Source organism: Streptomyces sp. f51 (assembly GCF_037940415.1).
Taxonomy (GTDB): Bacteria; Actinomycetota; Actinomycetes; order Streptomycetales; family Streptomycetaceae; genus Streptomyces.
This window is the reverse complement of record NZ_CP149798.1, coordinates 6413159-6468556: the sequence shown is the minus strand read 5'-3', so window position 1 is coordinate 6468556 and position 55398 is coordinate 6413159. Positions and strand designations below refer to the sequence as shown.

The window sequence follows — 55398 nt, the reverse complement described above, 5'->3', positions numbered from 1 at the left end:
TATGCCTCGCTCACGCGGTTCAGGGCAACCCTGTACCGCGCTTCCAGTTCCTCGTACGACTCACTCATCTCGGTTCCCTTCCACCCGCTCCAACGAAGTGGACCGGGAGGGTACGTCCGCGACGACGAATCTGCAAAGCAGCACCGCGAAGGCGCACTTCTGGACGCGTGCCCGCTCATCGCATGCCGGCTTCACGGGTTCGCCGCCAAGCGTTGTGCGCCCGCCGACCGAGGCGCAGCCGGAGCTTGTTGTCCTCTGACAGGGGAACTTGACCATTTGCCGGGCGAGTTCGACCGGGTCGGTTCTGTGGCGGCGCTGCCGGTCGATTCGGCAGTTCAGTGACCATATGTCAGAACTGGGTGGTAGACATCGGCTGTGGACACTGATGACTCCCGCCTGCCATCTGCCGATCACCCTGCCGGGATCGCCTTCGGACGAGGGTGCCAGGCCCTGGAATCGGGGGACCGGGAACGCGCACGCAGCCTGTTCGAGGAGGCAGTTGGCGGGTCCGGCCCGCAGATGCTCTGGCACGTGGCCGAGGCATGCCTGGAAACCGACCAAAGCGCATTCTGGATGCGTCGGGCCGTGGTCTCGGAGAGCGAGCCGGGCGGCATCACGGTAGACCCCGGCGCGCTGCGCATCCTGGGGGGCAACGGCGATATGTTTCAGCAGCACTGGGAGATCGCGGTCGAGTCGAACGACCCGGCCCGTGCGGTCGCGGCGCTCACCGCCGCGGAACGGCGCCTGGGGCGCGTGCTTGAGGACGGCCGCGAACTCTCGCCGGAGGAGGCCGAAGATGTCATGGCCGACACCGACCTCTACAGCCCCAACTACGTCGCCGTCGACGACACGGTCCCCCGCGTGTGGATGGACTGCAAGGGCGGGATGTTTCCGCACATGGCCCGCACCACGCTGCGCATCGTGGCAGACGAACTGCGCAAGGCCGGGGTACGGCGCGCACACCTGTTCACCCGTCCCGCATCGCAGCCCTCAGACAGCTAGCGACGACCGCCGGCGGGGCCGGGAACCGGGCGGCGTCTCACACTCCTCCCACAGCCCGGCCGCGAAGCGGCGGTAAAACCGCAGGACAAGCGGACCCTGTCGGACGGAAGACGCGACAGGCGGACACCCTGGACGGCTCTTAGAGTCGAAGTATGGATCTGCCCGTCATGCCCCCCGTGAAGCCGATGCTCGCCAAGTCCGTGGCGAAGATCCCGCCGGACATGCACTACGAGGCGAAGTGGGACGGGTTCCGGGCGATCGTGTTCCGTGACGGGGACGAGCTGGAGATCGGGAGCCGCACCGGCAAGCCGCTGACCAGGTATTTCCCGGAGCTGGTGGAGGCGTTGCGGGAGCGGCTGCCGGAGCGGTGCGTGATGGACGGGGAGATCGTGATCGCCAGGGAGGGGCGGCTCGACTTCGACGCGCTCACCGAGCGGATCCACCCCGCGGACTCACGGGTGCGGATGCTGGCGGAGAAGACCCCCGCGTCCTTCGTGGCCTTCGACCTGCTGGCCCTGGCCGACACCTCCCTGCTCGACGTGCCGCTGGGCGACCGGCGGGCGCTGCTGGCGAAGGCGCTGACCGGGGTGACGGCGCCCGTGCACCTGGCGCCCGCGACCACGGACCGCGAGGTGGCGCAGCGCTGGTTCGAGCAGTACGAGGGCGCGGGGCTCGACGGGGTCATGGCGAAACCTCTCACGCTTCCGTATCTGCGGGACGAGCGGGCCATGTACAAGATCAAGCACGAGCGGACGGCCGATGTCGTGGTGGCCGGCTACCGCTTCCACAAGAGCGGGCCGGTCGTCGGGTCGCTGCTGCTGGGGCTGTACGACACCGGCGGCACGCTCCAACACGTGGGCGTGAGCGCCGCGTTCACGATGAAGCGGCGGGCGGAGCTGGTGGAGGAGCTCGAGCCGCTGCGGCTGGAGGACGTGACCGGGCATCCGTGGGCGGCCTGGGCGCAGGAGTCGGCGCACGAGTCGGCCAGGCTGCCGGGCGCGCCGAGCAGATGGTCGGCGAAGAAGGACCTGTCCTGGATCCCGGTCCGGCCCGAGCGGGTGGCCGAGGTGGCGTACGACCACATAGAGAACGGCGTACGGTTCCGCCACACGGCCCGCTTCCGCCGATGGCGTCCCGACCGCACCGCCGAGAGCTGCACGTACGGACAACTGGAGGAGCCGGTCGGCTACGACCTGGCGGAGATCCTGGGGCCGCGGAGCTGACGCACCGGGCACGGAACCACGTCGTCCGCGACCCCGTTCACCCCCGCAGGGATCGTCCCGTCGAACCGGTCACCTCACTCGCCACGCGTAATCAGAAACGATCGGGTAAAGCCACCGATGAACTGATGAACGCACAATCGATGGCACGGGACAGGTGGCACGGTGGGCATGCGGAAGATGGTGCGGAACGGGCGGGGCGGGTGGACGGCGGCGCTGGTGGCCGTCACGGTGACGGGCTCCCTGATGGCGGGCTGCACCTCGGGGGGCGGACGCGCCGACGACAGGCGGTCCCCGAGCCAGAGCCAGAGCCCGAGTCGGAGCGCCACGGCGAGCACCGGCCCGGTGCTCGCGGTGAAGATAGACAACGCGCCCGACGCGCGCCCCCAGACGGGGCTCGACGCGGCGGACGTGATCTACGCGGAGCAGGTCGAGGGCGGTCTGAGCCGGCTGATGGCTGTCTTCGCCAGCACCCTGCCGGCCGCCGTCGGACCGGTGCGCAGCGCCCGCGAGTCGGACCTCGAACTGCTGAGACAGTTCCACCGGCCGACGCTCGCGTTCTCCGGGGCCCAGCGCAAACTGCTGCCGCTGATAGACAGCGCCCCGCTGGTTCCCGAGCCCGCGGGGAAGGTGCCCGACGCCTGGTACCGGGGCACGGGCAAGGCCGCGCCGCACAATCTGTATCTGCGTCCGCGCCGGCTCATGGACTCCGCGCCCGGTGACGCCGCGCTGACCACGGGCTTCCGTTTCGGCGCCGCCCCCGCGGGCGGCACGCCCGAGGCCTCCCGCACGGTCCGCTTCCCGTCCGCCCGCTTCACCTTCACCTGGTCCGCCGACCGCGGACGGTATCTGGTGGCCATGGACGGCACCCCGACCGTGACGACCGACGGCAGGACGGTGGCTCCGGCGACGGTGGTCGTCCAGTACGTCAAGGTGACCAAGTCGAAGTACCACGACGTGCTCGGCAACAACTCGCCGTTCTCGGAGTCCGTCGGCACGGGCAAGGCGCAGGTGCTGCGCGACGGCCGCTCCTTCGACGCCACGTGGAACCGCCCTGGGGCGACCGACGGCACCCGGTTCACCGCTCCGGACGGCACGCCGATGAACTTCGCCCCGGGCCAGGTGTGGGTGGTGCTCGCCCAGGCGTGAGGTCCGGCGGTCCTCAGTGCGGCGCGCGGAGGGGTTCCGCCGGGTTGCGGAGCCCTTCGGCGGCGTCCGAGACCCGCTGGATGAGGTCGAGGAAGACGCCCTGTTCCTCGGCGGAGAGGGGGGCGAGGAAGACCTGGTTCATCCGCGCGGTGCGCACGGTCAGCTTCCGGTGGACGCGCACCCCGTCGTCCGTCAGGCGCAGCAGGAAGCGCCGCCCGTCCTGCGGGTCGCGCACCTTGTCCAGCAGCGCGCGCCGTCCGAGCCGGCTGACGACCTCGGCGATCGTGGACCGGTCGAGCCCCACCCGCTCCCCCACCGTCCGCTGGTCGAGGCCGGGTTCGGCCACGAGTGCGTTCAGGACCGCGAACTGCGGCGAGGTGATCTCCTCGGAGACCATCGTGTTCCACAGCAGGTAGTGCGCCTGCTGGAGCCGCCGGGCCAGGTGCCCGGGGTGGGTGGAGAGGTCCACCGCGGCCATGTGCGCTCCTCGGGTCCGGTACGCGCTGACGCGTCGAAAATTCGTTGGTGCACTGAACGATACCTGGCGGCCCCGACGGCTGTCCCGACGTCCACGACCGCGCCGACCGCCCGCAACGGCCCCCATGCGGAGTCTTGACGGACCGAAGTCCGGGTGACAGCGTGTTGAGCACCTCGACAAATTAATCAGTGCCCTGACTAGTTTGTCGCGCGGGACACTCGGGAGAGATGGGGCTTCACGGATGGACAAGGTGGTCGCCACGGCACTGGAGGCGGTGGCCGATGTACCGGACGGCGCTACCCTGGCGGTCGGCGGGTTCGGCCTCAGCGGTGTACCGAACGTGCTGATCCGGGCCCTCCACGAGCGTGGCGTCCAGGGGCTCGGGGTCGTCTCCAACAACTGCGGGGCCATGGACTCCGGGCTCGCGACCCTGCTCGCCGCCGGCCGCATCGCGCGCGTCACCGGCTCGTACATCGGCGCGAACAAGGAGTTCGCCCGGCAGTACCTGGCCGGCGAGCTGGAGGTCGAGATGATCCCGCAGGGCACGCTGGCCGAACGGCTGCGCGCGGGCGGCGCCGGGATCCCCGCCTTCTACACGCCCGCCGGGGTCGGCACCCAGGTCGCCGAGGGCGGACTGCCCTGGCGGTACGACGGCAAGGGCGGTGTCACGCTGGCCTCCCCGCCGAAGGAGGTGCGCGAGTTCGACGGCACCGAATACGTGCTGGAGCACGGCATCCGCACCGACTTCGCGCTGGTACGGGCCGCCAGGGGCGACCGTCACGGCAATCTCGTCTTCGGCAAGTCCGCCCGGAACTTCAACCCGCTCGCCGCGATGGCGGGCCGGGTGACGATCGCCGAGGTCGAGGAACTCGTCGAGCCGGGCGGGATCGACCCGGACGCGGTTCATCTGCCGGGCATCTTCGTCCAGCGTGTCGTGGCCCTGACCCGGGAACAGGCGGAAGCCAAGATGATCGAGAAGCGGACGGTCTCGGTGCCGGCGGCCGGCGCGGCCTACGCGACCACGGGCACGACCGGCGGACCGGTGGGCGCGTGATGGCCTGGAGCAGGGAGGAGATGGCCGCCCGCGCCGCGCGTGAGCTGAAGGACGGCCAGTACGTGAACCTCGGCATCGGCCTGCCGACGCTGATCCCCAACCATCTCCCCCCGGGCGTCGAGGTGGTCCTGGAGTCGGAGAACGGCATCCTGGGCACCGGCCCCTACCCGGCCGAGGACCAGGTCGACCCCGATCTCATCAACGCGGGCAAGGAGACCGTGACCGTCCTGCCGGGTGCCTCGTACTTCGACTCCGCGCTCTCCTTCGGGATGATCCGCGGCGGGCACATCGACGTCGCGGTGCTGGGCGCGATGCAGGTGTCGGCCGGCGGCGACCTCGCCAACTGGGCCGTCCCCGGCAAGATGATCACCGGCATCGGCGGCGCGATGGACCTCGTCCACGGGGCCAGGACCGTCATCGTCGTGATGACGCACACCGCCAAGGACGGCACGCCCAAGATCCTCCGTGAGTGCGAACTGCCGCTCACCGGGAAGGCCTGCGTGAACCGGATCATCACCGATCTGGGCGTCCTCGACGTCACCCCCGACGGACTGCTGCTGGTCGAGACCGCGCCGGGGGTCACGGCCGCGGAGATCGCGGCGAGGACCGCCGCCCCCGTCCTCACCCCCGCCCCCGGACGCTAGGAAGGCGACCATGGCTCCCACCCAGTCGGAGATCGACGCCGAGATCGACGATCTCCAGGACGCTTACGACAAGACGGTGGCCGGCGGCGCGCCCGTACGGCACCACCCCGCGCGTGACTATCCGCCGTACCGCAGCTCGCGGCTCCGCCACCCCGAACGGCCGCTGGTCGCCGTGAGCGGCGACCCGGAGACGGTCGAACTGTCGGGCCCCGTCTTCGGCGTCACCGACATCACCGGGGTCGACAACGACCTCACCCTCCAGCACCGGGGCGAGCCGATCGGCGAGCGGATCACCGTCTCGGGCCGGCTGCTCGACCGCGAGGGCCGTCCGGTGCGGGGCCAGCTCATCGAGATCTGGCAGGCCAACGCCGCCGGGCGGTACGCCCATCTGCGCGAGCAGCACCCGGCTCCGCTCGACCCCAACTTCACTGGCGTGGGGCGGACCCTGACGGACGCTCAGGGACGGTACCTGTTCACCACGGTCAGACCGGGATCGTATCCCTGGGGCAATCACACCAACGCGTGGCGGCCCGCGCACATCCACTTCTCCGTCTTCGGCACCGCGTTCACCCAGCGGCTGGTGACCCAGATGTACTTCCCGGGCGACCCGCTCTTCCGCCACGACCCGATCCTGCGGTCCGTGACGGACACGGCGGCCCGCGACCGGCTGATCGCCGCCTACCGCCACGATCTGTCGCGGCCCGAGTTCTCCATGGGCTACGCCTGGGACATCGTCCTCGACGGTCCCTCCGCCACCTGGATGGAGGAGGGCCGTTGAGCACGACCGAGCGCCCGCTCCCCACCCCCGCCCACACCATCGGCCCCTTCTACGGCCACGCACTGCCGTTCCCGGGCGGCGGCGACATCGCGCCGCAGGGCCACCCCGACACGATCACCCTGCGCGGCCATGTGTACGACGGGGCGGGTGCCCCGGTCCCCGACGCCCTGCTCGACTTCTGGCAGGCCGCGCCCGACGGCTCCCTGACGGGGACACCCGGCTCCCTGCGCCGCGACCCGTCCACGGGCGGCTTCCTCGGCCGCAACGGCGTCGACTTCACCGGCTTCGGCCGGGTCGCCACCGACGCCGACGGCCACTACGTCCTGCGCACGCTCCCGCCGCGGAACGCCGGGCAGCCGTACATCGCCGTGTGCGTGTTCGCGCGCGGTCTGACGCACCATCTGTTCACCCGCGCCTACCTGGCCGACGGCCGGGACCCGCTGCTCGACGCACTGCCCGACGAGCGGCGCGCCACGCTGATCGCGACCCAGGACGCACCGCGGACGTACCGTTTCGACATCCGTCTTCAGGGCGAAGGCGAGACGGTCTTCCTGGAGTTCCAGTGACAGCTGCCGACCCCGTCACGACCGACCTCGGTCTGCTCGCTCCCGGCCGGGCGGGCTCCCCGGCGTCGGCCGCGACGAGCGACACCGCCTATCTGGGGGCCCTGCTCGACGCGGAGGCCGCGCTGACCCTGGCCCAGGCGTCGCTGGGGCTGGCTCCGGCCGGGGCCGCGGCGGCGGTGACCCTCGCCGCCCGTGCCGCGGACTTCGACCTCGCCTCGATCGCGCTGCGCGCCAGGAGCGGCGGCAACCCGGTCATCCCGCTGGTGGCGGACCTGACGGCCGCCGTCCCCGACGAGTTCGGCCCGTACGTCCACCGGGGCGCGACGAGCCAGGACATCCTGGACTCGGCCACCATGCTCGTCGCGGCCCGCACCCTGGACCTGGTCCTGGAGGACCTGGAACGGACGGGGAACAACCTCGCCGGGCTCGCCGAGCGGCACCGGGACACCGTCCTGCCCGGCCGCACCCTCACCCAGCACGCGGTGCCGACGACCTTCGGGCTGAAGGCGGCCGGATGGCGGTCCCTGGTGCTCGACGCCAGGGACCGGCTGCGCGCCGTACGGATCTCCCTGCCCGCCCAACTGGGCGGAGCGGCGGGCACCTTGGCCGCCTTCACCGCCTTCGGCACACCGGACACCCGGGCCCTGACCGCCGCGTACGCCCGTGAACTCGGTCTGGCCGAGCCCGAGTTGCCCTGGCACACCCTGCGCACCCCGGTCGCGGACCTGGCGGGCGCCCTGGCGTTCACGGCCGGCGCGCTCGGCAAGACGGCGGTCGACGTGCTCACGCTCTCGCGCACGGAGATCGCCGAGCTGGCCGAGGGGTCGGGCGGCGGTTCGTCCGCGATGCCGCACAAGGCGAACCCGGTGAAGGCCACCCTCGTCGCCTCGGCCGCCCGGCGCGCACCCCTGCTCGCCGCGACGCTGTACGGCGCGATGGCGGCCGAGGACGAACGCCCGGCCGGGGCCTGGCACTCCGAGTGGGAGCCCCTGCGCGATCTGCTCCGGCTGACCGGAGGTGCGGCCCGCGACACCGCCGAACTGACCGCGGATCTGCGGGTCGACGCCGACGCCATGCGCGAACACCTGGGCCTCACCCATGGGTTGATCGTCTCCGAACGGCTGGCCGTCGAACTCGCCCCGGTCCTCGGCCGGGAGCGCGCCAAGGAACTGCTGACACGGGCCGCCGGACGGGCCGTCCGGGAGGGGCGGGCCCTCGCGGACGTGCTCGGCGAGGAACCCGCTCTCCGCGATCTCCCCGGGGCCGGCCTCGCGGACCTCACCGACCCGACCCGCTACACGGGCTCCGCCGGAGTCCTCACCGACCGTGCTCTGGAGCGACGTTGACCGCGAACCTGCTCACCCATCGCGCCGAGGGATCCCCGTCCGCTCCCCCGCTGATCCTCGGGCCCTCGCTCGGGACCTCGTACGCCCTGTGGGACAGGGTCGCGCCCGAACTGTCGGCCGCTCACCGGGTGGTGCGCTGGAACCTCCCCGGACACGGCGGATCCCCGGCCGGGGCGATCGGTCCCGGAGCGACGGTCGCGGACCTGGCCGCGCTCGTGCTGGAGCTGGCCGACTCGCTGGACATCGGCCGATTCGCCTACGCCGGTGTGTCGCTGGGCGGCGCGGTGGGCCTGCACCTGGCGGTCCACCATCCGGAGCGGATCTCCTCGCTCGCCGTCATCTGCTCCTCGGCCCATTTCAACGGCGCGAAGCCATGGGAGGAACGGGCCGAGCTGGTACGCCGCGAGGGTCTCGAACCCCTCGTCGCGACCGCCGACGCCCGCTGGTTCACCGCCGGTTTCACCGTGCCGGACCTGGTCCGGGACCAGCGCGAGGCCGACCCCGGGGCGTACGCGGCCTGTTGTGACGCGCTCGCCGCGTTCGACATCAGGGACCGGCTGGCCTCGATCACCGCGCCGACGCTGCTGATCGCCGGACGCGAGGATCCCGCGACACCGCCGGCGCACCTGCGGGAGATCGCGGACGCGGTGCCGGGCGCGGCGCTCGTGGAGATCCCCGGCGCCTCGCACCTGGCGCCCGCGCAGTGCCCGGAGGCCGTGCTGACGGCGCTGCGGGCGCACTTCTCGGGGGGCGTCGCCCGCCTCGGCACGGCGGTACGCCGTGAGGTTCTCGGCGACGAGCACGTGGACCGTGCGCAGGCGCGCCAGACCGGGTTCACGGCCCGGTTCCAGGACTTCATCTCGCGGTACGCCTGGGGCGAGATCTGGACCGACACGACGCTGACCCGGCGCGAGCGCAGCATGATCACGCTGACGGCGCTGGTGGCGCACGGCCACCTCGACGAGCTGGCCATGCATGTCCGGGCCGCCCGGCGCAACGGCCTGACTCCGGAGGAGATCGGCGCGGTGCTGCTCCAGACGGCGGTCTACTGTGGAGTCCCGGCCGCCAATGCGGCGTTCGCGGTGGCCCAGCGGGTGCTGACGGAGGAAGCGGACTCCACACCGGAATGAGACCCGAAGCGGGCGCACCCCTGGGCAGGCCGTGGGCGCCCGCCCCGGGGAGGCTTGCCGCCGCTCGTCACAGGCCCCTCAGCGCCGCCTCCGCCTTGGTCACCAGGCCGTCCGCTCCACAGGTGCGGGCCAGGGTCAGGCCCTTGTTCAGTTCCGTCACCGAGCGGGACGCGATGCCGTACTCGATGCGGGCCGCCGCGTGTTCGTACTGGCAGGGAGAGGCCTCCAGGTACGTCACCGCCTGGGCCGCGAGCCGGACCGCTCGCTGGCCCGTCTCCAGGGCCGCGGCACACCGCAGCGCTTCGCCGATCGCCGTGTCGGTGCCGAACCGCTCGGCCTGACGGCGGGCGTCGGCGGCCAGGGAGGCCGCGCGCGAGGGGTCCTCGTTGGCGAGCGCCCGCGCGAGGTCGACGGCCCAGGGGGCGAGCACCGTGTTGTGGTGGCCTCGGGCGGCGGCGGCCTTCTCCGCCGCCTCCAGTTCGTTGACGCCCTCCTTGGTCCGGCCGACGGCGAGCAGCAGACGGCCGCGCACCGAGCGGGTGTCCGGAAGGACGATCGTGGTGGGGTACGGAGGCGCGAAGCCGTAACGCTCGGCGATCTCCGCGGCCTGCTGCACGTGCCCGCGGGCCAGCAGGGTGTCGATGAGTCCGCACGTCGCCGACCAGTACAGGGGCAGTCCGCGTCCGACCCGCTCCGCGAGGCGCAGCGATTCGCGTTGGTAGTGCTCCGCGTCGGCGAGCCGGCCCCGCCTGCGCAGGGCGAGTCCGAGGTAGGCGTTGGCCAGGGAGAGGTGTCCGCCGCTCCAGCCCGCCTTCACATAGGCGTGCAGGGCCTCGCTGAACAGGCTCTCGGCCCGGTCCAGCCGGTCCGTGTAGGCGTACGCGCTGCCCAGCATCAGCAGGAGTTCGACGCCCCACTCGGTGTCGGTCCAGGCGAGTCCGGGTGCGAGGCGGCCGTTGACGAGGGCCCGGTCGCAGAGTTCCGCGACCTCCTCGGCGTTCTCGCCTCGCGTCATCGCGTCGAAGCCGCGCAGTATGAGGAGCGCGCGCTCGGAGTTGTCGCGGCCCGTGCAGGTCGTGACGAGTTCCGCGAGACCGCTGGAGTGCCCGGCGCGCTCCTCGCCCGCGTGGATGCCCTCCCACATGTAGTGCACGGCCTGGAGCCGCATCCGGGCGGGTCCCGGCTCCAGCCGTTCGACCTCGGTGTCGACGGTGCGGACGGCCTCGTCCAGCTGGTTGTTGTGGAGCAGGGCCTGGGAGAGCCGGAAGACGGCGTCGACCCGCTCGGTGTCCTCAAGTCCCGGACGGTCGAGGGCGGCCCGCAGATGACCGATGGTCGTGGACGGCGCGGTCAGCAGCGTGGCGCAGCCCAGTTCGTAGAGCACCCGCGCGTGCACCTCGGGAAGCGGTGGCTCCTTCAGCGCGCGCTCCAGGCAGCGCCGGGCCGCGTCGGGGGCGCCGACGGCGAGGTGTTCGCGGGCGGCTTCGCGCATCTGCTCGACCAGTTCGGGGTCGTCGTCCGGATGCACTTCGAGGAGGTGACGGGAGGCCGCGGCGGCACCGCGTCCGGATTCGGTGACCGCCCAGGCCGCCTGACCGTGCATCGCGGTGCGCAGGGCGTCCGGGATCGAGCGGTAGACGGCCGTCGCGATCAGCGGGTGCACGAACTCCAGCTCGCCGTCCGGCCGGTGGCCGTTGGCGGGCGCGACCGCGGTCAGGATGCGGGCGGCGCCCAGCAGTTCGGCGCAGCGGGAGGCCTCGTCGTCCGGCATGCCCGCGAGTTGGGCGGCGAGGTCGAGGGAGATCCCGGTGCCGAGGATGGCGGCCGCCCAGGCGAACCGGGTGGCGTCGATGCCGAGGCCCTCCAGGCGGGCGACGAGTCCGCGGCCGCGTGCGGAGCGGTTCAGCTCGCGCAGTTCGGCGGCCGAGGCCTCGACCGGATCCAGTTCGCTGTCCTGGACTTTGGCGAGCAGTTCGACGGTCTCGTACGGGTTGCCGCCGGTCACCGCCCACACCTCGCGGCAGAAGGGCGCGTCGGCGTGCTCGCCGAGCGTGGCGCGGGTGAGTCCCTCGGTGGCGGCCGGGGTCAGCACGGTCAGGGTGGCGAGCGGACGGCCCGCGGCGGTCACCGCGTCCAGCAGCCGGGCACTCTCGCCGCTGACCCCGCCGGGCCTGCGGGCCACCACGACGAGGACCGCCAGGTCCTCCAGGCGTTCGGCGAACGCGGCGAGCCAGCGCAGGGTCTCCTGGTCGGCCCAGTGGGCGTCGTCGACGAGCAGGACGAGCGGCCAGTCCCGCTTGGCGAGCCGCCGCACCGCGGCGACCAGACCGTCGCAGACGCCCTGCGGGTCGGGCTGCCGGTCACCGGGTTCGGCTATGCCGAGAGCGGGACCGGCGACGTCGTACCAGTCCCCGAGGTACTCGCGTGCCTCCTCCGGGAGCAGCGAGACGAGGGCAGGCTGGAGCAACTGCCGTACGACATTGAAGGGGACGGACGTGACGGTCTCGCCGCCGCGTGCCGACCACACGGCGCAGCCCCGGCTCTCCGCGATCCTGCGCGCCTCGGCGAGGAGCGCGGTCTTGCCGAGCCCCGCCTCTCCGCCGATCACGAGCAGGGTGCCCGAGGTCGCGGAGTCCGCGCGCAGCGCGGTGATCGCCTCTTCGAGAGCGGCGACCTCCGCATCGCGCTCCCACAGGGAAGCCGAGGCGACCGTTCCTGGCCGTGCCTCCGTCATCCCGCTACCTCCCCAGGTCGCCCAAACGACGTAACTCCCCCGAGCCTAGCCTCCTGGAAGCCGTGACGGAGGCGGGACCCGGGAGCAGTTGCCGGACCGGGCGGCGACGATTCCACGAAGGCCCGGACACGGAACACCCGTTGCCCGTGAAGGGAAGTGACGGGCAGTCAATCACGGGGAAAATGAAGGTAATTTTCCTTCTCCGTCCGGCGGTCCGGGCGACGGCCGCCGGACCCGCGAGCTCCCTCGGGAGGTACCGGCACGAGCGCCCCCGCGTGCGGCCGTGACCTGCACGCCCTCTCCTCCCGGGTCCGCCGGGGCCCTCCCGGCGGGCACCGCGGACCTCGCGTCGAGCCCGCCGGAGCCGGCGGGCTCGGCGTCACCGCCGGCCGCCGCCTCTCCACCGGAGGGTGACGGAGGGCACGAGCTGCTCGCGCGGCACGTTCACTCTTGGCACAGGCGTTCTTCATCCGTCCGGTGAGGGTTCTGGTTCGCGTCGCGCGCCCGTCCGACCCCTCCTGCGGCATGCTCGCGTCAATCCAGGCGGCGGTGGGAGCAGCCTCGGGGATCTCCGGGGGGCCTCGGGGGGCCTCGGGGGGAACCCTCTCATCCGGCTTTCACCCTGGGCTCATACGGTGGACCCATGACGCAGGTGACTCCCCCCGGCTGGTATCCCGACCCCGGGCAGACAAGTGACGCTCCCGCCACCGAGCGCTGGTGGGACGGTAGGACATGGACGGACCAGGTCCGCCCCGTCGGGTCGGCGGCCGCCTGGGGTCCCCCCGGACATCCGGCGGGGACGGGCCCCGCGGGGTATCCGGCGGCGACGGGCCCCTATCCGGCGTACGCCCCGGGCGGACCGCGGCGCGGGCTGCGCACGGGCATAGCGATCGCCGCGGCGGTCGCGGTCCTCGCGGGCGTCGTCGGCGGTGTGTACGCGCTGACGAACGACGGCGGACACGGCGGGAGCGCGGCGTCCGCGAACCCCGGCGGGCCGAACGGCCAGGGCGGACCGGGCGGCGGCCAGGAGGGCGGACCGAGCGGGGCGCCCGGGGGTCCCGGCGGGCAGAGCCCGGCGCCCGGCCGGTCCGGCGGACCGCAGGCCGACCCCGGTTTCGCCACCGACGTCTACAACGGCATCAGCATCCCGGTTCCGGACGGCTGGACCGGCCAGAGCCGCGCGGGCACGGCCTCGGTGTCCACCAAGGACACCTACAAGTGCCCGGGCGACCCCTCGCAGAACTGCCAGCGCGGCGGTGCCTACTCGGCCCCGGCGAGCGCGCAGAAGCTGAAGTCCACGACGGCGGAGGCGGCGGCCAAGGAGGACATCTCCAAGAACGCCACCGAGTCGTACGGCACGGGCTACGGCTCGATCACCTCGCACCAGGAGCTGGCCTCGAAGGCCGTCACGGTGGCCGGCGAGAAGGGCTACCTGGTGCGCTGGAAGGTCGTGACGAGCAAGGGCGACGACGGTTACGTCGAGTCGCTGGTGTTCCCCTCCCCCGCCGCCCCCTCCTCGCTGGTCGTCGTCCGCTTCGGCGTCGACGCGGGCGCCAAGGCGCCCCAGCAGTCGATCATCGACACCATCACCAAGGGCATCAAGGTGGCACCGGGGACCGGAGGCGACGGGCAGAACGTCTAGGACACCCCCGTCCGGGCCCGGTCGGGTTGGGCCCGGACGAGCCTGGTCGGGCCCGACCCGTCCGGGCCCGACCTGCGGAAATGGATCGGCCGGGTGGGGCGCCCCTCCGCTCAAGGGGCACCCCACCCGGCCGGGGGTGCGCGCCGCCCCCGTCCCCACGGTGCGGCGCGGTACAGGCCGACGTCCGGTCATCCCACGGACGGTGGCCTGAGACTCAGGTGAGACCGAGCGTCGGCAGCACGACGGCCTCCACGAAACGTGTGAGATACGCCGCGTCCGCGTACTGGCCGTCGAGCAGCGGGCGGACCCTCAGGACTCCGAGCATCTGGGCCGGAACGAACTCCAGCGCCGGGTGGCCGGCGTCGACCTCACCGCGCTCGACACCGCGGCCGATCATCTGCCGCAGCTCGGCGACCTCGGGTTCGACGAGGGCGTCGCGGAGCGCCTGCTGGAGCTCCTTGTCCTGCATCACGGCGTTGCCGAGACCCTGGAGCAACTGCGTGCTGTCGCGGGCCGACCACTCGCCCGCGGCGGCCGCCGCCGCACGCAGGTCCCCGGCGAGCGAGCCGGTGTCGATCCCGGTGAACCGGGGACAGCGGTTGTTGCGCAGCGCCGCGGCCACGAACTGGGGCTTCGTCTTCCACTGCCGGTAGAGCGTGGACTTGCTGCACCGCGTGCTCGCCGCGACGCCCTCCATCGTGAACGCCTCGTACCCGCATTCACGGATCTGTTCGAGCACGGCGTCGAAGAACTCCTGCTCACGCTCGGGCGTGATCTTGGAGCGGCGCGAGGCGACGACCGAGTCCGGTCCGTCCGCGGCCTGCGACGTCATGGCGCTTCTCCTCGCTCGATCCGGACGGTGCCGGTGCGGTCTTGCGGCAAGTGTAATCGATACGCAAGGGTACCGGTACGCATCCGTATCGGTACACTCGCGTATCGGTACTCAGCCGTATCGGTACACTGCCGTATCGATGAGCCTCGGACAGGATCCACTCCTCCCCGCGAGGGAAGACCGAGTGGATCCTGTCCTGGGCTCACCGCGCTTCGCACGACACCAGACCGCCAGCAAGGGGGCCGGGGGATGGATTCCCGAACCGAGCCTGAACGACCCGCGTCCGACTCCGCGCCGGAACCGGAACCGCCCGACACGGGCATAGCCGCGGCCGCGTCACCCGACGCGGCCGCCCACGCGCGCCCGAACGCACCCACGCCCACGCCCTCACCCGCGGGCCCGGGCGCGCACCCGGACAACACCGCCGCACACCCGGACGGGACCGCCTCCCGCCCGGACAAGCCCGCCGCCCACCCCGGCGACAGCACCGCACACCCGCCTCTGCTGCGGGAACTGCTGCTCGTCGTCGGGCTGTTCGTCGTCTACAAGGCCGGCCGTCTGCTGGCCACCGGCCGCACCGACGAGGCCCTCGCGAACGCGCACCGCGTCTGGGGGTGGGAGCGGACCCTGCGTCTGCCGGGCGAAGGCGCCGTACAGGCCCCGCTGTTGCACAGCGACACACTGGTCCACCTCGCCAACACCTACTACGCCACGGTCCACTTCCCGGCCACGGTCGCCTTCCTGGTCTGGCTGTATCTGCGGCGGCCCGCGCACTACCTGTGGGCCCGCCGGGTCCTCGCCCTGGTCACCGCCGCCGCCCTGGCCGGGCACCTGCTGTTCCCGCTCGCGCCGCCGCGGCTGCTCGCCGAGGCGGGACTGGTCGACACCGGCCGGGTCTACGGGCCCACGGTGTACGGAGCCCACCCGGCGGCCGACGCCCTGGCGAACCAGTTCGCGGCCATGCCGTCCCTGCACTTCGGCTGGGCGCTGATGGTCGCGATCGGCCTGATCGCCGCGACCCGGTCGCGGCTGCGCGTGCTGTGGCTGCTGCATCCCCTGCTCACCCTGCTGGTGATCGTCGGCACCGCGAACCACTACTGGCTCGACGCGATCGCCGCGACCGCGCTGCTCTGCGTCGCCCTCGCCGTGGTCCACCCGCCCCACCGGACGGCGGCGGCCCCGGAACGGCGACCGGGCCGCGAGCCCGCCGGATTCCCCGTACCGGAGCGGCCCGAGCTCGTGGGAGCGGGGCGATGAACCCGACACTCGTCGCCGTCGTCCTGTCCCTCTTCTCCGCCGTCGCCTACGCCTCCGCGGCCGTCGCGCAGGAGCGGCTCGCCGCCCGGTCGGCCGGCTCGGGCACGCTGCGGCTGCTGGCCAGGGGCGCCTGGTGGTGGTCGGTGACCCTGAACGCCGCGGCCGCGCTGCTGCACGTGGCGGCCCTCAAGTACGGGACCCTCACCCTGGTCCAGCCGCTCGGGGCGCTCACGCTGGTGGCCGCCGTGCCGCTCGGCGCGCGGATGGCCGGACGGCGGGTCAGCGTGGTCGAGTGGCGTGGTACGGCGCTGACCCTGATCGGTCTCGGCGCCCTGCTCGTCACGGCGTCGGGGGCCGCGCCCGACGAGGTGCTGAGTCTGCCGCAGGCGCTCGCCGTCGCGGGGACGACGGCCGCCGTCATCGGCCTGCTGGCGCGCGGCGCCCGGCCGGGACTGCGGCACGCGACCGGTTCCGGGTTCGCCTCGGGCGTGGCCTCCGCGCTCACCCAGACCGTCACGGTCGCCGCGACGGACCGCTCCGAATCGACGCCCATCGCTCAGGTCGTCGTGGTGTCCCTGCTCGTGGCGGCCTTCGCGGCGGGCGGGCTGCTGCTGTCGCAGACCGCCTACCAGGGCGGCCTCGGCGCGCCGCTGGCCGTCGTGACGCTCGCCAACCCGCTGGCCGCGGCCGTGATCGGGCTGTCCCTGCTCGGCGAGCGTCTCCAGGGCGGCCCCGCGGGACTGCTGCTCGCGCTCGCGGGAGCCTCGGTCGCCGCGTGGGGTGTGGTGACGCTGTCCCGTTCGGCGCCCGAGCCGCACGCGGCACCGGCGGACCCGCGTCCGGTCGGCCCGGCGGACGACGACCACCCGGTGGCCGCGGTGCTCGCGCTGGAGTCGGGACCGGCGGCGTACGAACCCTCGTTGATACCGCGGCAGCCCAACCCGGGCCATCTGACGTCACTGTAGGAAACGCCGGAAGGGCGGCCGCGGAACTCTCCGCGGCCGCCCTTCCGTTCGTGCGTGGCCGGTCAGCCCAGTCCGCGGGCGTCCTGCTTGAGCGCCGTGTCGACGGTCAGCGCCGTCGCGACGACGAGGCTCAGCAGCGGCTCGGGGAGCTGGAAGTGGATCTGGAGGACGTAGTTGTCCGCGCTCGTGAACAGCGTCTTGGCGAGGCCCTCCCAGGTCTTCGTGATCCGGGCCACCTCGTTCTCGGACTGGTCGACGATCGCGAAGTTCCAGGCCCGCCAGTTCTCCGCCTTGATCGCGCCGACCTTCTGGCCGCCGACGTTCATCGCGAAGTTGATCTTGCCGATCATGTTCTGCTGGACGATCTCGCCGACGGGCGAGCCGTCCGGACGGGTCACGATCACCCGCGACTTGAAGATCTTCGCGGGGCGCGTGAGCAGCAGCTGCGGCACGCCGTGCGCGTCGCGGATCTCCAGCCGGTGCGTGAGGTACTGGTCGAGGCTGGAGACGAAGCGCAGGATCTTCCTGAACACGCCCTGCCCGACCTCGACGACCGAGCCGATCGGGTTGCCCTGCTGATCCATGACCTTGTACTCGTTGGTCAGCTCGATCAGCTTGGCCTTCTGGTTCACTACCAGGACCGGCTCAGTGAACAGCGTGCCGCCGCCGACGCCGCTCGGGGCCACACCGGCCTGCTGCTGCACCTGGTGCTGGACGCGCGGGTCGGACGCGCCGGCCTGCTGCGGGAACGGCTGCTGGGGCGGCGGGCCCTGGTGCGGAACCTGCTGCCCGGCCGGAGCCTCCTGGGCGGTCCACTGCGAGCCGTCCCAGTAACGCTGCGTCTGGGGCTTCCCGTTGGGGTCCGGGTACCAGCCCGGAGGAGTGTTCGAATGCGTGGTCACCGGGGCACCCTACCGTGACATGGCCGGAAATCCACGGGCAGTTGCGGACCCATCAGACAGTGACGAGAGCGGGGTCACTGACACCGGGACGGCCATTCTCGACATGTCCGGCGAATCGCCGCAGGAAGCCCGCCTGTCCGTCGGCGACCACGCTCAGGTCGTACCAGCGGCTGCTCGCCCGCAGGTCCACCGTCTGCTTCACGGTCGCGCCCGCCTTGACCCGGACGGCCTGGGAACGTCCGCCGTAGCCGTTCGTGAGCGTGAGCTTCGCCGCGGCGGTGCCCCTGTTCACGAACGTGAGCTCCACGTCGCAGCCGGTGTGGCGGGCGGTGACCTCGACTCCCGCCGTCCTGCCGGCTCCCCTGAAGGTGCGCAGGAAGCCGTTCGGACCGTGCACGGTGAGGTCGTACGAGCCTGCCGAGTAGGCCGAGTTCCAGGTGTCCGAGACGGTCCTGCCCGCCTCGGTGGTGTACGTCCAGGGGCCGTCCGTGCGATTCCCGGAGGTGACGAGGAAGGCCGCGCCCGCCTGGGCTCCGGAGCCGAACGTCAGCGTGAACGTGCCGGCCGCCGTGTCCGCCGAACCGTCCACGATCGGCGCGTACTTGAGCGGGCGGGTCGGTCGCGAGCCGCGCTCCTGCCGGGGCAGGGCGGGGTTCGCTGGCGGGGTCGGGACGTAGTCGGGGTGGCGGTTCGCGTCCGGCGGCCGGTAGCCCTCGGTGGCGGGCAGGTCCACCGGCGCGGTGTCCTTGCGGGCGAAGTCGAAGGCGGCGGTCAGGTCGCCGCAGACGGCACGCCGCCAGGGCGAGATGTTGGGCTCGCGCACTCCGAACCTGGCTTCCATGAACCGGATGATCGAGGTGTGGTCGAGTGTCTCGGAGCAGACGTAACCGCCCTTGCTCCAGGGCGAGACGACGAGCATCGGCACCCGCTGGCCCAGTCCGTACGGTCCGGCCGCGTGGCTCGCGTCGCCCGGGTGGAGGTCCGGGCCGACGTCGACGGTGGACTTGCCCTGGGCGGCGGACTGCGGCGGGAACGGCGGCACCAGGTGGTCGAAGAAGCCGTCGTTCTCGTCGTACGTGACGAACAGGGCCGTCCTGCTCCACACCTCGGGGTCCGAGGTGAGCGCGTCCAGGACCTGGGAGATGTACCAGGCGCCGTAGTTGGCCGGCCAGTTCGGGTGCTCCGTGAAGGCCTCGGGGGCGGCGATCCAGGAGATCTGGGGCAGCTTCCCGCCCTGCACGTCGGCCCTGAGCTGATCGAAGAAGCCCTCGCCCTTGCGGGCGTCGGTGCCGGTGCGGGCCTTGTCGTACAGCGGGTCGCCGGGCTTGGCGTCGCGGTACTGGTTGAAGTACAGCAGCGAGTTGTCGCCGTAGTTGCCGCGGTAGGCATCGGGGATCCAGCCCCAGGAGCCGTTCGCGTCCAGACCGTCGCCGACGTCCTGGTACACCTTCCAGGAGATCCCGGCCGCCTCCAGTCGCTCCGGGTACGTCGTCCAGCCGTACCCGGCCTCGTCGTTGCCGAGGACCGGGCCGCCGCCCTTGCCGTCGTTGCCGGTGTAACCCGTCCACATGTAGTAGCGGTTGGGGTCCGTCGAGCCAATGAAGGAACAGTGGTACGCGTCGCAGACGGTGAAGGAGTCGGCCAGCGCGTAGTGGAACGGGATGTCGTCACGCGTCAGATAGGCCATCGTCGTGGCCGACTTGGCGGGCACCCACTTGTCGTACTTGCCCTTGTTGAACGCGGCGTGCCCGTCGCTCCAGCCGTGCGGGAGGTCCTTGAGGAACGCGAGTCCCAGGTCGTCCGCCTCGGGGTGGAAGGGCAGCACGTCCTTGGTGCCGTCGGACTGGTACCACACCGGCTTGGTGCCGGTCGTGGTCGCGGGACGCGGGTCGCCGAAGCCGCGGACGCCTCTCATCGAGCCGAAGTAGTGGTCGAACGAACGGTTCTCCTGCATCAGGACGACGATGTGCTCGACGTCCTCGATCGTGCCCGAACGGCGGTGCGCCGGCACGGCGGCCGCACGCTGGACACTTCCGGACAGCGCGGTGAACGCCGCTGTGCCACCGGCGAGTTGGAAGAATCGGCGCCGATTCACTTGAGGCATGTGTGGGTGACCTCTCGTCCTGACAGGCCCTGCGGCCGGGGTTGAGGGAACGTACGCGAAGCGAGTTTTCCAAGCGCACCGAACGTCAGGAAAGGGCCCTCTGTCCCTTGCGTGAAGGTCGGCGGTACGTCGGACGAACGATTCCGGACAGCGGCGCCGGCACAGCGCCCCGTCACCGGTCCGTCACCCGACGTTCGGCGCGGCCGACGCCCACGAGGCGCTGCCCGGGCATCCCCCTTCCGTCTGGCGGAAGGCGTCTTGCCGGGTACCGGCGGGTCTCACGACCCTGGTGGCGACCACGGCACGCGGGGCGACGGCGCCCCGCTCTCAGGGACGGGAACGCCATGCCGCACACGACCGCCTTCGCCAGGAACCAGTGGTACGTCGTCGCCTACACCCACGAGGTCGGGCGGGAGCTCCTCGGGCGGAGCGTCCTCGGCGAGCCGCTCGTGCTCTACCGCTCCGAGGAGGACGGGGCCGCCGTCGCGCTGTCCGACCGGTGTGTGCACCGGCGTTTCCCGCTCTCGGAGAGCAGGCTCGACGGCGACCGGATCGTGTGCGGCTACCACGGGTTCACCTACGACACGACCGGCGCGTGCGTGTCCGTGCCCGGGCAGAAGCGGATACCACGCACCGCTCGTGTCGCCTCCTACCCCGTCGTCGAGCGGGACCTGTTCGTCTGGGTCTGGATCGGCGACCCCGCGCTCGCCGACCCGGGGGCCGTTCCGCGCGCCCCGCACATGGACTCGCCCGGCTGGACGACGGTCAGCGGCATGGAGGTGATCGACGCGGACTACGGACTCCTCGTCGACAACCTCCTCGACCTCTCGCACGAGACGTATCTGCACGGCGGGTACATCGGCACGCCCGAGGTCGCCGGGACACCGATCGTCACCGAGGTGGACGAGGACGCCGGCGTCGTACGGGTCTCCCGGCGCATGGCCGACGCCGAGTGCCCGCCGTTCTACGCCCGCTCGACCGGGATCCGGGGCCGCATCACGCGCTGGCAGGACGTCGAGTACCACGCGCCCTGCCTCTATCTGCTGCACAGCAGGGTCGCGCCGGCCGGAGTGCTCCCGGAGGCGGACGGCGGCGACCCGAACGCCTTCCACACCGAGATCACGTACGCGATCACGCCGTCGGACCGGGGCAGGGTGTACGACTTCTGGGCGGTCTCGCGCGACTTCGCCCGCTCGGACGACGAAGTCAGCTCCCTCATGCGGGACTTGAACCACACGGTGGTGATGCAGGACGTCGACGCGCTCAACCTCCTCCAGCGGGACCTCGCCCACGAAAGCGGCGGCTACCAGGAGTTGAGCATCGGCATCGACGCCGGCGGGCTCGCCGCCCGGCGCATACTCGCCCGCCTGGTCGAGGAGGGCGACAAGCCCGTGGAGAGGGTGCGGTGACCGGCCCGGCCGGCGAAAGCTCGTACGAGGGGGAACTCGTCGTCGAGCGGCGGGAGTTCGTCGCCGACGGTGTCCTCGCCCTGGAGCTGCGCCATCCGTTCGGCTCCGAACTGCCCGTCTGGGAGCCGGGGGCCCACGTCGATGTCGTGCTCGGTCCCGGCCTGGAGCGGCCGTACTCCCTGTGCGGCGATCCGGCGGACCGGGGCTCGTGGCGGATCGCGGTGCTGCGCGAACCGGACGGGCGCGGCGGATCGGCCCACGTGCACGCGCGGTTGGGCGAGGGCGAAAGGGTCCGTGTCCGCGGGCCGCGGCAGCGCTTCCCGCTCGCGCCCGCCCCGCGCTACCGCTTCGTCGCGGGCGGGATCGGCATCACCCCGATCCTGCCCATGCTCGCCGCGGCCGAGGCGGCGGGCGCCGAGTGGACCCTGCTGTACGGCGGGCGCACCCGTGGCTCGATGGCGTTCACCGGGGAGCTGGAGCGGTACGGGGACCGGGTCACCCTCGCTCCCCAGGACGAGACCGGACCGCTCGACCTCGTCTCCGTGCTGGGGGAGATCCCCCGGGGCACCCTCGTCTACTGCTGCGGTCCCGGGTCGCTGCTGGACGCGGTGGAGGAGCGCTGCCCGCCCGGCCTGCTGCGCGTCGAGCGGTTCCGGCCCAAGGAGCAGGAGGCCGACGGGGAGCGGGAGTTCGAGGTCGTCCTGGCACGGACGGGGCGCTCGCTGACCGTCGCTCCCGGTGTCTCCGTTCTCGACGCGGTGCGCGCCCACGGCGTCGAGGTGCTCTACTCCTGCGCCGAGGGCACCTGCGGCACCTGCGAGACGGAGGTCCTCGCAGGGACCCCGGACCACCGGGACTCGGTGCTGACGGACGAGGAGCGGGAGGCGGGCGGGACCATGCTCATCTGTGTGTCCCGCTGTCTGGGGAGCCGGCTCGTCCTGGACCTGTGACCGCCAGGTCGCGCTCGATCCGCGCGACCGTCGCCAGCAGAGGGGGAAGCAGGTCGCGCCGGACGGACTCGACGCTGGTGCGGCCGGCGGGCACGGGGATGTTCGCGGCCGCCACCACGGCCCCGTGGCGGTCGCGCACGGGCGCGGCGACGGAGCGCAGCCCCTCCTCCAACTCCTGGTCCACGATGGCGTATCCCTGACTCCTGACCCGCACCAGCTCCGCTCTCAGCAGGTCGGGCGAGACGATCGTGCGTGCGGTCAGGGGGCGCAGGGCGGCCCGCTTCAGCCGGGTGTCGATCTCGTCGTCCGCGAGATGCGCGAGGATCACGCGGCCGACGGAGGTGGCATGGGCGGGGAAGCGGGTGCCGACGGTGATCGCCGCCGTCATGATGCGCCGGGTCGGGACCCGCGCCACGTACACGATGTTGTCGCCGTCCAGGACACAGAGCGAGCTCGACTCCCCCACCTCTTCGGCCAGTTGCTCGAGGTGGGGCTGAGCGATCTCCGGGACGGTGAAGCCGGAGAGATAGGCGTAGCCGAGTTCCAGGACACGCGGGGTGAGCCGGAAGACCCGGCCGTCCGTGTGGACGTATCCGAGATCGACCAGGGTCAGCAGGAAGCGGCGCGCCGCCGCACGGGTGAGGTCGCAGCCGCGGGCGACCTCACTGAGGGTCATCTCCGGCCGGTCGGGGCCGAAGGCGCGGATGACGGCGAGTCCGCGCTCGAAGGACCGGACGAAATGGGGCGCTCGGTCTGCCGCAGGCATCGCCGCCTCCAGAGGGACACGCGAAGCGCCTCCGCACACCGCGTGAGCACGCTTCGATAACTGTCAACAATATTGTCAGCCAAGGCCATTGACCCGGCACGGACAGGGTTCTACCTTCGCGCTGAGCACCATTGTGCGGTGTGCGCACGCCCTGTCGGAACACTCTCGTCTGCACAGGAGGAGCCATGCGTCGTCTGCTCGCCGGTATCGCGACCGGAGCCCTGATGGTCGCCGCGACGGCCTGCGGCTCGTCCGGCGGCGGAGGCGCCTCGGGCAAGAACGCCTCGTCCGGTGGTACCACCACCGTCAAGCTGGGGGTCATCCCCATCGTCGATGTCGCCCCCGTCTATCTGGGGCAGGAGAAGGGCTTCTACGCGAAGCACGGACTGAAGCTGTCGATGACGACCGCCCAGGGCGGCGCGGCGATCGTCCCGGGTGTCGTCTCGGGCCAGTTCCAGTTCGGGTTCTCCAACATGACCTCGCTGATGATCGCCCAGTCCAACGGCGTCCCGGTGAAGGCCATCGCGAACGGCGTCGCCTCGACTGGCGTCGCGGGCGCGGACTTCGGCGCGATCACCGTCAAGAAGGGCAGCGCGATCAGGACGGCGAAGGACCTGGAGGGCAGGAAGGTCGCGGTCAACACGCTGAAGAACATCAACGAGACGGCCGTGCGCGAGTCGGTGCGCAAGGCGGGCGGCGATCCGTCCAAGGTGACGTTCGTCGAGCTCGCCTTCGACCAGATGCCGGCGGCCCTCGACAGCGGCCAGATCGACGCCGCGATGGTGGTCGAGCCCGCGCTCGCCACCGTGCGGAGCCAGGGCGCGACCGAGATCGCCTCCTCCCTGGTCGACGTGGCGAAGGACCTCACCGTCGCCATGTACTTCACCTCGAACCAGTACGCGCAGCAACACCCCGCCGTGGTCAAGGACTTCCAGGAGGCCACCGCCGAGTCCCTCGCCTACGCCGACGCGCACCCGGACGAGGTACGGCAGATCGTCACCACGTACACGAAGATCCCCGCGGCCGTGCTGGCGAAGGTGACCCTGCCGAAGTGGCCCGCCGAGCCGAACAAGGCCTCGATCGAGACGCTGGAGAAGCTGGGCGAGCAGGACGGCCTCTTCAAGACGGCCCCCGATCTGGGCAAGTTGCTGCCGTGACACCGACGTCACCGCGCGGCGGCGGGTCCACGGAACGGGCCGTGAACACCGCGCTGGGCGCCGCCGGGCTCGCGGCCTTCCTCGCCCTCGGCGAGGCGGTGCCGCGGCTCGGCATCGTCAAAGAGCGGTACTTCCCGCCGACCAGCCGGATCGCGCGGGCCCTCGGCGACCAGATCACCGACGGCGCCTTCTGGACGGACCTCGGCGACACCCTCACCGGCTGGGCGCTGGGCCTGATGATCGCCGTCGGCGCCGGCATCGTGGTCGGCGTGGTCCTCTCTGTCGTGCCGTATCTGCGCGAGGCGACCGCCTCGACGATCGAGTTCCTGCGCCCCATCCCCTCCGTCGCCCTGATCCCGCTGGCCGTCCTGCTCTACGGCACCGAGCTGAGGTCGGTGCTCCTGCTGGTCGTGTACGCGTCCTTCTGGCAGGTACTCATCCAGGTCATGTACGGCGTGCGGGACGTCGACCCGGTGGCAGAGGAGACGGCACGCTCGTACGGGCTCGGCACCTGGGCCCGGATCCGCCATGTGCTGTGGCCGACCGCGCTCCCGTACGTCATGACGGGCGTCCGGCTCGCCGCCGCGGTCGCGCTGATCCTCACGGTGACCGCCGAACTCGTCATCGGCGCCCCGGGGTTGGGTGCGCGCATCGCCGTCGCTCAGACCTCGCAGGCCGTGCCCGAGATGTACGCGCTCATCGTGGTCACGGGCCTGCTCGGGCTGATCGTCAACGTGGGCGCGCGGACGGTCGAGCGGTACGCGCTGGCCTGGCACCAGTCGGTGCGCGGGGAGGTGGCGGTGTGACGGACGCCTTGGCCGGGCGGACGCGGCCGAACCCGTGGGCCGGCCGGCTGCTGCGCGCGCTGTTCGTCGTCGCGCTCCCGGCGCTGCTGTTCGCCCTCTGGTGGCTCGCCTCGGACGGCAGCACCGATGTCTACTGGCCCCCGCTGCGCACGATCATCAGGACGTTCCCCGACGTCTGGACCCGCGCACGGCTGCGGGCCGACCTGGTGCCCAGCCTGCTGCGGCTGCTCGCCGGCTACGCGTCGGCCGCGACCGCGGGGATCGCCCTCGGGACGCTGATCGGCTCGTACCGGAAGGTGCGGGCGGTGTGCGAACCGGTCCTCGAGTTCCTGCGGGCGGTGCCGCCGCCGGTGCTCGTTCCGGTCATCATGCTGTTCGCGGGCATCGGGGACACGATGAAGATCGTCGTGATCGCGAGCGGCTGTGTGTGGCCGATCCTGCTCAACACGATCGAGGGCGTACGCGGCGTCGACCCGGTGATGTCCGAGACGGCCCGCTCGTACGGCATCACGGGGCCCGCCCGGATCCGGTCCTTGGTCCTGCCGTCGGCGAGCCCGCAGATCTTCGCGGGGCTGCGGCAGGCACTGTCCGTCGGCATCATCCTCATGGTCATCAGCGAGATGTTCGCGGCCAGCAACGGACTCGGCTTCACCATCGTGCAGTTCCAGCGCGGCTTCGCGATCCCCGACATGTGGACCGGGATCCTCGTCCTCGGTCTGCTCGGCTTCCTTCTCTCCGTCGTCCTCCAGCTGGTCGAACGCCGGGTCCTCGGCTGGTACCACGGTCTGCGCGACTCCTCCAGGCGGTCCCCGTGACGCATCCGAAAGGGCGGTCCATGCACGCGTCTTTGGTCGTATCCGGACTGCGGAAGGTCTACGAGGGGTCGGGTCGCCGGGTGGAGGCGGTCCGCGATCTCACCTTCACGGTGGACCCGGGTGAACTCGTCTGTCTGGTGGGCCCCTCGGGCTGCGGCAAGACGACACTCCTGAAGTGCATGGCCGGACTGCTGGCACCCACCTCGGGCGAGGTGCTGATCGCAGGCCGGCGGGTGAGCGGTCCGCCGCCCGGCATGGCGTTCGTGTTCCAGGAGTACGGGCGCAGCCTGTTCCCCTGGATGCGGGTCGGCCGGAACGTCGAACTCCCGCTGCGGCAGAAGGGTCTGGGCAAGGAGCGGCGAAGGGAACTGGTCGCCGACGCGCTGGAGTCCGTCGGTCTCGCCGATGCCCCCGGCGCCTATCCGTGGCAGCTGTCCGGCGGGATGCAGCAGCGGGTCGCCATCGCCCGGGCCCTGGCGTACGAGCCCGAAGTCCTGCTCATGGACGAACCGTTCGCGGCGGTCGACGCGCAGACCCGCGCCGATCTGGAGGATCTGGTGCGCCGGTTGTGGCGGGAGCGCGGGATCACCGTCGTGTTCGTGACCCACGACATCGACGAGGCCGTCTATCTGGGTGAGCGGGTCCTGGTCCTGTCCGCCTCCCCCACCGTCGTCCAGGAGCAGCTGAAGGTCGATCTGCCCGCGGAGCGCGACCAGTTGCGCACCCGTGTCGCCCCGCGCTTCGCCGAACTGCGGACCCATGTGTACGAGCAGATCCAGGCGGCGAAACGCGGGGAGCCGGTCACGCGGTCGGACGTGCCTCCGCCCCGGTGAGGCCCGTCGGTGAACGCGGCGGGCCGGTCAGGCGCGAAGCCAGACCGCCGTGTCCGGCGGGAGGAACCCGTCGGCGTCCAGCGGACCGCTGGGGAGCAGGATTGCGGAGTGCTCCGGGAGTTCGACCGGGCCGTCGGCCAGGTTGACGACGCAGAGCAGTCCGTCCGTGCGGGCGAAGGCGAGCACGCCCTCGGGTGCGGGCAGCCAGCTCAGCGGGCCGTCGCCGAAGCCCGGTTCGGCGCGGCGGAGGCGCAGTGCCGCACGGTAGAGGCTCAGCATCGAGCCGGGGTCGTCCGCCTGCCGGTCGGCTGCGTACGCGGGCCAGTCGGCGGGCTGCGGGAGCCAGGGTTCCCCGCCGAACCCGGCGTGCGGTTCGCCGGCCGTCCAGGGCAGCGGGACCCGGCAGCCGTCGCGGCCCGGGTCCGTGCCGCCGGAGCGTGAGTACATCGGGTCCTGGATGCTCTCCCGCGGCAACTCCACTTCGGGCAGGCCGAGTTCCTCGCCCTGGTAGACGTACACGGCGCCGGGCAGGGCGAGCGAGAGCAGGGCGGCGGCGCGAGCTCTGCGGGTGCCGAGGGCCAGGTCGGTGGGGGTGCCGAATTCCTTGGCGGTGAAGTCGAAGCCCGTCTCGGCGCGGCCGTAACGGGTGACCGTGCGGGTCACGTCGTGGTTGCACAGCACCCAGGTGGCGGGCGCGCCGACGGGGGCGTGCTCGGCGAGGGTCTCGTCGATGGAGGTCCTCAGCCGTCCGGCGTCCCAGGGGCAGGACAGGAAGGAGAAGTTGAAGGCGGTGTGCAGTTCGTCGGGGCGCAGATAGCGGGCGAAGCGCTCGGAGTCGGGGAGCCACACCTCGCCGACGAAGATGCCGTCGTAGGCGTCGGCGACGGACCGCCAGGAGCGGTAGATGTCGTGGAGCTCGTCGCGGTCGACGTACGGGTTGGGGTCGCGGCCCTCGACGTAGTCGGGCAGGTCGGGATCCTTGGCGAGCAGCGCCGCCGAGTCGATGCGCACGCCCGCCACTCCTCGCTCGAACCAGAAGCGCAGGATCTCCTCGTGCTCCCGGCGGACGGCGGGGTGGTCCCAGTTGAGGTCGGGCTGCTGGGGGGTGAAGAGGTGGAGGTACCAGTCGCCGTCGGGGAGCCGGGTCCACACCGGTTCGGTGGAGCCCGCGAACTGGGACGGCCAGTCGTTGGGCGGGAGTTCGCCGTGTTCGCCGCGTCCGGGACGGAAGTGGAAGAGGTCGCGCTCGGGGCCGCCGGCCAGCGCCGCCCGGAACCAGGGGTGCTGGTCGGAGACGTGGTTCGGCACGATGTCGACCAGGGTGCGGATGCCCAGCTCGCGGGCCTCGGCGATGAGCTTCTCGGCCTCGGCGAGCGTTCCGAAGGCCGGGTCGATGGTGCGGTAGTCGGCGACGTCGTAGCCGCCGTCGGCCAGGGGTGAGAGGTACCAGGGGTTGAACCACAGCGCGTCCACGCCGAGTTCGGCGAGGTAGGGGAGTCTGGCGCGGACGCCCGCGAGGTCGCCGGTGCCGTCGCCGTCGCCGTCCGCGAAGCTGCGGACGTACACCTGGTAGATGACGGCGGAACGCCACCACGCGGACTGATTTCGGGCAGGGCGGGGCTGTCCCACGGTGCGTTGCCTTTCGTTCGAGGAGATCGGGTACGGGCGTCAGCCCTTGGTGCTGCCCGCGCTGATCCCGGCGATGATGTGCCGCTGGAAGACCAGGAACATCACGACCATGGGGATGCTGGCGATGACCATGGCGGCGATGAGGACGGTCAGCTGGATGTTCTGCGACAGCTGGACGAGCGCCACGCTGATGGGCTGCTTGTCGGTGTCGGAGAAGACCATCAGCGGCCAGAGGAAGTCCTGCCAGACGGCGACCAGGGCGAAGATCGACACGACTCCGAGGACGGGCCGGGACATCGGCAGCACGATCGACCACAGGGTGCGCAGCTTCCCGGCGCCGTCGATCTCGGCGGCCTCCAGGACGTCACGCGGGATCTGGTCGAAGAAGCGCTTGAGGAGATAGAGGTTGAAGGCGTTGGCGACGGCGGGCAGCCAGATGCCGAGGGGCGAGTTGAGCAGGCTGGTGTGCAGGACGGGCAGGTCGGCGACGGTCAGGTACTTGGGGACCACCAGGGCCTGCGCGGGGACCATCAGGGTGGCGAGGATGCCGCCGAGCACCACCTTGCCGAAGGCCGGCTTCAGCTTGGACAGGGCGTAGGCGGCGGCCGTGCAGAACACGATCTGGAGGAGCCAGGCGCCCGTCGCCTGGACGACGGTGTTCCACAGATGGGTGGGCAGGTCCATCAGGTCCCACGCGTCGGTGTAGCCCCCGATGTGCCAGTGGTCCGGCAGGAGGGTGGGCGGTGTGCGGGTGACCTCGTCCGGCGACTTCATGGCGCCGGTGACCATCCAGTAGACGGGGAAGAGGAAGGCCAGCGCGAAGAGCACGACGACACCGCCGAAGACGGTCCAGTAGACGGCTCTGCCGCGCGGGCGGCCCAGGGTGAGCGGGGAGACCAGGGTGCGGGTGCTCACGCGTCCTCCTCGGAGCGGGTCAGCCGCAGATAGAGGGCGGAGAAGGCGCTGAGCAGGACGAGCAGCATCACACTCAGGGCGCAGGCTCCGCCGAAGTCGTTGTAGAGGAAGGCGTACTTGTAGATCAGGTAGAGCACCGTGACGGTCTTGTCCTCGGGGCCGCCACCGGTGATCACGAACGGTTCGGTGAACACCTGCATGGTGGCGATGATCTGAAGCAGCATCAGCATGAGGATGATGAACCGCGTCTGCGGGATCGTCACGTGACGGATGCGCTGGAGCAGGCTCGCTCCGTCCAGCTCGGCGGCCTCGTACAGCTCGCCCGGGATGCTCTGGAGGGCGGCGAGGTAGATGAGGACGGTGCCGCCGAGGTTGGCCCAGGTGGCGACGATGACCAGCGAGACCAGGGCCGTGTCGGCGCCGTTGGACCAGTTCGAGGTCGGCAGGTGCAGCGCACGCAGCACCTCGTTGGCGAGGCCGGCCCCGGGATCGTAGAACCACTTCCACAGCAGGGCGCTGACCACCGGCGGGATCATCACCGGCAGATAGACCACGACCCTGAAGAACGCCTTCGCGTGCCGCAGTTCGTTGAGGACCAGCGCCATCACGAACGGGACGGCGAAGCCGATGAGCAGGGCGAGGAGCGTGAAGGTGAGGGTGTTGCGCCAGGCGGCGGTGAACTCCGGGTCGTGGAAGACCCGGGTGAAGTTGGCGGTGCCGACCCATTCTCCGCCGCTGCCCGGTGTGTACTTCTGGAAGGCGATCTCGACGGCGCGGATCGCCGGGTACCAGGAGAACAGGGCGAAGCAGAGCAGTCCGCCGGCCAGGAAGCCGTAGGCGCGGAACTGGTCGGCCAGGCGCCGGCGCCACGGCCCCCCGGTCCGGCGCCCGGCCGACCGCGGCGCCTCCGGCGCGCCGACGGCGGCCGGAGGGAGCACTGCGGGGGGCTTCGATGCGGTCTTCATGAACGGTGTCAGCCTCGCGCCAGGATGGCGTCGATCTTGCCGGAGGCGTCCTTGAGGAGCTGGTCGATGTCGGCGTCCTTCTTGGTGAGGACGGCGGAGACGGCGGCGTCGAGGACGGAGTAGATCTGCTGCGCCTGCGGGGGCTCGATCTTCATCTGGAGGCTCTGGTTGCCGTCGAGGAACGCCTGGTAGTTCTCCACGGGCACGTTGGCGTTGGCCTTCTTGACCTCCTGGTCCTTGGCGTCGGCGGCACCGGTGAACAGACGCGGCTCGGGCAGGCCGACGGGCGCGTTGTTCTGCTTGGCACGGGCGTAGTCACCGATGAAGCCCTTGCCGGGCGTCAGGAACATGGAGTCGAGCCACTTGAGGCCGGCCTTGATCTGCGCCGGGCTGTCCTTCTTGCTGAACATGTAGCCGTCGCCGCCGATGAGCGTGCCCTTGCCGCCGGGCATCGGGGCCAGGGCGAGGTCGTTGTAGTTGCCGCCCTTCTCCTTGACGAGGATCGGGATGTTGTCGGGCGCCGAGAGGTACATGCCGAGCTTGCCCGAACCCATCATCTGCTGGACGTCGTTGATGACCAGCAACTGCTTGCTGCCCATGGAGTTGTCGGCCCAGCGCATGTCCTTGAGGTTCTGGAGCACCGCCTTGCCCTCGGGGGTGTCGACGGTGGCCTTCTTGCCGTCCTCGGAGACGACGTTGCCGCCCTGCGAGTAGACCTCGGCGGTGAAGTGCCAACCCCCCTGGTTCTGGGCGCTGTAGTCGGCGTAGCCGACCGTGCCCTTGCCGAGCCCCGCGATCTTCTTGGCGTCCGCGCGCAGTTCCTCCCAGGTGGCCGGGGGCTTGTCGGGGTCGAGGCCGGCCTTCTTGAAGAGCGCCTTGTTGTAGATGAGGCCCATCGAGTAGCCGGTGCGCGGGATGCCGTAGATCTTGCCGTCCACGGTGTAGATGTCCCGCAGTTGCTGCTGGATGGTGCTGTAGCTCTTGAGGTCCTTGACGTAACTCGTGATGTCCGCGGCCTGGTTGACGTCGACGACGTGCTTGACGTCGGTGAAGTACGTGTAGAACACGTCCTCCATCTGGCCGCCGGCCAGCTTGGCGTCGAAGGTCTTGGGGTCCTGACACGGGAACGCGTCGTGCATGACGACGTCGACGGCCGGGTTGGCCTTCTCGAACGCCTTGGTGTCGGCGTCGAAGAACGAGCGGTCGACCTTGGCGCTCTTCGGCGGCTCGCAGTTGACGGTGATGCGGGTCTTTCCGCCCGCCGCGTCGTCGCCGCCGCTCGAACCGCACGCGGCGGCGGAGAGCGCGACGGAGGACGCCATGAGCATGACGAGACTACGGCGGAACCCGGTGTTTCTCATGTGGTGGACCCCTTCGGGCTGGAGCGAGGAAGGCCCACGGCGGGCGCGCCGCCGTGTTCTGGCGCCGCACACTCAAGCACCGACGACATCCGTCCGCAAGATGTCGCGCAGAATCTGTAATTATTTGACAGCCGTTGGGAGTCTCCGTGGCAGGTGGTTGCGTACCGGAGTCATGGACCCCGGTACGGCACCCCGGCCCCGCGGCTCAGCCGCGGGGCGCCTGCGCGGTCGATCCGCGCACCACCAGTTCCGGCTCGAACAACAGCTCCTCGGGAGTCACGCTGCTGCCCCCGATCTGCGCGTTCAGCAGTTCCACCGCGGCACGCCCCATGGCCTCGATGGGCTGGCGGACCGTGGTCAGCGGGGGTTCGGTGCAGTTCATGAACGCCGAGTCGTCGTACCCGACGACGGAGATGTCACCGGGGACGGAGAGCCCCTTGCGGCGGGCGGCCCGTACGGCGCCGAGCGCGAGCGGGTCGCTGGCGCAGATGATGCCGGTGACCCCCTGGTCGAGGAGCCTGGTGGCCGCGGCCTGACCGCCTTCGAGGGAGAACATCGCCCGGGCCACGTGGGCGTCGGGCAGCTCGGGCGCGAGGGCGCGCGCCGCCGCGAGTTTGCGTCCGGAGGGCATGTGGTCACCGGGGCCGAGGACGAGTCCGATGCGCTCGTGGCCGAGCGAGTCGAGGTGGCGCCACGCCTGCTCGACCGCCACCGCGTCGTCACAGGAGACGCACGGGAAGCCGAGGTGCTCGATGGCCGCGTTGACCAGCACCACCGGGATGTTGCGGTCCGCGAGTTCGCGGTAGTGGTCGTGCGGCGCGTCGGCCTGCGCGTACAGGCCGCCGGCGAACACCACCCCGGAGACCTGCTGCTGGAGCAGGAGTTCCACGTAGTCGGCCTCGGAGACCCCGCCCTTGGTCTGGGTGCACAGCACCGGGGTGAGGCCGAGCTGGGCGAGCGCCCCGCCGATCACCTCGGCGAACGCCGGGAAGATCGGGTTCTGGAGTTCGGGCAGCACCAGGCCGACGAGCCGCGCGCGTTCGCCGCGCAGCTGGGTCGGGCGTTCGTAGCCGAGGACGTCCAGGGCGGACAGGACCGCCTGCCGAGTGGAGTCGGAGACACCCGGCTTGCCGTTGAGCACTCGGCTGACCGTGGCCTCGCTGACCCCGACCTTCTTCGCCACCTGAGCAAGTCGTCGCGTCATGCGCGCAAGAATAGCGCAAGAAATGCAAGTGCTTGCGTAAAACTTCGGCCGGTTCCTGTGCCCGGAGGCGGCCCGGCGGGCTCACGCGCGCAACCCGTGCGGCCGTGCCGGTGACCCCTCCCGCAGGCCGATGCCGACCCTCTCGGTACGGCCGCCGTCTCGGCGCGGCCCTCCCCTCGGGGCCCGGCCCTCAGTGCGCCGCCCACAGGCCGCGGACATGGCCCAGATGGCGGGTCATCACCGCGCGCACGGCGCGCTCGTCGCGGTCCAGGAGCGCGTCGAGGAGTTCGAGGTGTTCCCGGGCGGAGGCCTCCAGACGGCCCGCCCGCACCAGGGCGTCGAGCCCGTACAGACGCGAGCGCTTGCGCAGGTCGCCGACGACCTCGACGAGATGTGCGTTGCCCGCCAGGGCGAGCAGACCGAGGTGGAAGCGGATGTCCGCCTCCACGTAGGCGATGAGGTCGCCGGCCGCGGCCGCGGTCACGATCTCCCGGGCGGCCGGGCGCAGCGCCTCCAGCGACACGGGGTCCGCCGTACGGGCCAGCTCCACGACGGTGGGGATCTCGATGAGCGAGCGGATGTGCGTGTATTCGTCGAGCTGCTTCTCCGAGACCTCCGTGACCCGGAACCCCTTGTTCGGGACCGTGTCGACCAGCCCCTCCTTGACCAGGTCGAGCATGGCCTCGCGCACCGGCGTCGCCGAGACGCCGAACCGGGCCGCGAGCGTCGGAGCCGAGTAGACCTCGCCGGGCCGCAGTTCGCCCGCGATCAGCGCGGCGCGCAGCGCGTCGGCCACGCGCTCGCGGTAGCTGCTCCTCCTGCCGCCGAGCGAGGGCAGGTCGGGAGCGGCCGAGGGTGCGCTGTCGCGCTGGGCGGTCATCGGGGTCTCCTCGTACGGGCCGGTGCGCGGTCGGTCCGCGCATCGGCTCTGTGCCATGTCACGTGTTACTCGATCCCCAGTATCCACGCCCCGACGCGGGCCCGTTCACAGGACGAACCCGGCCGGGAACGGATCCGCGGGGTCCAGCAGGTACTGGGCGGTTCCGGTGATCCAGGCACGTCCCGTGAAGCTGGGCAGCACGGCGGGGATTCCGGCGACCTCGGTGGTGCCGAGCAGCCGCCCGGTGAACCGCGTCCCGATGAAGGACTCGTTCACGAACTCGGTGTCCAGCGGCAGTTCACCCCGTGCGTGCAGCTGGGCCATGCGCGCACTGGTGCCCGTACCGCAGGGCGAGCGGTCGAACCAGCCGGGGTGGATCGCCATGGCGTGCCGGGAGAAGCGGGCCGTCGCCCCGGGCGCGTACAGGTGGACGTGGTGGCAGCCGCGGATGGACGGGTCCTCGGGGTGCACGGGCCCGCCGTCGGCGTTGACCGCGTCCATGAGCGCGAGACCGGCCGCGAGGATCTCGTCCTTGCGCGAGCGGTCGAAGGGCAGGCCGAACTGCTCCAGCGGCAGGATCGCGTAGAAGTTGCCGCCGTAGGCCAGGTCGTACGTCACCGTGCGCCCGTCGGCCAGGGTCGCCTCGCGGTCCAGGCCGACGGCGAAGGACGGCACGTTCCTGAGCGTGACCTCCTTGGCCGCGCCGTCCTCCACGGCGACCTCGGCGACGACGAGACCCGCGGGGGTGTCGAGCCGGATCGTGGTCACCGGCTCGACGACCTCGACCATGCCGGTCTCCACCAGCACGGTCGCGACGCCGATCGTGCCGTGCCCGCACATCGGCAGATAGCCCGACACCTCGATGTAGATGACGCCATAGTCGCAGTCCGGACGGGTGGGCGGCTGGAGGACGGCACCGCTCATCGCCGCGTGGCCGCGCGGCTCGTTCATCAGGAGCTGCTTGATGTCGTCGCGGTGCTCACGGAAGTACAGCCGCCGCTCGTTCATGGTCGCCCCCGGGACCGTGCCGATCCCGCCGGTGATGACCCGGGTCGGCATGCCCTCGGTGTGCGAGTCGACGGCGTGCAGGACGAGTTTGCTGCGCATGGGACTCCTCGGTGGTGTCGGCGGAGGACCGGCGGGGCCGATGCGGGCCGAGGGCGGCGGGGCCGGTGCGGGCTGAGGGCGGGGGGCCGGTGCGGGCTGAGGGCGGGGGCCGGTGGCCGGGGCCGGTCGAACGGACCGTGCGGGCTCAGGCGAGGCCGGCGGCGACGGCCCGTTCCGTGGCCAGGCGCACGGCGGCCTCCTGCCCGGGCAGCAGCGGGACGCGCGGCGGCCGGACCGGACCGCCGTGACGGCCGACGATGTCCATGGACAGCTTGATGGCCTGGACGAACTCGACCCGGGAGTCCCAGCGCAGCAACGGGTGCAGCTGCCGGTAGAGCTTGCCCGCGGTGTCGAGGTCGCCCGCGACGGCGGCGCGGTGGAGCTCGACGCACGCCCGGGGCAGCGCGTTCGGGTATCCGGCCACCCAGCCCTTGGCTCCCGCGACGGCGAGTTCGAGCAGGACGTCGTCGGCGCCGACCAACAGGTCGAGTTCCGGGGCGAGTTCGGCGATGCGGTAGGCGCGCCGCACATCGCCGGAGAACTCCTTGACGCCCTGGACGAACCCGGCGGCGTGCAGCTTCGCGAGGAGTTCGGGCACCAGGTCGACCTTGGTGTCGATCGGGTTGTTGTACGCGACGACCGGCAGGCCCGCCCGGGAGACCTCCTCGTAGTGGGCGAGGACCGAACGCTCGTCCGCGCGATAGGCGTTGGGCGGGAGCAGCATCACGGCTCCGCAGCCCGCGTCCTTCGCCTGCTCGGCCCAGCGCCGGGCCTCGGCGGAGCCGTACGCGGCGACACCGGGCATCACCCGGGACCCGCCGATCGCGGCGACGGCGGTCTCCACGACCTTCGCGCGCTCCTCGGGCGTGAGCACCTGGTACTCGCCGAGCGAGCCGTTCGGCACGACTCCGTCGCAGCCGTTCCCGACGAGCCAGGAGCAGTGTTCGGCGTACCGGCCGTGGTCGACGGACAGGTCGCGGTTCAGCGGGAGCGCGGTGGCGACGAGGACTCCGCGCCAGGGGCGCGGGCTCTCGGGGGTGACGGTCATCAGGCGTTCCTCCCTCTCCATGGAGTGTGACATTGCACTGTCGGTCAAGGTGCGGTGTCGGCTTCGCGTGTCGGGTCGGCGGCACCCGTCCCCGGTGTCCGATCGGCGGTGCCCGCCCCTCGTGTCCGGCCAGCGGCGCCCGTCTCCGGTGGCCGGTCGGCGGCGCCCGTCTCCGGTGGCCGGTCGATGGCGCCCGTCCCCGGTGACCGGTCGTCCTCCGAGCCCGCCTCGGCCAGGACGCCGAGCGGCACCGGACGCGCCAACAGCCGCCGCGCGGGCGTCTGTTCGCAGCCGGCAAGTCCCGCGACCGCGGGTTCGCACATCCGGCCCTGGCACCATCCCATTCCCGCGCGGGTCAGCAGTTTGACCGTCCGTACGTCGCCCGCGCCGAGGCCGGTGACGGCCTCGCGGACCCGGCCCGCCGTGACCTCCTCGCAGCGGCACACGACGGTCTCGTCGGTGACCTGCTCCACCCAGTGGGCCGGCGGCGCGTACACGGCGTCGAGCGCGGCGGCGAACGAGCGCGCTCTCGCCCTGATCCGTACGGCGCGGGCGGCCGGACGCGGATCGGGTTCGAGGCCGCGCAGCCGCGCGGCCACCGAACGGCCCGCGAGATGCCCCTCGGCCAGGGAGAGCACGACACCGCCGATCCCGGTGGTCTCGCCCGCGGCCCAGACCGCCGGCACATCGGTGCGCTGCTCGTCGTCCACGTGGACCTTGGTGGCATCCGCACGGCAGCCGAGCGCCTCGGCGAGATCGGTGTGCGGGACCATCCCGTGTCCGACGGCGAGCGCGTCGCACGTGATGCGGCGCCCGGTCCCGGGCCGCACCCGTCCCTCGGGGCCGAGTGCCGCGACGGTGACGGCTTCGAGCCGCTCCTCGCCATGGGCTTCGACGACGGTGTGCCGGGGGACGAACGGAACGCGGTGGCGCAGGAGCCGGGCCGCGTACGAGACTCCCTCGGCGATCTTGCCCGGCTCGGCCGCGAGTGCCCCGGCCCCGCGCAGCAGCCTTCCCGGATCGAGCGACTCCACGAGCGCGGCGACCTCGGCCCCGGCGGCGGCGAGCCCGGTGGCCACGGGCAGCAGCAGCGGCCCGCTTCCCGCGACGACGACCCTGCGGCCCGGCACGACGAGACCGCCCTTGAGCATGGCCTGCGCCCCGCCCGCCGTCACGACCCCGGGGAGGGTCCAGCCGGGGAAGGGCAGCACCTTCTCGTATCCGCCGGTGGCGAGGAGCACGGCGTCGGCGCGCACGGCGACCGAGCGCTCCTGGAGCGGTCCGACAAGGGCGTGGACCGTGAACTCCGGGCGGGCGGCGCCCGTCGTCCCGGTCCGCTCGACCGTCCACACGTGATGATCCGTCAATTGCTCGACCGTGCCCGCCTCCAGGTGCGCGGCGAGCCCTCGTCCGAGCCGCTGCCAGGCGCGGCGGTGGTGGTGCAGCACGTGGGGGCGCCGGGCGCCCAGGCCGCTCGCGGGCCGCCGGTAGAACTGTCCGCCCACGCTCGGGGCCGCGTCGATCAGTGTCACCCGCACGCCGTGCTCCGCCGCGGCCAGACAGGCGGCGAGACCGGCGGGGCCCGCGCCGATCACCGCGAGACGGCGGGGTCCCTCAGTCATCGTGACCGGTGCCTTCCTGCGTACGGATGGAGTCGCCGGGCGCCAGCGGGACGAGACAAGCCCGTTGATTGGGGCGGTCGTTGACGGTGACGAGACAGTCGAAGCAGACACCGATGCCGCAGAAGACCCCGCGGGGCCGGCCCGCGTCACGGGTGCTGCGCCACGAGGTGATGCCCTCGGCCCACAGCGCGGCGGCGACGGTCCGGCCGGGCAGCACGTCGATCGGCCGGCCGTCGAGGGAGACGGTGAAGGCGGGCCCGGGTTCGGCCCGTACGAGGTCCAGGGGGTTCACGCCGACTCCTCGGTGAAACGGTCGGGCCGGAACGGTGTGAGGTCCAGGCCGGGTGTTCTCCCAGCCAGGACCTGCGCGATCAGCTGTCCGGTCCCGGTGGACAGTCCGATGCCGGCCCCCTCGTGCCCACAGGCGTGGAGGAGACCCGGGGCCCGGGGGTCCGGCCCGATGGCGGGCAGATGGTCGGGCAGATAGGGCCGGAAACCGAGGTAGGTCCGCAGGGCCCGCGTGCGCGCGAGGAACGGGAAGAGCCGTGTGGCACCGGCGGCCAGTTCCCGCACCACGGCCAGGGAGAAGGTCCGGTCGAAGCCGACCCGTTCCCGGCTCGCGCCGATCAGGACGGGGCCGGCTGCGGTCCCCTCCACCACCGGCGACGTCTGGAGGGCGGCCGAGTCACTGGCGACGTCGGCGACATAGTCGGCGGCGTAGACCTTGTGGCGCACCCGGAGCGGCAGGGGCTCGGTGACGAGGACGAATCCCCGGCGGGGCAGGACGGGGAGCGAGACACCCGCGAGCGAGGCCACCTCGGCACCCCAGGTGCCGGCCGCGTTGACGACGGCGGGCGCGTGCACCTCGCCCCGGTCGGTGCGCACTCCGCGGACCGAGCCGTCCGCGGCACGCAGCACCCCGGTCACGGTGTGCCCGGTCAGCAGGCGCGCCCCCGACGCCCGGAGAAGATGCGCGGCGGCCAGGGCGGGCATCACCTGGGTGTCCTGCGGATAGTGCACGGCGCCCGCGAGGCCCGGGGCCAAGTACGGCTCCAGGTCGTGCAGTCGGCCGGGCGCGACGGGTTCGGCCAGCACACCGGCCGTCCGCTGCCCCGCCGCGAACGTCTCCAGCGCGGCCAGGCTCTCGGGGGTGGACGCCACGACGACCCCGCCCTTGGCCTCGTACTCGATCGTCTTCGCGTGTTCCTCGGCGAGGTCGGCCCACAGACGCCCGGACAGCAGGGCGAGGTCGAGTTCGGGTCCGGGTTCCTTGTCGGAGACGAGGAGATTCCCCTCCCCCGCACCGGTCGTGCCGCCGGCCACGGGGCCGCGGTCCACCACGACGACATCCAGGCCCTCGCGAGCCGCGTACAGAGCACAGGCCGCGCCCACCATCCCGGCTCCGACGACCACGACATCGCAGGTAACAGGCTGACTCACGTCAGTACTATGTCACATACCGCAGTTCCCGAGCCAGAGCGCGACGGACGTGTCCGCCCCGCCCCACATGGCGCCACCGAACATGGCACGGCACCACTCGGCACGCCACGGCACCATCGGGCATGGCACGGCACCACCCGGCACCACTCGGCTCGGCACAGCACCACCTGGCACCACATGGCACCACCCGACACCAAGTGGCGCCATCCGGTGCCACCGCGCACCCCCGAACGGCACGCGAACACGCGTGACACCATCGCGCCACGGGCAGCCCGTCTCCATTTCCGCAGGTCAAAGGCATTCCATGCATCGCGACCCACCGCCGGGCGCCATTCAGGCTTGCGCATGGCGCCATAGTGGTGCCACCATGTCGTCATGGACCTCACTCCGTATGTCGACACCCTGCGCCGAGAACTCGCGGTGGCCGCCGAGGCCGGCGGGGAGGAAGCCCGTCAGCTGGCCGAACGGCTCACCGCCCCCCTGGAGTCGGCGACCCGTCTGACCATGCTGAACGTGCTCTCCGCCGCGATGGACGAGATCACCCGCGAACTCGCCCCCGGCTCGGTCGACGTACGGCTGCGGGGACTGGACCCCGACTTCGTCGTGACACCACCTCCCTCCTATGCCGGCACCGTCGAGGCGGAGGAGGCACCCGCGGAGCCGTTCAGGGCCCTGGCTCCCGGGGACGGCGACGAGGGCGGCACCGCCCGCGTCAACCTGCGGCTGCCGGCCCACCTCAAGGCGCGCGCCGAGGAGGCCGCGAACCGCGAGGGCCTGTCGGTCAACGCCTGGCTCGTACGGGCCGTGTCGGCGGCGGTCGACGGAGGAACCCGGCCGCGCACGACCGGCAGGACCCGCACGGTCGGACAGAGCTTCACCGGCTGGGTGCGCTGACCGCACCCGCGGCCCACCCCCCACGCCCGCACACGCACACGCAGCCGCCCGTACACGTACGGGCACCCGCACCCGCACCCGCACCCGCACCCGCACGACTTCACCCACACCACGTCCCACCTGCGGGGACGCCCCAAGGACTCACGAGGACGGAACAGCCATGCCTTCTTTCGACACTCCCGAGCCCATCTCGGTCACCGCGGAGGTGGCCGTCGGCTCCATCCGTCTTACCGCCGGCGACCGCGCCGACACGGTCGTCGAGGTCCGACCGCGCGACCCGAAGCGGGACAAGGACGTGCGGGCCGCCGAGCAGACCGAGATCGTGTACGCGAGCGGCGTCCTGACGGTCAGGACCAAGCACCGTCCCCTGGTCGGCCCCAGCGGTCTCGTCGATGTGACGGTCGACCTGCCCACGGGCTCCCAGGTCGAGATGAGCGGCTCCTGGGCCCAACTGCTCGGCGAGGGACGGCTCGGCGAGGTCCGGGTCAAGACCTCGGGCGGCGACGTCCGCCTCGACACCACCGGCCCGCTGACGCTGGCCGTGTCGCACGGCCTGGTCACCGTGGACCGGGTCGAGGGCCCGGCCGAGATCACCAGCAGCACCGGCAACGTGCGTGTCGGCACGGTCGAGGGTCCCGCGGTCCTGAAGAACGTGCACGGCACCACGACCGTCGGCAAGGTCACCGGCGAGACGCGGATGAGCAGCACGAACGGCGGCATCGACATCGCGCACGCCGGGACATCGGTCACCGGCACCAGCACCAACGGGCACCTGCGGGTCACCGAGGCCGTCGGGGGCGAGATCCGGCTGGAGACGTCCAACGGCTCGATCGAGGTCGGCATCCGCCGGGGCGTGGCCGCCTGGCTCGACGTCAGTTCCAACCGTGGACAGGTGCGGAACATGCTCCCCGAGTCCGAGGCGCCGGAGACGACCGAGGGCACCGTCGCGGTCCACGCGCGGAGCAACTGGGGCAACATCGACATCCTGCGATCCAAGCCCTGACCTGCCCCTTTCTCTCCCCTCCTCTTCCCTCCGCTCCGCTCACGGAGCAGCGCGGCACCGGACAGCGCGGCACCGCACGGAACGGCCCCGCACAGCACCGCACGGCACGACACCCGACCCGTCACCCTTCCACCAGCCTCCGAACGGAGAGCTCCATGCCATTTTCTGTCATGCCCATGCCTACCCCCCTGCCCGAACCAAGGCCGGGCGACGGTCCTCTGCCTCCCGCCGCCGTGTCCGCCGTCGGTCTGCGCAAGTCGTACGGCGACAAGACCGTGCTCGACGGCATCGACCTGCGCATCCCGGCCGGCTCCGTCTTCGCACTGCTCGGGCCGAACGGTGCGGGCAAGACCACCACCGTGCAGATCCTCTCCACGCTCATCGCCGCCGACGAAGGGCAGGCCCAGGTCGCGGGCCACGACATCACCACGTCACCCGCAGGTGTCCGCGCCGCGATCGGTGTCACCGGACAGTTCTCCGCGCTCGACGACCTGCTCACCGCCGAGGAGAACCTGCTCCTCATGGCCGACCTGCTGCACCTCGGCAAACACGAAGGGCGTTTCCGCGCACAGGAGTTGATGGAGCGCTTCGGCATCGCGGACGTCGCGGGCAAACGCGCCGCGACCTTCTCCGGAGGGATGCGGCGCCGGCTCGACCTCGCCATGACGCTCGTCGGCGACCCCCAGGTGATCTTCCTGGACGAGCCGACGACCGGCCTCGATCCGCGCAGCCGCCGCACCATGTGGGAGACGGTCCGCTCGCTGGTCGCGGGCGGCACCACCGTCTTCCTCACCACCCAATACCTGGAAGAGGCGGACCAGTTGGCCGACCGGATCGCCGTGCTCGACAACGGCCGGATCGTGGCCGAGGGCTCGGCGGCGCACCTCAAGGCGCAGATCCCCGGCAGCCACGTACGGCTGCGGTTCACCGGGGCCGCCGAGTTCGAGCAGGCCGCCGGTGTCTTCCCCGACGCGGTCCGCGACGAGGAGGACCTCGCGCTGCGCGTGGCAGGCGACGCCGGGCTCGACGCGCTGCGCGCCCTGATCGACCGGCTCGACGCCGCCGGTGTCGGGGCCGCCGACTTCTCCGTGCACACCCCCGACCTCGACGACGTGTTCCTCGCCCTGACCGGCGGCGGCACCACCACGACCGGCACCTCGCCTCACCTGAAGGAGACCCCGCGATGAGCACCCTCACCTACGCCGTGCGCGACTCGACGACGATGCTGCGCCGCAACCTCAGGCACGCGCTCCGCTATCCGAGCGTGTCGCTCGGCGCCGCCATGATGCCGATCCTGATGCTGCTGCTGTTCGTGTACGCCTTCGGGGACTCGATCGGTGCCGGAATGGGCGGGGGACGGGACGCCTACCTGGAGTATCTGACGCCCGGCATCATCGTCATGGGCGTGGCCGCCGGAGCGATGTCGACCTCGATCGCGGTCTGCTCGGACATGACGGAAGGCATCATCAACCGCTTCCGCACCATGAACATCACCCGCTCCGCGTTCATGACGGGCCATGTCGTGGGCAGTGTCGTCCAGACCATGGTGAGCATGGTCCTGGTGGTGGGGTTCGCGCTCGCCATCGGCTTCCGGTCCGACGCGGGCCCGCTCGAATGGCTCGCCGCCGCCGGTCTCCTGACGGCCATCGCGTTCGCGGTCACCTGGCTCTCGGCGGCGCTCGGCCTGATCTCCAGGACCGTGGAGTCCGCGAGCAACAAGCCGCTGCTGGTCCAGTTCCTGCCGTTCCTCGGCTCCGCGTTCGTGCCGGCGGGATCGATGTCCCCGGGCCTTCGCTGGTTCGCCGAGAACCAGCCGTTCACGCCGATGACCGAGACGCTCCGCGGTCTGCTGTCCGGCTCCGCGATCGGCGACAACGGCTGGATCGCGCTCGCCTGGTGCGCCGGCATCAGCCTGACCGGCTACCTCTGGTCGCGCTCGCTCTTCAACGGCACCACTAAGCGCTGACCGCCCTGCCCGGGGCTCGGGCAGGGCGGTCGCGGGCCCGTCAGATCCGGCTGTCGGCGGCCGTGTCGGCGGACAGCCGCTGGGCCACGTAGATCGGGACGACCGAGAGCAGGACGAGCACGGCGGCCACGACGTTCACCACCGGCGCCTGCTGGGGCCTGGTCATGTTGTTGAAGATCCAGATCGGCAGGGTCTCGATGCCGGGTCCGGCGGTGAACGTCGTCACGACGATCTCGTCGAAGGACAGCGCGAAGGCGAGCAGTCCGCCGGCCACCAGCGCCGAACGCACCATCGGGAACGTGACGTCCACGAAGGCCCGGAAGGTGTCCGCGCCCAGATCCATCGCCGCCTCCTCGTACGTTCCGGACGTACGGCGCAGTCGCGCGACCACGTTGTTGAAGACGACGACGATGCAGAAGGTCGCGTGGCCGACGATCACGGTGAACATGCCGAGACCCACGCCGAGGGGTTCGAGCACCGTGCTGAACGCCGAGTTGAGCGCGATGCCGGTCACGATGCCCGGCAGCGCGATCGGCAGGACGACCACGAAGGAGACGGTGTCGCGGCCGAAGAACCGGTGGCGGGCGACCGCGAACGCGATCAGCGTGCCGAGCACCAGGGCGATCGCGGTCGCGCCGAGACCGGCCTTGACCGAGACCCAGAGCGCGGCGCGGGCACCCTCGTTCTCCCAGGCGACCGACCACCAGTGGAAGGTGAGCCCGGACGGCGGCCAGCTCGCGCTGCGGTCCCTGTTGAACGAGTTGACCAGGACGAGCGCGAGCGGCACGTAGATGAACGCGAAGCCGAGCCCGGCGGCGACGCGCAGCGCGATGCGCGCGGGACGGGAGAGTTGCACAGCGGGCTCCTCAGAGACTGCTCAGGGCGCCCGTGCGGCGCATCGCGAGGAGGTACATCACGATGACCACGACGGGGACCGTGCCGAGCGCGGCGGCCATGGGCAGGTTCAGTTCGATGTTGGAGTAGACGACGTTGCCGATGAGCTGGGTCTTGCCGCCGACGATCTGCACGGTGATGTAGTCGCCGAGGCTGAGCGAGAAGGTGAACACCGATCCCGCGGCCACGGACGGCAGGACCATCGGCAGCACCACCGACCGGAAGGTGCGGCCCGCACGGGCCCCGAGGTCCGCGGACGCGTCCAGCAGGTTGGCGGGCAGTTGCTCCAGCGCGGTGTGGATCGGCAGGATCATGTACGGCAGCCACAGATAGGTCAGTGCGAGGATCGCCGCGACCAGGCCGTACCCGGGGCCGCTCAGCCCGAGGGGCTTCAACACCCAGTCGGCGAGGCCGCCTTGGGACAGGATCAGCCGCCACGCGTACACCTTGACGAGGTAACTCGCCCACAGCGGCGTGAGGATGGCGACGACGAGCAGCGGTCGCCGCGCGGGCTTGGCGATGCGGGCCGTGTAGAAGGCGATCGGGAACGCGATCACCGCGCACAGGACCGTGACCGCCAGGGCGACGCCGATGCTGCGCAGGATCACCTGCCGGTACACGGGCAGCGTGAACAGCTGGTGGAAGTTGTCGGTGGACCAGACCTTCACCACCTCGGAGGTGAAGGAGTCCGTCGTCCAGAACGCGGAGACGAACAGCACGGCCAGCGAGCCGAGATAGAGCACCGTGAGCCAGAGCAGGGGTGCGGTCAGCAGCAGGGACAGCCGCAGCCGGGGGCGCCGGTGCAGTGTCCCGGCGAGCCGCCGGACGGGGGAACGTCCGGCGGCCTGCGCGGTGGTGGTCATCGTCGGGTCAGCCCTTGATCTCGGTCCATGCCTGGACCCACTTCGCGTACGGGACGCACTTGACGTCGGTGCGGCCGTCGAGGCACTGCTCGATGGGCGTGTTCCAGAACGCGATGTTCTTCCAGTAGCTCTCGTCGGTGGCGTGGAAGGTGTCGCAGAAGGTCTTGTCGCTGGTGTACTGGCACGCCTCGGAGTTGGCGGGCGCCTCGCCGAAGTACTCGGCCACCTGGGCGTTCACCTTCGGCGAGATGATCCAGTCCATCCACTTGTACGCGCAGTTGGGGTGCTTGGCCTTGGCGGAGACCATCCAGGTGTCGGACCAGCCCGTGGAACCCTCCTTGGGCACGACGGCCTTGATCTTGGCGCCCTCGCCGGCCGCGAGGTTGGCGATGACCTGCCAGGTGGTGCCGACCACGGAGTCGCCGCTCTTGAAGGCGGATATCTCCTTGAGGTAGTCGCTCCAGTACTCGCCCACGTTCGCGTTCTGCTTCTTCAGCAGGTCCACGGCCGCGTCGAACTGCTTCTGGTCGAGCGCGTAGGGGTCCTTGATCTTCAACTCGGGCCTGGCGGACTTCAGGTAGAGCGCCGCGTCGGCGATGTAGATGGGCGAGTCGTACGCGGTCACGTGGCCCTTGTGCGCCGAGGCGTCGTCGAAGACCGCGGACCAGGAGGTGGGGGCGGGGGTGACCTTCTGGGTGTTGTACATCAGGAGGTTGGCGCCCCGGCCGTGCGGGATGCCGTACATCTGGCCCTTGACGGAGTTCCAGGCGCCCTTCTTCAGACCGCTGAAGACGTTCTTGTAGTTGGGCACGAGGTCGGTGTTGACCGGGGCCGCGTCGCCCGAGGCGATGAGGCGCAGGGAGGCGTCACCGGAGGCCGAGACCGCGTCGTACTGGCCGGTCTTCATCAGCTTGACCATCTCGTCGGAGCTGGCGGCGACCTTCGAGTTGACCTGGCAGCCGGTCTGCTTCTCGAAGTCGCCGACCCAGTCGACCTTGGGGTCGTTGGAGCCGTCCTCGACGTAGCCGGCCCAGGCGATCAGGTTGACCTGCCCCTCGGTCTTGCCGAGCTTCTTCTGGGCCTTGAGGTCCGGCGGGTTGAAGCCGGTGGCCCCGGAGGAGCCCGAGCCGGACGATCCGCAGGCGGTGGCCGCGAGGAGCACCGCGACGGCGGCGGCGGCCTTGAGGGTTGGGGTGAGGCGCACGGCGTACTCCATACGTGACGGGGAACTGAGCGGGGAGGTCAGCGGGGGTCGGGGACCTGGAAGGTGTGGCGGCGGTGCCAGCGGAGCCGGACCCGGGTGCCGCGCAGGGCGGCGACGTCCTCGGACGAGGTGTCGAGGTTCTGCTGGAGCGCGGTGAGGCGGCCGCCCGCGTCGAGGTCCACCAGGAAGCGGGTGGCGTCGCCGAGGTAGACGACCTCGGCGACGGTGCCGGTGGCGGTGGACTGCTCCGGCTCGGCGGACTCGCCGGCAGCGGCTTCGGCGGTGCCACCGGCGTCGACGGCCTCGGCGTCCTTCGCGGGCTCAGCGGGCTCTGCGGGGTCAGCGGGCTCCACGGGTTCGGCGATGACCCGGATCTTCTCGGGCCGGATGCTGTACGTGCCCGGGGCGCCGACGATCTGCTCCGCCGAGGGCCCCTCGATCAGGTTGGACGTGCCGACGAAGCCCGCGACGAAGGCGGTGGCAGGACGCTCGTAGATCTCGGCCGGGGTACCCACCTGTTCGATGCGGCCCTGGTTGAAGACGGCGATGCGGTCGCTCATCGTCAAGGCCTCCTCCTGGTCGTGGGTGACGAACACGAAGGTGATGCCGACCTCGCGCTGGATCGCCTTGAGTTCGACCTGCATCTGCTCGCGCAGCTTGAGGTCGAGGGCGCCGAGGGGTTCGTCGAGCAGCAGCACGCGGGGGCGGCCGACCAGGGCCCTGGCGAGGGCGACGCGCTGGCGCTGGCCTCCGGAGAGCTGGCTCGGACGGCGTCGGCCGAAGCCTTCGAGGCGTACGTCGGCGAGCGCCCTGCGGGCCCGCACCAGCCGCTCGGCCTTGGGCACCTTGCGGACCTTGAGCCCGTAGGCGACGTTCTCCTCCAGGGTCATGTGCGGGAACAGGGCGTAGTCCTGGAAGACGGTGTGCACGTCCCGTTCGAACGGGGCGAGGCCGGTGACCTCCTGGCCCGCGAGTTCGATCCGGCCTTCGGTGGGGCTCTCGAATCCGGCGATCATGCGCAGCACGGTCGTCTTGCCGGAGCCGGACGGCCCGAGCATCGAGAAGAACTCGCCGTCGGCTATCTCCAGATCGACTCCGGCCACGGCGTTCGTGTCACCGAACGCCTTGCGCAGGCCCTGGAGCCTGATCGCCTTTGCCTCCATCGGTGGGGAACCTTTCTGGTGCGGTGGTGCGTTTGCAACACTGACCGGAAAGATATGAAGTCATAGTTCAAACCTCAAGACCCCTTTAGAGTAAAGGTTGAGTCAACGCACAAGGTGGTGGCCGTGAAGCAGCACAGAGTCGACGGCGTGCGCAGAGCCGTCTTCACTCCCGTGGACAACCGCGCGCGCGTCGAGACGGTCGCGCACCGGATCGGCGACGCGATCGAGCTGGGGCTGCTCGCCGACGGCGAGCAGCTGCCCGGCGAGATGGAGCTGGCCGGGCAGCTCGGCGTGTCCACGGTCACCCTGCGCGAGGCACTGATGGCCCTGAGGCAGCAGGGGCTGGTCACCACCCGGCGGGGCCGTGGCGGCGGCAGCTTCGTCTCACTGCCCGAAGTCCCTGGCCAGGAACGCCTGTTGGCCCGGCTCGCCGGCTGGAGCACCGAGGAGCTGCGCGATCTGGGCGACCACTGGGCCGCCCTGTCCGGGGCGGCGGCCAGGCTCGCGGCGCAGCGGACCGAACCGGACGACCTCAAGGCACTGCGGCGCACCCTGGACGACCTGGCGTCGGCCGAGGACGCCGCCGCCCGCAGCCGCGTCTACGGCCGCTTCCACGTCGAACTCGCCGCGGCGGCGCAGTCCGCCCGGCTGACGCGGGAACAGGTCGTGCTCCAGACGGAGGTCGGCGCGCTGCTGTGCCTGGTACTCGGAGACGACGAATATCGTGAAGAAGTCGCGGACCGTCACCGCGCCGTAATCTCGGCCGTGCAAGATGGGGCCCACGATTCGGCCAGGGCACTGGCCGAGCGGTGCGTACTGGACTCGACGGCCCGGCTCATCACGCTGCGCCTGTCGATGCCGCGTGCCGTGTCAGGTCCGCGTCCACTGGAGGGCACCCATGCGCAGGAGCCCCGGTACGGTCGGCGCGACGGCGACGCTTGACGTCTCCGCCGAGGCCGCCGTGGCCGCGCAGGTCCGCTGCACCCTGGAGGCCGTGTTCGACGCGGTCGCCGACACCCGGGCCGACACCACCGCGCTGCTCACCCGCGTCGCCGCCGAGGGCCGCCGCCCCGGGAGCGTGGATCTGGCGGCGCTGCGCCCGGGGCTGCACCTGCGGCTCACCCGGCAGGAGCTGGTGTCGGGCGCCGGGTTCGTGGCCGCGCCCGGCCTGCTCGGTGACGTACCGGCGTGGCTGGAATGGTGGCAGCAGGGCTCCGACGGGAGCGTACGGCCGCTGCTGCTCGACCTCGATCCGGAGCACTCCGCGTACTCCGACTACACGCACTGGGACTGGTTCGCCCTGCCCCGCGACACGGGTCAGCGCGCGGTCGCCGGGCCCTACGTCGACTACCTCTGCTCCGACGAGTACAGCCTGACGCTGTCCGCGCCGGTCCATCTGGAGGGCCGGTTCGTGGGGGTGGCCGCGGCCGACGTGTATCTGCGGCACTTCGAGGGCGCGGTCGTCCCGCTCCTCCAGCGGCTGCCAGGGGCGGCCTACCTGGTGAACGCGCGGGGCCGGGTGGCCGCGTCGGCCGACCCGGCACATCTGGCCGGATCCCTCATCAAGGGGCCGGACTTCGGGGCCGTACTGGCGGGCGCCGGCGGCACACGGCACGGGGACCTGCGGCTCGTCCCCTGCGACGGCGTGCCCCTCGTCCTCGTGATGCCGGCCGGCTGAACGGACCCGGCTCCGCACGGGCGCGTGAACCCGGACCCGGGCTCCTCCCTGCCGGCGGAGTCGACGCGCGTCACACGGCCCGAAGCTGCGCCGCGCCGTTGCGCGTCGTGCGGGCCCTGCGCGGTCCGCCCGTGACCGGCCGGGCCGCCTCGCGCAGCACCAAGGTCATCCGCGAATAGCCCATGTCCTGAAGGGTCCTGGGGGTGTCGTCGACGATCCGGCAGTCGGTTCTGCCCCAGCGCGGATCGGGGTGGACCAGCGGGCGCACGGCGCCGTCGTGCTCGACCCCGCGCGGTCCGACCGCCTCGATCCAGTGCGGCAGGCCGTGCCGGTAGGCGGCGTCCATGATCGGGTCCTGGGCGATGTCCCGGCGGATGGCCTGGAGTCCGCGGTCCTGGCCGTTGCGCTCCACCGCCGCGGCGAAGTGCGCAAGCATCGGCAGGCACCAGCTCGACTCGTGCTCGCCGAGAACCTCCCCCGCGTCCGGATGAAACAGGACGAAGCGCAGGAAGTTGTCGCCCGGCATGGCGGTCGGATGGGGCCCGACGCCGTCGAAAAGTGTCTGGAACGCGGCGTTGGACAGCACGACGTCCCAGCGGTGGTCGAAGACGACGGAGGGGAAGGGCACGGCCTCGATCAGCGTGGCGTAGTCCTGGAGGTACGCCTGCGCTTCGAGACTCTCGGGGACAGGTCGCGGCTGGGACCGCTGCCTTCCTGCCTGGTACGCCATCGGGAGGTCACCCCTCTTGCCTCTGCGGCCTTCACGCGGCGCCCCGATCCTGATGCCCCGGGGACTTGCGTGTCAACTATCGTGGCATTTGGCGCTTGTTGACGGCTGAATCTCGCCACAGTTGTGGCGAGACCTGGATGTGAGTTCGAGCGACGGGCTAGGCTCCGGTTGGTCCCCGGTCTTGACGCCGGGTTGGTTCCTGACCCTCGTGTCCGCATGGTTCCCGGTCTTCGTGAGAGCCACCTGAGAGAGACGTAGGAGATCTGTCGGTGACGGATGGCTTCGAGGTTCCGTGCGCCACGGCGACGGTACTGCTCCAGGCCGTCGTGGCCCGGGTCACCGCACTCGCCGACCGGCTCGGTGTGCCGCACGCCGAAGTCTTCGACGTACGGCGGCTGTCGGCCGAGTCCGGTGTCCCCGAAGCCGTGGCGAAGGCCCTGCTGTGCGGTCGCCCCGCCGGTGAACCCGACCTCCAGGCACGCTTCCTGCAACGCCTCGACCTGCTGCGGCGCACCCGGCTCAAGCCCAACGGCCGGCGCTACACCCAACAGGAGATAGCGGACGGTGCCGGCATGTCCCGCCAGCAGGCGGGCGCACTGATAAACGGCGACCGGCGCCCCACCATGGAGCACTGCGACGCCATCCAGCGCTTCTTCCGGGTGCACGCCGGATTCCTCACGGCCGAGGACTCCGAAGCCCTCGTGGGTGCCCTCCAGCGCTCGGAGCAGGAACTCCTGCAACGGCTCGCCGACCGTGAACGCGCCGCGGCCTCCGTCGCCCACGACCCGCTCGAACGGCTGCTCCTGGACCACGGCGTCCGCGGAATCGCCTGGCGGGCGGCGCAGTTGCCCACCGACCAGCACCGCGACAAGGTCGCGGAATGGCTGGACATGCTCCTGGAGAGCGTCAAACGGCCCGAGTCGTGAGCCGGGGGAGATCAGTGGGCATCGGAAGGGAAATGCGCCGCCTGTGCGGCGAGCTGGTCTCGGAGCTCTCGCTCCCGGCGCCGGCGGCACCCACCGACCTCTACACCGCCCTGTGCGGCGCCATGAGCAGGCGCCGGGGCCGCCCCGTCCAGTTCCGTACGGCCGCCTTCCCGCCCGGCACCGCCAGCGGGCTGTGGCTCGACATGGCCGAGCAGGATCTGGTCGTCATCGAGGAACGCACCGCGCCCGACCACCAGTTGGTCATCCTCGGCCACGAGCTGTGGCACATGAAGGCCGGGCACTGCACCCAGCACGTCGACGGCGCCGCGGTCGCGGCGCGCTTACTGGGCGACGGGGCCGACCTCCGGGCCACCGTCCTCAAAGTCGCCGCGCGCACCCGTTTCGACCTCGCCGACGAGCAGGAGGCCGAGAGCTTCGGGCTTCTGCTCGCCAGCAAATGCCGTACCTGGCTGCCCGGTTCCTCGCTGCGCGGCCCGGTGCAGCGGCACGGTCTGGCCGGCCGCATCGAGGCCTCCCTGGGCTGTCGCGGGCCGCGGGGCTGAAGGTCCCGGGGCCATGGACGGATCCAGCTACTACATCCCGGCCGTCGCCATGGGCGCGGCGATCGCGTTCAAGGGGCCTTCGCTGCTGCGCGGTTGGCGCGACCCGCTGCTGCGTTCGGTGGGCATGCTCCTCGCCCTCGCGGGTCTGGTGTTCCTCTTCGCGGCCCCGCCCACCATCGCCGCGGTCAACGACATCACCGGGATACCCAACGTCTCGGCCCCGATCGTCTACTGCCTGCTGAGCGCCTACAGCGCCTCCTGTCTGGTGCTGATCATCAACTGGCGCGGCGGGCCGCCCGAGGTGACGCGGCGGCTCTCACGCCGCTGGATCCTCGGATACACGGTGGTCGGCGTGGCGCTGATCGTCCTGTTCGCGCTCGGGGACGCCACCGAGGAGCGGTTGCGCGACCTCGACACGTACTACGCCAACACCCCCTTCATCCGCGAGATGATCGTCCTCTACCTCGGGTCGCTCACCGTCGCCGGTGTCGCGATGAACGTCATGTGCTGGCGCTGGGCGATCCAGGTGCAGGGCAGGCTGCGCGCCGGACTGGTGATCATCGCCTTCGGTTCGCTGTGCAACATCCCTTACTCCGCGGCCAAGTTCACCGCGGTGGTCGCCCGCTGGAACGGCACGGACCTGGACGGCCTCAGCACCAACGTGGCACCCCTGCTGGCCTCGGCCGGCGCCCAGATCACCGCCGTCGGCTTCTGTCTTCCGCTGGCCTGGCGCCGTATCGAGGACAGCTGGAACACCTGGGCGGCCTATCGCAGACTCGGGCCGCTGTGGCGAGAACTGAAGCCGGTCTCCGTGCCGGAGGACCGCGCGGTGCGGATGTCCTGGTGGTCGCCCGCCGAACTCCAGGTCACCCAGCGGGAGTCCGACATCCATGACGGGATGCTGAGCCTCTACCCCTACTTCGACTCCGAGGTGCGCTCCCGCGCGTACGGCGCCGCGGTCGCGGCGGGCTCCTCCGCCGCCGACGCACACGCCGAGGCCGACGCCGCGATGGTGACCGTCGCGGTGCGGGCCAGGGCGGCCGACCCCGAGGGCCGTGTCATCAGCTCGGCGGAGACCGCGGACGCGTCGCCCGCGACGGGGGCCACGTTCGCGCACACCGACGGCCGCCGCGACCTCGTGCGCATGTCCGACGCGCTGCGCCACTCACCGGTGGTCGCGGCCGTCCGTGGCCACGCCGCCGCGACCACGGGACCGGAGCACGAGGCCCGCGAACGAACCGCCTGAGCCCGCCTACGCGCCCGCTGACGGCGTCTCCGGACGCGGCCCTCCCCGCCTCCGGACGCGGGGCCCTCAGGTCGCGCTGCGTTCGCTCGCCTCACGCAGGTCCCGCTCCACCGAACGGTTGCGGACGCTGTCCGGCTGCCCCGCCGCCGTACCCGGGCGCCCGGCGCGCAGCAGCTCCCGCCAGCGCTCGCGGCTCCAGTCGGCCGCGCTGGTGGTGGCCGTGAATTCCTGCACCAGAGCCAGGAAGCGCGCGGGATCGCTGTGGAAGGGGAAGTGACCGGCTCCCTCGAAGATCTCCAGACGGCTGCCCGGCATGGCCGCGTGCGCCCCGTGGGCGTGCCGCACCGGCACCACGCTGTCCCGGTCTCCCCACAGGAGCATGGTGGGCATGCCCTCGGTGAGATAGCAGCGGTCGAGCATGGTGACCGCCTGACCGCGCCAGTCGACCACGGCCCGCAGCGTCCGGACGAACGCGCTGCGGGAGGTCGCGTCGGGCAGCGCGTCCACGAGATGCAGCAACTCCGGTGCGTCCTGGGCCAGATCGGCGTCGAGCACGCGCATCAGCCTCAGGAAGAGCCCGACGTTGACGCGCATCCCCGGCAGGCGCAGCGCGGAGAGCATCAGATGGGCGCCCGGCAGCGACGCGGCACGCAGGAAGGGGTTGACCTCTCCGCCGACACCGCCCGCGCTGACCAGGATCAGCCGCTCGGTGCGCTCGGGGAACTGGTAGGCGAACTGCATCGCCACTCCCCCGCCCAGCGAGTGCCCGACCAGGGTGGCGGACTCGATGTCGAGCGTGCCCAGCAGATCGCGCACGCCGTTGGCGTAGGCGGCCACCGAGTAGTCGGCGCGCGGCTTGTCGGACTCGCCGTGGCCGAGCAGGTCGGGGGCGATCACGGTGTGGGTGCGGGCCAGGTCGGGAATGAGCTCCGCCCAGGTCGCCGAGGAGTCGCCTATGCCGTGGATCAGGACGAGCGCCGGGCCCTGTCCCGCCATCCGGTAGGCGCGCCGGTAGCCGTGCACGAGACGGTGGTGCAGTCGCAGTTCTCCGTCACCGACCGGACGCAGCCGCGCGGTGCGCCGCGGCTGCCGGGGCTGTACGTCGACCACGGGCGGAACCTCCGCTCCCAGGCCGCCGCGAGGGCGGCTCCCGAGCCGCCTTCGCGGCGGCGTGCCGGGCCGTCCGGCGGACGGTCCCGGCTCCTCCGTCCAGCGTAGGGGCCCTGTTCCACCTGGGGTTTCCGGGAGGTTTCGCCTCCGCTAAGCGAGCGAACCTCCCCGGTCGGAAACCGGATTGTCAGTGGCGGACGGCAAGCTGGGGTCAGAACCAGTGTCACGACAAGCCGACCAGGGAGCGCCGTCCGATGCCGACCGCCGTACTGACCGACCACGAACGCGCCGCCGTGCAGGCCTACCTCCGCCTCCTCCAGACGGTACGAGCGGCTTTCGACGGCCCGCCGGACGACGGCCGGCCACCCGTGGTCCCGCCCGCGGTGCTCGCCGAGACGGAGCGGGCGCTGAAGGCGGCGGGCCTCGCGGGCAACGAGGACGCGTTCTTCGAGCTGCTGCACTCCTGGTGCCCGGCGCCCGACCGGGCATGAGCCGGCCCGGCCTCCGCGCCGGGCGGCCGGCCGTTCAGCCCCCGGAAACCGTGCCGGGAGGCCGGGCGTTCAGCCCCGGGGACCGGAAGCCGTGCCGGGCTTCGGGTGCGGGACCGTGACCGCCGTCGCGACCAGGCCGTCCCGGACCGTCCAGCGGCCCGCGAAGGTCTGGACGCGGACACCGTCCAGTACGGGCCCCGGGACCAGGAGTCGGGCGCTCAGCGCTCCCGAGACGCCCTCGGTGCCGTGTGCCGGGTCGCGGAGGATGTCGATGTCCGCCCCGGAGAAGTCGAGCCACTCGCCGGTGAGCGGGAACCACGCCTTGTAGACCGACTCCTTGGCGCTGAACAGCAGCCGGTCCCAGTGGACGGCGGGCTCCCGGGCGTGGAGCCGGTCCAGGCGGGCCGACTCGGCGGGCAGGGCGACGGCTTCCAGGACATCGTCGGGAAGCGCCAGATGGGGCTCGGCGTCGATGCCGAGGGAGGCGAGATCACCGGCCCGGGCCAGCGCGGCGGCGCCGTAGCCGTCGCAGTGCGTCATGCTGCCGATGACCCCGGCCGGCCACCGCGGGGCCCCGCGCTCGCCCGGCAGCACGGGCCCCGGGGACACCCCCAGCTTCTCCATGGCACGCCGGGCGCAGACGCGTACGGCAGCGAACTCGCGGCGCCGCTTGCCCACGGCGCGGGTCAGGACCGCCCGTTCCTCCGGGTACAGACTCGCCTCCGCGGCCGGGTCGTCACCGTGGCTCTCCACGGCCACCACCGACTCCGGAAGCAGCTCCTCCATCACCGGCTCCGACCTCCATCGGCAGAATGCGGCGCAGCGTGCCGGGCGGTCCCGGTCGCTTGCGCCATTCTCGCGGATAGCCGACCGACACCTCCTCGAACCGGACGCCCTCGTGCCAGGTGGTCCGCGGGATGTGCAGGTGCCCGTAGACCATGGTCTCCACGCGGAACCTGCGGTGCCAGTCGGCGGTCGCGGCCGTGCCGCACCACATGGCGAACTCGGGGTGCCACAGGACGTCCATCGGGTGGCGGTGCAGGGGGTAGTGGTTCACCGGGACGACCGGGAGGCCGTCCGGGACCGCGGCGAGCCGGCGCTCGGTCACGGCGACCCGGTCCCGGCACCAGGCCTCGCGACTCGGATAGGGGTCGGGGTGCAGCAGGTACTCGTCCGTGCACACGATGCCGGTTCCCTCGGCGTACGCGAGCCCCTGCTCCTTGGTGGCGCAGCCCTGCGGCAGGAAGGAGTAGTCGTAGAGCAGGAAGAGGGGCGCGACGACTGCGGGGCCGCCGGGACCGTTCCAGACGGGGTAGGGGTCCTCGGGCGTGAGGACGCCCAACTCCCGGCACAGGGCGACCAGATGGTCGTAGCGGGCCACTCCGCGCAGCTGGATGGGGTCCTTGGGGTGCGTCCACAGTTCGTGGTTGCCCGGCACCCAGACGACCTTGCGGAAACGGGCGGCGAGCGTCTCCAGGGTCCACCGGACGTCCTCGACGATCTCGCCGATGTCACCGGCCACCAGAAGCCAGTCCTCGTCCGTCTCGGGGCGCATGTCCTGGACCAGGGCGCGGTTCTCGGCGTAGCCGATGTGCAGGTCGCTGATGGCCAGCAGATTTCCGGCACCGCCGTCTGTCGGCCGCACGCGCCACCCCCGTAGAAAGCCAATACCGACACAACAGCACACGCTCCGGCCGCCGGACAAGGAGGCCCGGTCGGCGGGTGGTCGAATCCGTAACATCCCTGTAGCAGCATCGGGGTCGCGCGACCCCTATGATCGCCCCAACACCTCCGCTCGAAACTGCTTTGGCGTGCGACGGCTCGGTGTACCTCCCCTACCCCTGGCCGGGCCCGGCCCGCTCCGCCGTGCCCGCGAACCCCGAATGGTGGCTTGCATGGGCTCTCGCGTACGCGTCTGGCTCAACCGCACGTACGCGGAGAACGTGTTCTTCATGGA

55 protein-coding genes (2 of these 55 only partly in view) are annotated in these 55398 nt (G+C 71.6%); 29 read left to right on the top strand and 26 right to left on the bottom strand.

Annotation, left to right across the window (positions count from 1 at the left end):
• Nucleotides 1-68, bottom strand: the 5' portion of a protein-coding gene (locus tag WJM95_RS28015) for a hypothetical protein (RefSeq protein ID WP_339132658.1). It extends 187 nt beyond the left edge of the window; only the first 68 of its 255 coding nucleotides appear in the window; its start codon is at nt 66-68; the stop codon falls past the left edge of the window.
• Between the two features lie 307 nt (nt 69-375).
• Between WJM95_RS28015 and WJM95_RS28010 the strand changes: the two genes are divergently transcribed.
• From WJM95_RS28010 to WJM95_RS28000, 3 genes are all read left to right on the top strand, one after another.
• Nucleotides 376-1002 carry a hypothetical protein gene (locus WJM95_RS28010; RefSeq protein ID WP_339132657.1) on the top strand — a complete coding sequence of 209 codons (627 nt, stop codon included), beginning with the start codon at nt 376-378 and terminating at the stop codon, nt 1000-1002.
• 152 nt (nt 1003-1154) lie between these two features.
• Nucleotides 1155-2225, top strand: a complete 1071-nt coding sequence (locus WJM95_RS28005) for an ATP-dependent DNA ligase (RefSeq protein ID WP_339132655.1) — start codon at nt 1155-1157, stop codon at nt 2223-2225.
• Between the two features lie 168 nt (nt 2226-2393).
• Nucleotides 2394-3371, top strand: a complete 978-nt coding sequence (locus tag WJM95_RS28000) for a DUF3048 domain-containing protein (RefSeq protein ID WP_339132653.1) — start codon at nt 2394-2396, stop codon at nt 3369-3371.
• A 13-nt stretch (nt 3372-3384) separates the two neighbouring features.
• On the opposite strand, the gene WJM95_RS27995 is transcribed toward WJM95_RS28000, so the two are convergent.
• Nucleotides 3385-3849 (bottom strand): MarR family transcriptional regulator, encoded by a 465-nt coding sequence (locus WJM95_RS27995; protein ID WP_339132651.1) that lies wholly within the window; start codon nt 3847-3849, stop codon nt 3385-3387.
• Between the two features lie 241 nt (nt 3850-4090).
• Here WJM95_RS27995 and WJM95_RS27990 point away from each other — a divergent pair, with 241 nt between their 5' ends.
• The 6 genes from WJM95_RS27990 to pcaD are packed head-to-tail and all read left to right on the top strand — an operon-like array spanning nt 4091 to nt 9367.
• Nucleotides 4091-4903, top strand: a complete 813-nt coding sequence (locus tag WJM95_RS27990) for a CoA transferase subunit A (protein WP_339132649.1) — start codon at nt 4091-4093, stop codon at nt 4901-4903.
• Entirely contained in the window at nt 4903-5547 is a 645-nt protein-coding gene (locus WJM95_RS27985) for a CoA transferase subunit B (protein WP_339132647.1), read from the top strand. Before WJM95_RS27990 ends, WJM95_RS27985 begins: the two co-directional genes overlap by 1 nt.
• 10 nt (nt 5548-5557) lie before the next feature.
• Entirely contained in the window at nt 5558-6325 is a 768-nt protein-coding gene (gene pcaH / locus WJM95_RS27980; protein ID WP_339132645.1) for a protocatechuate 3,4-dioxygenase subunit beta, read from the top strand.
• A complete protein-coding gene (gene pcaG, locus WJM95_RS27975) occupies nt 6322-6891 on the top strand; it encodes a protocatechuate 3,4-dioxygenase subunit alpha (RefSeq protein WP_339132643.1) in 570 nt (189 codons plus the stop codon). The genes pcaH and pcaG overlap by 4 nt, the downstream gene beginning before the upstream one ends.
• Nucleotides 6888-8237 (top strand): 3-carboxy-cis,cis-muconate cycloisomerase, encoded by a 1350-nt coding sequence (gene pcaB / locus WJM95_RS27970; RefSeq protein ID WP_339132641.1) that lies wholly within the window; start codon nt 6888-6890, stop codon nt 8235-8237. Before pcaG ends, pcaB begins: the two co-directional genes overlap by 4 nt.
• Complete coding sequence (pcaD, locus tag WJM95_RS27965) at nt 8234-9367, top strand: 3-oxoadipate enol-lactonase (protein WP_339132639.1); 1134 nt, start codon at nt 8234-8236, stop codon at nt 9365-9367. Before pcaB ends, pcaD begins: the two co-directional genes overlap by 4 nt.
• Before the next feature lie 67 nt (nt 9368-9434).
• On the opposite strand, the gene WJM95_RS27960 is transcribed toward pcaD, so the two are convergent.
• Nucleotides 9435-12101: an AAA family ATPase gene (locus WJM95_RS27960; protein ID WP_339132637.1), complete on the bottom strand. Its 2667-nt coding sequence runs from the start codon at nt 12099-12101 to the stop codon at nt 9435-9437.
• A 643-nt stretch (nt 12102-12744) separates the two neighbouring features.
• On the opposite strand from WJM95_RS27960, the gene WJM95_RS27955 reads away from it, so the two are divergent.
• The gene (locus tag WJM95_RS27955) at nt 12745-13743 is read left to right on the top strand and encodes a DUF2510 domain-containing protein (protein ID WP_339132635.1); all 999 of its coding nucleotides are present in this window, start codon (nt 12745-12747) and stop codon (nt 13741-13743) included.
• 214 nt (nt 13744-13957) lie between these two features.
• On the opposite strand, the gene WJM95_RS27950 is transcribed toward WJM95_RS27955, so the two are convergent.
• A complete protein-coding gene (locus WJM95_RS27950; RefSeq protein ID WP_339132633.1) occupies nt 13958-14575 on the bottom strand; it encodes a TetR/AcrR family transcriptional regulator in 618 nt (205 codons plus the stop codon).
• A 249-nt stretch (nt 14576-14824) separates the two neighbouring features.
• On the opposite strand from WJM95_RS27950, the gene WJM95_RS27945 reads away from it, so the two are divergent.
• Together WJM95_RS27945 and WJM95_RS27940 are read left to right on the top strand one after the other, a co-directional pair.
• Entirely contained in the window at nt 14825-15832 is a 1008-nt protein-coding gene (locus WJM95_RS27945) for a phosphatase PAP2 family protein (RefSeq protein ID WP_339132631.1), read from the top strand.
• Nucleotides 15829-16797: a hypothetical protein gene (locus WJM95_RS27940; RefSeq protein WP_339132629.1), complete on the top strand. Its 969-nt coding sequence runs from the start codon at nt 15829-15831 to the stop codon at nt 16795-16797. Before WJM95_RS27945 ends, WJM95_RS27940 begins: the two co-directional genes overlap by 4 nt.
• Before the next feature lie 62 nt (nt 16798-16859).
• Here WJM95_RS27940 and WJM95_RS27935 read toward each other — a convergent pair whose 3' ends face one another.
• Both WJM95_RS27935 and WJM95_RS27930 read right to left on the bottom strand, forming a co-directional pair.
• Entirely contained in the window at nt 16860-17699 is an 840-nt protein-coding gene (locus WJM95_RS27935) for a phospholipid scramblase-related protein (RefSeq protein ID WP_339132627.1), read from the bottom strand.
• 52 nt (nt 17700-17751) lie between these two features.
• Nucleotides 17752-19803, bottom strand: coding sequence for a phospholipase C, phosphocholine-specific (locus WJM95_RS27930; protein ID WP_339132625.1), 2052 nt, complete (start codon nt 19801-19803; stop codon nt 17752-17754).
• A 344-nt stretch (nt 19804-20147) separates the two neighbouring features.
• Between WJM95_RS27930 and WJM95_RS27925 the strand changes: the two genes are divergently transcribed.
• Together WJM95_RS27925 and WJM95_RS27920 are read left to right on the top strand one after the other, a co-directional pair.
• The gene (locus WJM95_RS27925; protein ID WP_339132623.1) at nt 20148-21212 is read left to right on the top strand and encodes an aromatic ring-hydroxylating dioxygenase subunit alpha; all 1065 of its coding nucleotides are present in this window, start codon (nt 20148-20150) and stop codon (nt 21210-21212) included.
• Nucleotides 21209-22162, top strand: coding sequence for a PDR/VanB family oxidoreductase (locus WJM95_RS27920; RefSeq protein WP_339132621.1), 954 nt, complete (start codon nt 21209-21211; stop codon nt 22160-22162). Before WJM95_RS27925 ends, WJM95_RS27920 begins: the two co-directional genes overlap by 4 nt.
• On the opposite strand, the gene WJM95_RS27915 is transcribed toward WJM95_RS27920, so the two are convergent.
• Nucleotides 22113-22928 (bottom strand): IclR family transcriptional regulator C-terminal domain-containing protein, encoded by an 816-nt coding sequence (locus tag WJM95_RS27915; protein WP_339132619.1) that lies wholly within the window; start codon nt 22926-22928, stop codon nt 22113-22115. The two genes, WJM95_RS27920 and WJM95_RS27915, sit on opposite strands and share 50 nt — an antisense overlap.
• Nucleotides 22929-23113: 185 nt before the next feature.
• Between WJM95_RS27915 and WJM95_RS27910 the strand changes: the two genes are divergently transcribed.
• From WJM95_RS27910 to WJM95_RS27895, 4 genes are read left to right on the top strand one after another with little or no spacing between them, the layout of a single operon-like run.
• Entirely contained in the window at nt 23114-24085 is a 972-nt protein-coding gene (locus WJM95_RS27910) for an ABC transporter substrate-binding protein (protein WP_339132617.1), read from the top strand.
• Between the two features lie 41 nt (nt 24086-24126).
• Nucleotides 24127-24891 (top strand): ABC transporter permease, encoded by a 765-nt coding sequence (locus tag WJM95_RS27905; RefSeq protein ID WP_339132615.1) that lies wholly within the window; start codon nt 24127-24129, stop codon nt 24889-24891.
• Nucleotides 24888-25706, top strand: a complete 819-nt coding sequence (locus tag WJM95_RS27900) for an ABC transporter permease subunit (RefSeq protein WP_339132612.1) — start codon at nt 24888-24890, stop codon at nt 25704-25706. The genes WJM95_RS27905 and WJM95_RS27900 overlap by 4 nt, the downstream gene beginning before the upstream one ends.
• 20 nt (nt 25707-25726) lie before the next feature.
• A complete protein-coding gene (locus tag WJM95_RS27895) occupies nt 25727-26539 on the top strand; it encodes an ABC transporter ATP-binding protein (RefSeq protein WP_339132610.1) in 813 nt (270 codons plus the stop codon).
• 27 nt (nt 26540-26566) lie between these two features.
• Here the strand turns inward: WJM95_RS27895 and WJM95_RS27890 are convergent, their stop codons facing one another.
• From WJM95_RS27890 to WJM95_RS27840, 11 genes are all read right to left on the bottom strand, one after another.
• A complete protein-coding gene (locus WJM95_RS27890; RefSeq protein WP_339132608.1) occupies nt 26567-28168 on the bottom strand; it encodes a glycoside hydrolase family 13 protein in 1602 nt (533 codons plus the stop codon).
• A 39-nt stretch (nt 28169-28207) separates the two neighbouring features.
• Nucleotides 28208-29083: a carbohydrate ABC transporter permease gene (locus WJM95_RS27885; RefSeq protein WP_339132606.1), complete on the bottom strand. Its 876-nt coding sequence runs from the start codon at nt 29081-29083 to the stop codon at nt 28208-28210.
• A complete protein-coding gene (locus WJM95_RS27880) occupies nt 29080-30048 on the bottom strand; it encodes a sugar ABC transporter permease (protein ID WP_339132604.1) in 969 nt (322 codons plus the stop codon). The genes WJM95_RS27885 and WJM95_RS27880 overlap by 4 nt, the downstream gene beginning before the upstream one ends.
• An 8-nt stretch (nt 30049-30056) precedes the next feature.
• Nucleotides 30057-31409 (bottom strand): sugar ABC transporter substrate-binding protein, encoded by a 1353-nt coding sequence (locus WJM95_RS27875; protein WP_339132602.1) that lies wholly within the window; start codon nt 31407-31409, stop codon nt 30057-30059.
• A 205-nt stretch (nt 31410-31614) separates the two neighbouring features.
• The gene (locus WJM95_RS27870; protein ID WP_339132600.1) at nt 31615-32613 is read right to left on the bottom strand and encodes a LacI family DNA-binding transcriptional regulator; all 999 of its coding nucleotides are present in this window, start codon (nt 32611-32613) and stop codon (nt 31615-31617) included.
• Between the two features lie 190 nt (nt 32614-32803).
• Complete coding sequence (locus tag WJM95_RS27865; RefSeq protein WP_339132598.1) at nt 32804-33493, bottom strand: GntR family transcriptional regulator; 690 nt, start codon at nt 33491-33493, stop codon at nt 32804-32806.
• Between the two features lie 105 nt (nt 33494-33598).
• Complete coding sequence (locus WJM95_RS27860; RefSeq protein ID WP_339132596.1) at nt 33599-34600, bottom strand: proline racemase family protein; 1002 nt, start codon at nt 34598-34600, stop codon at nt 33599-33601.
• A 145-nt stretch (nt 34601-34745) separates the two neighbouring features.
• Entirely contained in the window at nt 34746-35648 is a 903-nt protein-coding gene (locus WJM95_RS27855; protein WP_339132594.1) for a dihydrodipicolinate synthase family protein, read from the bottom strand.
• Nucleotides 35649-35692: 44 nt separating this feature from the next.
• Nucleotides 35693-37270 carry an NAD(P)/FAD-dependent oxidoreductase gene (locus WJM95_RS27850; RefSeq protein WP_339132592.1) on the bottom strand — a complete coding sequence of 526 codons (1578 nt, stop codon included), beginning with the start codon at nt 37268-37270 and terminating at the stop codon, nt 35693-35695.
• Nucleotides 37263-37562: a (2Fe-2S)-binding protein gene (locus WJM95_RS27845; RefSeq protein WP_339132590.1), complete on the bottom strand. Its 300-nt coding sequence runs from the start codon at nt 37560-37562 to the stop codon at nt 37263-37265. The genes WJM95_RS27850 and WJM95_RS27845 overlap by 8 nt, the downstream gene beginning before the upstream one ends.
• Entirely contained in the window at nt 37559-38710 is a 1152-nt protein-coding gene (locus tag WJM95_RS27840; protein WP_339132588.1) for an FAD-binding oxidoreductase, read from the bottom strand. The genes WJM95_RS27845 and WJM95_RS27840 overlap by 4 nt, the downstream gene beginning before the upstream one ends.
• 375 nt (nt 38711-39085) lie before the next feature.
• Here WJM95_RS27840 and WJM95_RS27835 point away from each other — a divergent pair, with 375 nt between their 5' ends.
• The 4 genes from WJM95_RS27835 (at nt 39086) to WJM95_RS27820 (ending at nt 42573) form a co-directional block, all read left to right on the top strand.
• Nucleotides 39086-39604, top strand: a complete 519-nt coding sequence (locus WJM95_RS27835; RefSeq protein WP_339132586.1) for a hypothetical protein — start codon at nt 39086-39088, stop codon at nt 39602-39604.
• A gap of 160 nt (nt 39605-39764) precedes the next feature.
• The gene (locus WJM95_RS27830; RefSeq protein ID WP_339132584.1) at nt 39765-40607 is read left to right on the top strand and encodes a DUF4097 family beta strand repeat-containing protein; all 843 of its coding nucleotides are present in this window, start codon (nt 39765-39767) and stop codon (nt 40605-40607) included.
• A gap of 176 nt (nt 40608-40783) precedes the next feature.
• On the top strand, nt 40784-41794 hold the full coding sequence (locus WJM95_RS27825; RefSeq protein WP_339132582.1) for an ATP-binding cassette domain-containing protein: 1011 nt from the start codon (nt 40784-40786) through the stop codon (nt 41792-41794).
• On the top strand, nt 41791-42573 hold the full coding sequence (locus WJM95_RS27820) for an ABC transporter permease (protein ID WP_339132580.1): 783 nt from the start codon (nt 41791-41793) through the stop codon (nt 42571-42573). Before WJM95_RS27825 ends, WJM95_RS27820 begins: the two co-directional genes overlap by 4 nt.
• A gap of 40 nt (nt 42574-42613) precedes the next feature.
• Here WJM95_RS27820 and WJM95_RS27815 read toward each other — a convergent pair whose 3' ends face one another.
• The 4 genes from WJM95_RS27815 to WJM95_RS27800 are packed head-to-tail and all read right to left on the bottom strand — an operon-like array spanning nt 42614 to nt 46697.
• Nucleotides 42614-43429, bottom strand: coding sequence for an ABC transporter permease (locus WJM95_RS27815; RefSeq protein ID WP_339132579.1), 816 nt, complete (start codon nt 43427-43429; stop codon nt 42614-42616).
• Nucleotides 43430-43439: 10 nt separating this feature from the next.
• Nucleotides 43440-44330, bottom strand: a complete 891-nt coding sequence (locus WJM95_RS27810) for an ABC transporter permease (RefSeq protein ID WP_339132577.1) — start codon at nt 44328-44330, stop codon at nt 43440-43442.
• Nucleotides 44331-44337: 7 nt separating this feature from the next.
• On the bottom strand, nt 44338-45534 hold the full coding sequence (locus WJM95_RS27805) for an ABC transporter substrate-binding protein (RefSeq protein ID WP_339132575.1): 1197 nt from the start codon (nt 45532-45534) through the stop codon (nt 44338-44340).
• A gap of 38 nt (nt 45535-45572) precedes the next feature.
• On the bottom strand, nt 45573-46697 hold the full coding sequence (locus WJM95_RS27800) for an ABC transporter ATP-binding protein (RefSeq protein WP_339132573.1): 1125 nt from the start codon (nt 46695-46697) through the stop codon (nt 45573-45575).
• Between the two features lie 123 nt (nt 46698-46820).
• On the opposite strand from WJM95_RS27800, the gene WJM95_RS27795 reads away from it, so the two are divergent.
• Nucleotides 46821-47639, top strand: coding sequence for a GntR family transcriptional regulator (locus tag WJM95_RS27795; protein ID WP_339132571.1), 819 nt, complete (start codon nt 46821-46823; stop codon nt 47637-47639).
• Entirely contained in the window at nt 47596-48375 is a 780-nt protein-coding gene (locus WJM95_RS27790) for a hypothetical protein (RefSeq protein WP_339132569.1), read from the top strand. Before WJM95_RS27795 ends, WJM95_RS27790 begins: the two co-directional genes overlap by 44 nt.
• A gap of 70 nt (nt 48376-48445) precedes the next feature.
• Here the strand turns inward: WJM95_RS27790 and WJM95_RS27785 are convergent, their stop codons facing one another.
• Nucleotides 48446-49105 (bottom strand): hypothetical protein, encoded by a 660-nt coding sequence (locus WJM95_RS27785; protein ID WP_339132567.1) that lies wholly within the window; start codon nt 49103-49105, stop codon nt 48446-48448.
• Between the two features lie 269 nt (nt 49106-49374).
• On the opposite strand from WJM95_RS27785, the gene WJM95_RS27780 reads away from it, so the two are divergent.
• Genes WJM95_RS27780 through WJM95_RS27770 form a run of 3 tightly spaced genes read left to right on the top strand, consistent with a single transcriptional unit; the run spans nt 49375 to nt 51840 of the window.
• A complete protein-coding gene (locus WJM95_RS27780) occupies nt 49375-50031 on the top strand; it encodes a helix-turn-helix transcriptional regulator (RefSeq protein WP_339132565.1) in 657 nt (218 codons plus the stop codon).
• A 32-nt stretch (nt 50032-50063) separates the two neighbouring features.
• Complete coding sequence (locus tag WJM95_RS27775; RefSeq protein WP_339132563.1) at nt 50064-50594, top strand: toxin-antitoxin system, toxin component; 531 nt, start codon at nt 50064-50066, stop codon at nt 50592-50594.
• 13 nt (nt 50595-50607) lie between these two features.
• The gene (locus WJM95_RS27770; RefSeq protein ID WP_339132561.1) at nt 50608-51840 is read left to right on the top strand and encodes an MAB_1171c family putative transporter; all 1233 of its coding nucleotides are present in this window, start codon (nt 50608-50610) and stop codon (nt 51838-51840) included.
• Between the two features lie 66 nt (nt 51841-51906).
• Here WJM95_RS27770 and WJM95_RS27765 read toward each other — a convergent pair whose 3' ends face one another.
• Nucleotides 51907-52950 (bottom strand): alpha/beta hydrolase, encoded by a 1044-nt coding sequence (locus WJM95_RS27765; protein ID WP_339132559.1) that lies wholly within the window; start codon nt 52948-52950, stop codon nt 51907-51909.
• 254 nt (nt 52951-53204) lie between these two features.
• Between WJM95_RS27765 and WJM95_RS27760 the strand changes: the two genes are divergently transcribed.
• Nucleotides 53205-53441, top strand: a complete 237-nt coding sequence (locus WJM95_RS27760) for a hypothetical protein (RefSeq protein WP_339132557.1) — start codon at nt 53205-53207, stop codon at nt 53439-53441.
• Between the two features lie 69 nt (nt 53442-53510).
• Here the strand turns inward: WJM95_RS27760 and WJM95_RS27755 are convergent, their stop codons facing one another.
• Together WJM95_RS27755 and WJM95_RS27750 are read right to left on the bottom strand one after the other, a co-directional pair.
• A complete protein-coding gene (locus WJM95_RS27755) occupies nt 53511-54230 on the bottom strand; it encodes a 4'-phosphopantetheinyl transferase superfamily protein (RefSeq protein WP_339132555.1) in 720 nt (239 codons plus the stop codon).
• Nucleotides 54178-55086, bottom strand: a complete 909-nt coding sequence (locus tag WJM95_RS27750; protein WP_339132553.1) for a metallophosphoesterase — start codon at nt 55084-55086, stop codon at nt 54178-54180. Before WJM95_RS27750 ends, WJM95_RS27755 begins: the two co-directional genes overlap by 53 nt.
• 250 nt (nt 55087-55336) lie before the next feature.
• Here WJM95_RS27750 and WJM95_RS27745 point away from each other — a divergent pair, with 250 nt between their 5' ends.
• Nucleotides 55337-55398 carry the 5' end (the start) of an ATP-grasp domain-containing protein gene (locus WJM95_RS27745; RefSeq protein ID WP_339132551.1) on the top strand. Its footprint extends 1135 nt past the window's final position, so 62 of the gene's 1197 nt are visible here — the first part of the coding sequence; its start codon is at nt 55337-55339; its stop codon lies off the right edge, out of view.

What these genes read in the sequence shown, in the direction of transcription:
- WJM95_RS27945 (WP_339132631.1), top strand. Translation starts at nt 14,825, where the DNA reads ATGGATTCCCGAACCGAGCCTGAACGACCCGCGTCCGACTCCGCGCCG.
- WJM95_RS27995 (WP_339132651.1), bottom strand. Translation starts at nt 3,849, where the DNA reads ATGGCCGCGGTGGACCTCTCCACCCACCCCGGGCACCTGGCCCGGCGG.
- WJM95_RS27870 (WP_339132600.1), bottom strand. Translation starts at nt 32,613, where the DNA reads ATGACGCGACGACTTGCTCAGGTGGCGAAGAAGGTCGGGGTCAGCGAG.
- WJM95_RS27825 (WP_339132582.1), top strand. Translation starts at nt 40,784, where the DNA reads ATGCCTACCCCCCTGCCCGAACCAAGGCCGGGCGACGGTCCTCTGCCT.
- WJM95_RS27855 (WP_339132594.1), bottom strand. Translation starts at nt 35,648, where the DNA reads ATGACCGTCACCCCCGAGAGCCCGCGCCCCTGGCGCGGAGTCCTCGTC.
- WJM95_RS27820 (WP_339132580.1), top strand. Translation starts at nt 41,791, where the DNA reads ATGAGCACCCTCACCTACGCCGTGCGCGACTCGACGACGATGCTGCGC.
- WJM95_RS27830 (WP_339132584.1), top strand. Translation starts at nt 39,765, where the DNA reads ATGCCTTCTTTCGACACTCCCGAGCCCATCTCGGTCACCGCGGAGGTG.
- WJM95_RS27880 (WP_339132604.1), bottom strand. Translation starts at nt 30,048, where the DNA reads ATGAAGACCGCATCGAAGCCCCCCGCAGTGCTCCCTCCGGCCGCCGTC.
- WJM95_RS27760 (WP_339132557.1), top strand. Translation starts at nt 53,205, where the DNA reads ATGCCGACCGCCGTACTGACCGACCACGAACGCGCCGCCGTGCAGGCC.
- WJM95_RS27950 (WP_339132633.1), bottom strand. Translation starts at nt 14,575, where the DNA reads ATGACGTCGCAGGCCGCGGACGGACCGGACTCGGTCGTCGCCTCGCGC.
- WJM95_RS27835 (WP_339132586.1), top strand. Translation starts at nt 39,086, where the DNA reads ATGGACCTCACTCCGTATGTCGACACCCTGCGCCGAGAACTCGCGGTG.
- WJM95_RS28005 (WP_339132655.1), top strand. Translation starts at nt 1,155, where the DNA reads ATGGATCTGCCCGTCATGCCCCCCGTGAAGCCGATGCTCGCCAAGTCC.
- WJM95_RS27850 (WP_339132592.1), bottom strand. Translation starts at nt 37,270, where the DNA reads ATGACTGAGGGACCCCGCCGTCTCGCGGTGATCGGCGCGGGCCCCGCC.
- WJM95_RS27930 (WP_339132625.1), bottom strand. Translation starts at nt 19,803, where the DNA reads ATGCCTCAAGTGAATCGGCGCCGATTCTTCCAACTCGCCGGTGGCACA.
- WJM95_RS27865 (WP_339132598.1), bottom strand. Translation starts at nt 33,493, where the DNA reads ATGACCGCCCAGCGCGACAGCGCACCCTCGGCCGCTCCCGACCTGCCC.
- WJM95_RS27860 (WP_339132596.1), bottom strand. Translation starts at nt 34,600, where the DNA reads ATGCGCAGCAAACTCGTCCTGCACGCCGTCGACTCGCACACCGAGGGC.
- WJM95_RS27940 (WP_339132629.1), top strand. Translation starts at nt 15,829, where the DNA reads ATGAACCCGACACTCGTCGCCGTCGTCCTGTCCCTCTTCTCCGCCGTC.
- WJM95_RS27985 (WP_339132647.1), top strand. Translation starts at nt 4,903, where the DNA reads ATGGCCTGGAGCAGGGAGGAGATGGCCGCCCGCGCCGCGCGTGAGCTG.
- WJM95_RS27915 (WP_339132619.1), bottom strand. Translation starts at nt 22,928, where the DNA reads ATGCCTGCGGCAGACCGAGCGCCCCATTTCGTCCGGTCCTTCGAGCGC.
- WJM95_RS28000 (WP_339132653.1), top strand. Translation starts at nt 2,394, where the DNA reads ATGCGGAAGATGGTGCGGAACGGGCGGGGCGGGTGGACGGCGGCGCTG.
- WJM95_RS27800 (WP_339132573.1), bottom strand. Translation starts at nt 46,697, where the DNA reads ATGGAGGCAAAGGCGATCAGGCTCCAGGGCCTGCGCAAGGCGTTCGGT.
- pcaH (WP_339132645.1), top strand. Translation starts at nt 5,558, where the DNA reads ATGGCTCCCACCCAGTCGGAGATCGACGCCGAGATCGACGATCTCCAG.
- WJM95_RS27790 (WP_339132569.1), top strand. Translation starts at nt 47,596, where the DNA reads ATGCGCAGGAGCCCCGGTACGGTCGGCGCGACGGCGACGCTTGACGTC.
- WJM95_RS27775 (WP_339132563.1), top strand. Translation starts at nt 50,064, where the DNA reads ATGCGCCGCCTGTGCGGCGAGCTGGTCTCGGAGCTCTCGCTCCCGGCG.
- WJM95_RS27785 (WP_339132567.1), bottom strand. Translation starts at nt 49,105, where the DNA reads ATGGCGTACCAGGCAGGAAGGCAGCGGTCCCAGCCGCGACCTGTCCCC.
- WJM95_RS27910 (WP_339132617.1), top strand. Translation starts at nt 23,114, where the DNA reads ATGCGTCGTCTGCTCGCCGGTATCGCGACCGGAGCCCTGATGGTCGCC.
- WJM95_RS27810 (WP_339132577.1), bottom strand. Translation starts at nt 44,330, where the DNA reads ATGACCACCACCGCGCAGGCCGCCGGACGTTCCCCCGTCCGGCGGCTC.
- WJM95_RS27770 (WP_339132561.1), top strand. Translation starts at nt 50,608, where the DNA reads ATGGACGGATCCAGCTACTACATCCCGGCCGTCGCCATGGGCGCGGCG.
- WJM95_RS27990 (WP_339132649.1), top strand. Translation starts at nt 4,091, where the DNA reads ATGGACAAGGTGGTCGCCACGGCACTGGAGGCGGTGGCCGATGTACCG.
- WJM95_RS27895 (WP_339132610.1), top strand. Translation starts at nt 25,727, where the DNA reads ATGCACGCGTCTTTGGTCGTATCCGGACTGCGGAAGGTCTACGAGGGG.
- WJM95_RS27960 (WP_339132637.1), bottom strand. Translation starts at nt 12,101, where the DNA reads ATGACGGAGGCACGGCCAGGAACGGTCGCCTCGGCTTCCCTGTGGGAG.
- WJM95_RS27875 (WP_339132602.1), bottom strand. Translation starts at nt 31,409, where the DNA reads ATGAGAAACACCGGGTTCCGCCGTAGTCTCGTCATGCTCATGGCGTCC.
- WJM95_RS27925 (WP_339132623.1), top strand. Translation starts at nt 20,148, where the DNA reads ATGCCGCACACGACCGCCTTCGCCAGGAACCAGTGGTACGTCGTCGCC.
- WJM95_RS27955 (WP_339132635.1), top strand. Translation starts at nt 12,745, where the DNA reads ATGACGCAGGTGACTCCCCCCGGCTGGTATCCCGACCCCGGGCAGACA.